Raw genomic sequence first — 56,511 nt, forward strand, 5'->3', positions numbered from 1 at the left:
GCTTCTTCCGCTTCTTCCGCTTCTTCCGCTTCTTCCGCTTCTTCCGCTTCTTCCGCTTCTTCCGCTTCTTCCGCTTCCTCCGCTTCCTCCGCTTCCTCCGCCTCCGTCGCTCCAACAGATTCGCGCCGACCCGCTTCGATTCGCGGCCTCCCCACAACAGTCTCGCCCGCCCGCCGTTCGCCGCCGCACCTGCCCCGCCTCCCCCGCCGCTGCGCCGCCTCAACACGCATTCCGTCGCCAACGCAGCCGTTTTTCGCTCAACTCACCGCGTTCCGGCGCCTTTTTTCACGCGCGGCACGCTTTGACGGTATGCTATCGGCCAGCCGCGCCCGCCCTGCCCGCTTCCGGGCCGCGCCCGCATTCCGACACCCGGCAAAAAATCACAAGTCACGTGGGAGATCCTATGCAGGTCAAGCTGTTCGCCGCGGCCACGCTCGCCGCCGCCCTCGCCGCCCCCGGCCTCGCCGCCGCCAAGCCGCTCACCGTCTGCACGGAGTCGAGCCCGGACGGCTTCGACGTCGTGCAGTACAACTCGCTCGTCACGACCAACGCATCGGCCGACGTGATCTTCAACACGCTCGTGTCGTACGACGAAGCCGCGAAGAAGGTCGTACCCGCGCTCGCCGACAAATGGGAAGCGAGCGCCGACGGCCTGACGTACACGTTCCACCTGCGCCCCAACGTCGCGTTCCAGACCACCGACTACTTCAAGCCGGGCCGCACGCTCAATGCGGACGACGTCGTGTTCACGTTCTCGCGGATGCTCGACGATACGAATCCGTGGCACAAGGTGGCCGGCGCGAGCGGCTTCCCGCACGCGCAGTCGATGGGCCTCGTGAAACTCGTGAAGTCGGTCACGAAGGTCGACGACAGCACGGTGAAGTTCGTGCTGAACGAGCCGAATGCGACGTTCGTGCCGATCCTGACGATGGGCTTCGCGTCGATCTACTCGGCCGAATACGCGGACCAGCTGCTGAAGGCCGGCAAGCAGGCCGACCTGAATGCGAAGCCGGTCGGCACCGGCCCGTTCGTGCTCAAGAGCTACACGAAGGATGCGCTGATCCGCTACGACGTGAACCCGGCCTACTGGGGCACGAAGCCGAAGGTCGACCGGCTGATCTACGCGATCACGCCCGACGCGTCGGTGCGCATGCAGAAGGTGAAGGCCGGCGAATGCCAGATCGCGCTGTCGCCGAAGCCGCAGGACGTGCTCGCGGCGAAGGGCGAAAGCGCGCTGAAGGTCGTGCAGACGCCCGCGTTCATGACCGCGTTCGTCGCGCTGAACACGCAGAAGAAGCCGCTCGACAACGACAAGGTGCGCGAGGCCCTGAACCTCGCGTTCGATCGCGCGACCTATCTGAAGGTGGTGTTCGACAACACCGCGACGGCCGCGAACAACCCGTATCCGCCGAACACGTGGAGCTACGCGAAGGACATCGCGCCGTATGCGTACGATCCCGCGAAGGCGAAGCAGCTGCTCGCGCAGGCCGGCTTCCCGAACGGCTTTTCGACGACGATCTGGACGCGCCCGACGGGCAGCGTGCTGAACCCGAACCCGAAGGCCGGCGCGGAACTGCTGCAGGCCGACCTCGCGAAGATCGGTGTGAAGGCCGAAGTCAAGGTGATCGAATGGGGCGAGCTCATCAAGCAGGCGAAGCTCGGCCAGCATGACATGCTGTTCATGGGCTGGGCCGGCGACAACGGCGATCCGGACAACTACCTGTCGCCGCTGTTCAGTTGCAACGCGGTGAAGTCGGGCATCAACTTCGCACGCTTTTGTGACGCGCAGCTCGACAAGCTGATCGCCGATGGCAAGTCGACCGCCGATCAGGCCAAGCGTGCGAAGCTGTACGAATCCGCGCAGAAGATCATCCACGACCAGGCGCTGTGGATTCCGCTCGGCTACCCGACCGCGGCCGCGCTCACGCGCGCGAACGTGAGCGGCTATCGCGTGAGCCCGTTCGGCCGCCAGAACTTCGCTGCGGTCACGGTGCAGTAACCGCGCGTGGCGCGCAAGCGACGGCATGCTCGCCGGTCGCTTGCGGCGCGCGCGCCGCGCTTGCTACACTGCGCGCTCATTCCTCATACCGGACGCCAGCCGAAGTGAACAACTAAGCCTTCCCAAAAATGTTTTCGCCGCCGTGCCACGCACGCCGCGCGAAGGGTTTCACGCATTTTCGGAGGTGCTTATGGCTGCTGCCACGCCGACCGGCGCGCTCGTCGCGCTTCATCACGTTTCCATCCGCTTCGACGACGGCGTCACGCTGTTCGACTCGCTCGACCTGTCCATCGATCGCACGCCGACGGGTATCGTCGGCCGCAACGGCGCAGGCAAGAGCCTGCTCGCGCAACTGATCGCGGGCCGGCGCGCGCCGAGCGCGGGCACGATCGACCGGCAGACGCCGGTCGTCTACGTCGCGCAGCAGCACGATGACGCGCCGGCCGGCACGCGGACCGTCGCCGAGATCGCCGCGCTGGATGCGCCGCTCGCAGCCCTGGCGCGCCTTGCCGACGGCCGCGCGCACGCGCACGACTTCGACCTGATCGGCGATCGCTGGGACCTCGCCGAGCGGCTGCGCGCGGCGCTCGACGAGCCGACCAATCACCTCGATCTGGAATCGGTGCGCGCGATCGAAGCCGCGCTGGCCGGCTTCCCCGGCGCGATCGTGGTCGCGTCGCACGACGCCGCGTTTCTCGCGGCGCTCGCACCGACGCACACGATGCAATGGCAGCGCGACGGGTGGCGTTACGAACCCGTCGCGTGACGGTGACGATGCGCGCTCAGCGCGCGGTACGGAAACGCAGCACGCCGTCGTCACCCTGTTCGCGCACGAGTTCGCCCGCGAGCCACAGCAGGTTCAGGTGGGCGAGCGCCTCGCCGAGCGCGAACGTCATCTGGTGGATGTCGAGCTCGCGGCGGCGGAACATGATCGGCACGATGTCGGCCGCGCTCGCCGGCTTCTCCGCGCAGGCGACGCGCACTTCGTCGAGCCGCGCGTCGTGGTGCGCGCGCAGTTGCGCGATGCGCGTGCGCACGCCGCGGAACGGCTTGCCGTGCGACGGCAGCACGAGCGTGTCGGGCGCCATCGTCTCGTAGCGGCCGAGCGATTCCAGGTACAGCGCGAGCGGGTTGGCTTCCGGTTCGAGATCGAACACGGACACGTTGGTCGAGATGCGCGGCAGCACCATGTCGCCGGAAATCAGCACGCCGTCCGCTTCACTGTGGAGCGCGCAATGTTCAGGCGAATGACCGTAGCCGGTGACGACCCGCCACGTGCGCGCGCCGATCTTCACCGCGTCGCCTTCGCGCAGGCGCCGGTAGCGCGGCGGCACGGCCGGCACGAGGTCCGAGTAGTAGCTGCGGCGGCTGCGCAGCTTCTCGAGCGCGACCGGGTCGGTCAGGCCGTGGCGCGCGAAATGATCAGCCGCGGCCGCGCCGCCGGCGTTCGAACCGTTGCCGGCCGCCATCAGGCAGCCGAACATGTATTCGCCGAGCGTCATCCACAGCCGCACGTTCCAGCGGCCCTTGTCGCCGCCTTCGCAAAGCCAGTTCGCGAGGCCGAAGTGATCGGGATGGCAATGCGTGACGAGCACGCGCAGCACCGGCAGCCCGTCGAGATGCGTGTCGAAAATCTGTTCCCAGTGCGTACGGATCGCGTCCGACGAGATCCCGCAGTCGACGATCGTCCAGCCGGCCTGTCCGTCGATCTCGTCGCGCAGCAGCCAGAGGTTGATGTGATCCAGCGAGAACGGCAGCGGCATGCGCAGCCAGCGCACGCCGGGCGCGACCTCGAACGTGTCGCCCGCGGCGGGCAGCGTGTCGGCGAAGGGATAGTCGAGTTGGTGTTCCAGTGCGTTCATCGGTGGGGCGTCTCGTCGTTATCAGGGCAGGCAAGTGCGAATGCGGGGCAGGCGCGCGCGGGCTGCAGGCCGCGCGGGGATCGCGTCGATTCTATCGCCGTCGCGCGAAACGCGCGCCCGCGCTGGCGCCGGACGGGCAAAAAAAGTTCGTGCCAGAATCAATTCCGTACCCGTATCTTTACGCGAAGATGCACCGAACGGCATGTAACGGCGCACAACCCGCGCATTGACGGCGCTTGGGCGCCGGCCCTGAAAGTCATTGAAACGCCGACTTGGGCGCTAAAATGGCGAGTGCTTACAGCCCCTCTCGAACGAGCCTGCACGCGATGAATCACTTCCCCAAACTGCTGTCGTCGCAGATCGGTTTCGACGTCGCACAGACGATGCTCGAATACTTCGACCGCCACTACCGGATCTTCCGGGAAGCCGCCGTCGAGGCGAAGACGCTATACGAGCGCACCGACTGGCACGGCCTGCAGCGGCTGGCGCGCGAGCGGATCACGTCGTACGACGATCGCGTGCAGGAATGCGTCGAGGTGCTGGAGGACGAATACGACGCGGAGAACATCGACGACGAGGTGTGGCAGCAGATCAAGCTGCACTACATCGGCCTGCTCACGTCGCACCGCCAGCCCGAGTGCGCGGAGACGTTCTTCAATTCGGTGTGCTGCAAGATCCTGCACCGCTCGTATTTCAGCAACGATTTCATCTTCGTGCGGCCCGCGATCTCGACCGAATACCTCGAGAACGACGAGCCGGCCGCGAAGCCGACCTATCGCGCGTACTACCCGGGCACCGACGGGCTCGCGGCCACGCTCGAGCGCATCGTCACGAACTTCCAGCTCGAGCCGCCGTTCGAGGATCTCACGCGCGACATCGGCTGCGTGATGCAGTCGATCACCGACGAATTCGGCGAGTTCGACGCCGCGCCGAATTTCCAGATCCACGTGCTGTCGTCGCTCTTCTTCCGCAACAAGAGCGCGTACATCGTCGGCCGCATCATCAACGCCGATCGCGTGCTGCCGTTCGCGGTGCCGATCCGCCACGTGCGCCCGGGCCTGCTCGCGCTCGACACCGTGCTGCTGCGCCGCGAGCAGCTGCAGATCATCTTCAGCTTCTCGCATTCGTATTTCCTCGTCGACATGGGCGTGCCGTCCGCGTACGTGGACTTCCTCTGCACGATCATGCCGGGCAAGCCGAAGGCCGAGATCTACACGTCGGTCGGCTTGCAGAAGCAGGGCAAGAACCTGTTCTACCGCGACCTGCTGCACCATCTGTCGCATTCGAGCGACCGCTTCATCATCGCGCCCGGCATCAAGGGCCTCGTGATGCTCGTGTTCACGCTGCCGTCGTTCCCGTACGTGTTCAAGATCATCAAGGATCACTTCCCGCCGCCGAAGGAAACGACGCGCGCGCAGATCATGGAGAAGTACCAGCTCGTGAAGCGCCACGACCGTCTCGGGCGGATGGCCGACACGCTCGAGTATTCGAGCGTCGCGCTGCCGCTGTCGCGGCTCGACCATGCGCTCGTGCGCGAGCTGGAGAAGGAAGTGCCGTCGCTGCTCGAATACGAGGACGACAATCTCGTGATCAAGCACCTGTACATCGAGCGCCGGATGACGCCGCTCAACCTGTACCTGCAGAACGGCACCGACGCGGACATCGAACACGGCGTGAAGGAATACGGCAACGCGGTGAAAGAGCTGATGAAGGCCAACATCTTCCCGGGCGACATGCTGTACAAGAACTTCGGCGTCACGCGCCACGGCCGCGTCGTGTTCTACGACTACGACGAGATCGAGTACCTGACCGACTGCAACGTGCGGCGCGTGCCGCCGCCGCGCAACGAGGAAGACGAACTGTCCGGCGAGCCGTGGTATACCGTCGGCCCGCACGACATCTTTCCGGAAACCTACGGACCGTTCCTGCTCGGCGACCCGCGCGTGCGGACGGTCTTCATGAAGCATCACGCGGACTTTTTCGACCCTGCGCTGTGGCAGTCCAGCAAGGACAAGCTGCTGCAGGGCGAGTTGCCCGATTTTTTCCCGTACGACGCGTCGCTGCGCTTCAGCGTGCGCTACCCCGCGCGCTTCGACGCGACGCCGGGCGCCGATGACGCCGGTGACGATGCAGGCGACGCGCAGCGCGCCGCCTGACGCGCGACCGGATCCGATCGAATCGAACCCGTTATCGACCCGCTTTCCGCCAACGGAATCCACACCGATGAATACCCAAGACAATCCGCTTTCACATCTGTTCGACAACAACGACGCCTGGGTCAAGCGCCAGCTCGCCGAAGATCCCGACTTCTTCGCGCGTCTCGCCGATCAGCAGGCGCCGGAATATCTGTGGATCGGCTGCTCGGATTCGCGCGTGCCCGCGAACCAGATCATCGGCCTGCCGCCGGGCGAAGTGTTCGTGCACCGCAACATCGCGAACGTCGTCGTCCATAGCGACCTGAACTGCCTGTCGGTCATCCAGTTCGCGGTCGACATCCTGCGCGTGAAGCACATCATGGTCGTCGGCCACTACGGCTGCTCGGGCGTGAACGCGGCGCTCCACAACCGCCGCGTCGGCCTCGCCGACAACTGGCTGCATCACGTGCAGGACGTGCGCGAGCGCCACGCGGCGCTGCTCGACGAATGGCCGGTCGGGGAGGCGCGCTATCGCCGCCTGATCGAGCTGAACTCGATCGAGCAGGTCGTCAACGTGTGCCGCACGACGATCGTCAACGACGCCTGGGCGCGCGGCCAGTCGCTCACCGTGCACGGGCTCGTGTATGGCGTGCACGACGGGCGGATGCGCAACCTCGGGATGTCCGTGTCGAACTTCGACGCGCTCGATGCGACCTACAAGCGCTGCGTCGCGGCGCTGACCGCGCGTGGCCAGCACGCGCCCGACAACGACATGGTCGCGGCGGATGCCGCGCGGCTCGACGACGTCGCGCAGGCGGTCGCCGCCACGCTGAAACCGTGCGGCGACGCGAAGTAACGTCCGCCGGCGCGGCGCGCACGCGCCGCGCGGCACCCGGCCGAAGACGCATCACGCGCCTGGCCGCGACGGGCATCGCATTGATCTGACACCGACACTGCCGCGACGGCGGTGCACTGAGAAGGAGCGGCGAACATGAAAACCGTATTGATCGTCGGCGCATCGCGCGGCCTCGGACGCGAATTCGTCCGGCAATACCGGCGTGACGGCTGGAACGTGATTGCGACCGCGCGCGACGACGCGTCGCTCGCCGCGCTGCGCGAACTCGGCGCGCACGCGCACGCGCTCGACATCGCGCGGCCCGAACAGATCGCGGCGCTCGGCTGGAAGCTCGACGGCGAACGGCTCGACGCCGCGGTGCTCGTGTCGGGCGTGTACGGGCCGCGCACCGAAGGCGTCGAAACGATCGGCGCCGAGGATTTCGACGCGGTGATGCATACGAACGTGCGCGGGCCGATGCAGTTGCTGCCGATCCTGCTGCCGCTCGTCGAGGACGCGCGCGGCGTGCTCGCCGTCGTCTCGAGCCGGATGGGCAGCATCGCCGAGGCGACCGGCACGACCGGCTGGCTGTACCGCGCGAGCAAGGCCGCGCTGAACGACGTGCTGCGCATCGCGTCGCTGCAGACGCGCCACGCCGCATGCATCTCGCTTCATCCCGGCTGGGTGCGCACCGACATGGGCGGCGCGCAGGCCGCGATCGATCCGGAAACCAGCGTGACCGGCATGCGCCGCGTGATCGCGGAAGCCGGCGCGGACGTGTCGCGGTCCAACGGCCGTTTCTTCCAGTACGACGGCGTCGAGCTCAGCTGGTGAGCCGACATCACAACCCGGCGTCGTTAATTCACGATTCGCATGATTTTGAACCGACCTGACGCGTGCCCATGCGGCGGCGCGTCCCCCGCGCCTGCCGGCAAAGCCCCGGCACCGCGCTATGCGGCCTGCTGCGGCCGCTTCATCGACGGCGGCGAAGCCGCGCCGACCGCGCTCGAGTTGATGCGCTCGCGGTACAGCGCGTACGTGCTCGGCGCGACCGACTACCTGCGCGCGACCTGGGACGCGCGCACCTGCCCGGCCGATCTCGATGCGGACCCGGATGCGCCGGACGCGCCGCGCTGGCTCGGCCTCGCGATCAAGCGCCATGCGCCGCTCGACGAACGGCACGCGGAGGTCGAATTCGTGGCCCGCTACAAGGTCGGCGGGCGCGCTTACCGGCTCCACGAGACGAGCCGGTTCACCCGCGACGAGCACGGGTTCTGGCGCTATGTCGACGGTGAAGTAAGTGAACGCTGACAAATAGTTGCTGTGTCAGACGCCGGGTAATTCCCGCATTGCACAACCTGAATTTGTCGGGCTAGGATGGCCCTCAGATTGGTCATGTTGCATGGCAGGGCTTACGAATGGCGTTCAGCAAGGTATTGGTGGGATGGATGGCGGCCTGTGCGCTGTCGGCCGCTCAGGCCGGTGCGCTGCCGAACGTCGGCGCGGCCACGGCAAGCGGCTCGCTCGCTCACGCCGAGCGCTTCGATTACGGCGATTCGGGCCTTCCGCAAGTCGCCGCGAACCTCAACGAACAAATCATCAGCATTCCGGCCGATGCCTCGGGTTCCGTGATGCTCGAGGCCACGCTGTTCAAGCCGAACGGCCCCGGCCCCTTCCCGCTCGTCGTCTTCAACCACGGCAAGAACACCGGTGACCTCCATCAGCAGCCGCGCAGCCGGCCGCTCGCGTTCGCGCGCGAATTCGTGCGCCGCGGCTATGCGGTGATCGCACCGAACCGCCAGGGCTTCGCCGGGTCGGGCGGCTCGTACCAGCAGGAAGGCTGCAACGTCGGCAAGAACGGGCTCACGCAGGCCGCCGACGTCGACGCGACGGTCCGCTACATGTCGCGTCAGTCGTACATCGATGCGTCGCGCATCGTCGTCGCGGGCACGTCGCACGGCGGCCTCGTGTCGGTCGCGTACGGCACCGAAGCGGCGCCCGGCGTGCGCGGCATCATCAACTTCTCCGGCGGGCTGCGCCAGGATCTTTGCGACGGCTGGCAGCGCAATCTCGTCGATGCGTTCGACCAGTACGGCGCGCATACGGCCGTACGTTCGCTGTGGCTGTACGGCGACAACGATTCGGTGTGGACCCCCGCGCTCGTCGCTCAGATGCACGACGCGTACGTGTCGCACGGCACGCAGGCGCAGTTCATCGATTTCGGCCGCTACAAGGACGACGCGCACCGGCTGATCGTCGATCGCGACGGCGTGCCCGTGTGGTGGCCGGCCGTCAATGCGTTCCTCGCGGAACTGAACCTGCCGACCTCGGTGCGCTACGCGGTCGCCAACCCGCACGAACCGAAGGCGACCGGCTATGCGTCGATCGATGCGATCGACGCGGTGCCGTTCCTCGACGAGGCCGGCCGCGAAGGCTATCGCCGCTTCCTGAGCCAGCATCCGAGCCGTGCCTTCGCGGTGTCCGCCGAAGGCGCGTGGTCGTGGGCCGAAGGCGGCGACGATCCGATGGCGCTCGCGCTCGACAACTGCTCGAAGCAGGGTGCGGGCGCATGCCGGCTGTATGCGGTCAACGACCGCGTCGTGTGGAACGCGAACGCGACGCAGACGGCCGACGACGGCAACGCCAACTCGCGCGCACTCGCTTCGCGCTGACGCGCGAGCCGCGGCGCTCCGGGGCGGGCGCGGCCTGCGTCTGCCCTTCTCCCTTCTCCGTTTCGTGAACGCTCGCGCGGCCCGTGGCGGCGTTCGCACGCCCGTTCCCACGCCCGTTCACGCGGCCGCATGAGCCGCCGAAGAGCGCCCCGCCCGCCAAGCCCTCCGGGGTCGCTTTCCGGTCTTTCCTGAACCGCGGCCGCGCCTGAGTCCGCACGCCATTCGCCTACGACCGCGCACATCGCATCGCGCTTCCGCCCCTTTTTATTCGTGCCCCGATTTTTCGCCCATCGGCAACCGCCTGCGCCGCGATTTTTTTCTGTCGGGGGGTGTCACTCGAACGTCGTCATCTGCGGTCATTTCTGGGCATCTGGCGCGTACCGTCCCGAGCACCCCGTATCTGCGCCGAACTCCCGTCCAGCAAGGCTTTGCGGTGTTTGTAACCGGTAGTGCAACGTGCGGCGGAACACGCTAATCTCACCGCGTTTTCCGTCTGTCGCCGCGCGGCATCCCGTTCGATGCCCGCCGCCGTTTTACCCCCGGAGTTGCCTTGAGTACGCCAGCCACCGACGACTGGGTCGCGCGCAGCCTGCGCGCGGTCTGGCATCCCTGCACCCAGATGAAGCACCACGAGCGCATGCCGCTCATTCCCGTCGCGCGCGGCGCGGGCCTGTGGCTGTACGATCGCGACGGGCGCCGCTACTTCGACGCGATCAGCTCGTGGTGGGTGAACCTGTTCGGCCATGCGAACCCGGACATCAACGCGGCGCTGAAGGACCAGCTCGACACGCTCGAGCACGCGATGCTCGCCGGCTGCACGCACGAGCCGGCGATCGAGCTCGCCGAGCGGCTGCATGCGCTCACCGCGCGCACGCTCGGCCATGCGTTCTTCGCGTCGGACGGCGCGTCGGCGGTCGAGATCGCGCTGAAGATGAGCTTCCATGCGTGGCGCAACCGCGGCCGCGCGGACAAGCGCGAATTCGTGTGCGTTGCAAACAGCTATCACGGCGAGACCATCGGCGCGCTCGGCGTGACCGACGTCGCGCTGTTCAAGGATGCGTACGACCCGTTGATCCGCCACGCGCACGTGGTCGCGTCGCCCGACGCACGCGGCGCGCTGCCGGGCGAGACGGCCGCCGACGTCGCGGGGCGCGCGCTCGACGACGTGCGGCGCCTGTTCACCGAACGCGCCGACCGGATCGCCGCGTTGATCGTCGAGCCGCTCGTGCAATGCGCGGCCGGCATGGCGATGCACGATCCGTCGTACGTGCGCGGGCTGCGCGCGCTGTGCGACGAATTCGGCGTGCACCTGATCGCCGACGAGATCGCGGTCGGCTGCGGCCGCACCGGCACCTTCTTCGCATGCGAGCAGGCAGGCGTGTGGCCCGATTTCCTGTGCCTGTCGAAGGGCATCAGCGGCGGGTACCTGCCGCTGTCGCTCGTGCTGACGCGCGACGACGTGTTCGCGGCCTTCTACGACGACGACACGACGCGCGGCTTCCTGCATTCGCATTCGTACACCGGCAACCCGCTCGCGTGCCGCGCGGCGGTCGCGACGCTCGACCTGTTCGCGCGCGACGACGTGCTCGCGAGCAACGCACGCAAGTCGGCCGCGATGCGCGCGGCGCTCGCTCCGCTCGACGCGCACCCGCAGGTGCGTCACCTGCGCGAGCGCGGCACGCTGTTCGCCTTCGACGTCGCGCTCGACGGCGACGCGGCACGCGGCTTCTCGCGGCGCTTCTTCGAACGCGCGCTGGAACGCGAGCTGCTGCTGCGCCCGATCGGCACGACCGTGTACCTGATGCCGCCGTACGTGATGAGCGACGACGACATCGCGTGGCTCGCGCAACGCACGCGCGACACGCTCGACGTGACGCTCGCGGAGGTGGCGCGATGAAGCAATCCTCACGGGAAACGACCATGCCCCTGCTCGACACGCTGCAGCGCGGCCTCGCCGAACTCGATGCGCAGGGCCTGCGACGCGTGCGCCGCACCGCCGACACCGCGTGCGACGCGCACATGCGCGTCGACGGCCGCGACATCGTCGGCTTCGCGAGCAACGATTACCTCGGCCTCGCCGCGCATCCCGCGCTCGTCGCCGCGTTCGCCGAAGGCGCGCAGCGCTACGGCTCCGGCAGCGGCGGCTCGCATCTGCTCGGCGGCCATTCGCGCGCGCACGCGACGCTCGAGGACGAACTCGCCGGCTTCGCGGGCGGCTTCTCCGATGCACCGCGCGCGCTGTACTTCAGCACCGGCTACATGGCGAACCTCGCCGCGATGACGGCGCTTGCGGGCAAGCACGCGACGATCTTCTCGGACGCGCTGAATCACGCATCGCTGATCGACGGGATCCGGCTGTCGCGCGCGACCGTGCAGGTCTACCCGCATGCGGACATGGCCGCGCTCGCCGCGCTGCTCGATGCGTCGGAGGCCGAAACGAAACTGATCGTCAGCGACACCGTGTTCAGCATGGACGGCGACATCGCGCCGCTCGCCGAACTCGTCGCGCTGGCCGAACGCCACGGCGCGTGGCTCGTCGTCGACGACGCGCATGGCTTCGGCGTGCTCGGCCCGCAAGGCCGCGGCGCGCTCGCGGCCGCCGCGCTACGCTCGCCGAACCTTGTGTACGTCGGCACGCTGGGCAAGGCCGCCGGCGTCGCGGGTGCATTCGTCATCGCGCACGAGACCGTGATCGAATGGATGATCCAGCGCGCGCGCAGCTACATCTTCACGACGGCCGCGCCGCCGGCCGTCGCGCATGCCGTCTCGGCGAGCCTGAAGGTCATCGCCGGCGACGAAGGCGACGCGCGACGCGCGCACCTCGCAGCGCTGATCGAGCGCACGCGCGCGCTGCTGCGCATGACGCGCTGGCAGCCGGTCGACTCGCACACGGCCGTGCAGCCGCTCGTGATCGGCAGCAACGACGCGACGCTCGCGGCGATGCGCTCGCTCGACGCGCACGGCCTGTGGGTGCCCGCGATCCGGCCGCCGACGGTGCCCGCCGGCACGTCGCGGCTGCGCATCTCGCTGTCGGCCGCGCATTCGTTCGACGATCTCGCGCGGCTCGAAGCCGCGCTGATCGAAGCCAGCGAAGGAGCGGACCACCCCGACGCTCACGCGCGTTCGCTGCCCCCCGAGGAGGCTGCAGCATGACGGCCCCGCTTTCCCTCTTCGTCACCGGCACCGACACCGAGATCGGCAAGACCTTCGTGTCGGCCGCGATGCTGCACGGCTTCGCGCGGCACGGGCTGCGCGCGGCCGCGCTGAAGCCCGTCGCCGCCGGCGCGTACGAACGCGACGGCGTCTGGCGCAACGAGGACGCCGACCAGCTCGACGCGGCCGCGAACGTCGTGCTGCCGCCCGAGCTGCGCACGCCGTTCCTGCTGAAGGCGCCGGCCGCACCGCACATCGTCGCCGCGCAGGAAGGCGTGACGCTCGACATCGACACGATCGTCGCGAGCCACCGCGAAGCGCTGACGCGCGCGGACGTCGTCGTCGTCGAAGGCGTCGGCGGCTTCCGCGTGCCGCTGAACGACACGCAGGACACGGCCGATCTCGCGGTTGCGCTCGCCCTGCCCGTCGTGCTGGTCGTCGGCGTGCGGCTCGGCTGCATCAGCCACGCGCTGCTGACGGCCGACGCGATTCGCCAGCGCGGTCTCACGCTCGCCGGCTGGGTGGCGAACCACGTCGACCCGGCCATGTCGTACGCCGACGAGAACGTCGCGACGATCCGCGACTGGCTCGCGCGCGAGCATCGCGCGCCGCTCCTCGGCCGCATCGCGCACCTGCGCCCGGCCGCCCCCGAATCCGCGGCGGCGATGCTCGACATCGCCACGCTCATCGACACGCTGCGCCACGCGCGGCACTGATCTCCCGATCCCCGCATCCACGACAGGAAAACCACCATGACCCAAGCCCAGACCGCCGCCGTGCAACCCGACGCGATCCCCGTGGCCGCCCCGGCATCGCAGCGCTGGCGCGTCGCCGACGTCGTCGCGCTGTTCGAGCTTCCGTTCAACGACCTGATGTTCCGCGCGCAGCAGGTGCATCGCGAGCACTTCGACGCGAACGCGGTGCAACTGTCGACGCTGCTGTCGATCAAGACGGGCGGCTGCGAGGAGGATTGCGGCTATTGCTCGCAGTCGTCGCATCACGAAACGGGCCTGAAGGCCGAGAAGCTGATGGACGTCGACACGGTGCTCGAGGCCGCGCGCGCGGCGAAGGCGAACGGCGCGAGCCGCTTCTGCATGGGCGCCGCATGGCGCAACCCCAAGGAGCGCCACATGCCGGCGCTGACCGAGATGGTGCGCGGCGTGAAGGAGCTGGGCCTCGAGACCTGCATGACGCTCGGCATGCTCGAGGACGAGCAGGCGCAGCAACTCGCCGACGCGGGCCTCGACTACTACAACCACAACCTCGACACGTCGCCGGAGTTCTACGGCCAGGTGATCTCGACGCGCACGTACCAGGACCGTCTCGACACGCTCGACCGCGTGCGCGATGCGGGCATCAACGTGTGCTGCGGCGGCATCATCGGGATGGGCGAATCGCGCCGCGAACGCGCGGGTCTGATTTCGCAGCTCGCGAACCTGAACCCGTATCCGGAGTCGGTGCCGATCAACAACCTCGTCGCGATCGAGGGCACGCCGCTTGAAGGCACCGCGCCGCTCGACCCGTTCGAATTCGTGCGCACGATCGCGGTTGCGCGCATCACGATGCCCAAGGCCGTCGTGCGCCTGTCGGCCGGCCGCGAGCAGCTCGACGACGCGATGCAGGCGATGTGCTTCCTCGCGGGCGCGAACTCGATGTTCTACGGCGACCAGCTGCTGACCACGAGCAATCCGCAGACGCAGCGCGACCGCGCGCTGTTCGAGCGCCTCGGCATCCGCGCAAGCCAGGCCGACGCGCTGGCGGAGAACGCGTAAGCGACTGCGGCGCGTCTGGCTTGCAGACGAAAAAGCCGGGGCATGCCCCGGCTTTTTTTCACCCGATCGTCAGCGCACGGCTTTCAGCACCGCCCGTCACACATGCGCCGCCGCGCCGTCGAGCGCCGCGCGCACGCGCTCGACGCGCTGTTCGTCGACGGGCGCCAGCACCTCGCCGCGCGGCCGCACGCCCGAGCCGAAATGCACCGCGCGCACGCCGGTGGCGCGAATGAAATCACCGACCGCGTCGATCGTGAGCCCCGAGCCGGCCAGCACCGTGCAGGTCGAACCCGCCGCCTGCCGCACCAGCCGCGTGATCGTCGCGACCGCATCCAGCACCGACGGATGGCCGCCCGAGGTCAACACCGACGTGACGGCCGGCACGCGCAGCAGCGCGTCGAACGCGGCGTTGAGGTCGCGCGACACGTCGAATGCACGATGAAACGTCAGGTCGCGTCCGTCCACGGCTGCCGCGACGCGCTCGAGCGCATCGAGATCGACGTCGCCGCGCGCATCGAGCGCGCCGAACACGACACCGTTCGCACCGGCCGCGACAGCCGCGCGCACATCGCGCTCGATCACGTGCAGGTCGTCGGTGTCGTAGACGAACGATCGGCTGTGCGGCCGCACGATCACGTTCACCGGAATCGCCACGGCAGCCACGACGGCCTCGATCAGGCCGATGCTCGGCGTCAGCCCGCCTTCGCTGATGGCGGTCACGAGTTCGAGGCGGTCGGCGCCCGCGCGGGCGGCGGCCTTCGCGTCGCCGACGGTGGTGGCGATCACTTCGAGGAGGACGGAGGAAGCGGCGGTTCGGCTCATCGGCGGCTCGCGAATCGTCAGGACAATTCGCGCATCCTAGCCGAGCGGCGCGAACCGCGCCAGCGCGACGCCGTGGCTATGCGCCGTCCGCTTCCTCGTCGATCCAGTCGATATCGCCGCACAGCACGTGCTGCGCATCGCCGATGCGCACGGCCACCGACAGCGTCACGCATGGCTGCGCCTCGTTGATCGACAGGTACGGGCGCGTGACCTGCACGCGCCCGGGCTCGGCGATCGCCGTGCGGAAATACGGCCTGCGCAGCCAGTTCGCACCCTGCGCGTCGGACAACGGCGAGAAACGCGCCTCGGCGAGCGCGCGGTCCGCGCGCAGCACGACGTTGCGGCCCGCCTGGCGGCCCCGCGCGTCGAGCAGGAAGCAGCGCGCGGCGGCGTCGAGGGCGAGGAAGTTCCAGCACACCTCGTCGAGCGGCTCGCCGGCCGCCACCCGCTCGGCCGCACGCTCGAACGCGCGCAGGTACGGCGCGAGCCGCTGCGTATCGCGCCGCTCGCGCGCTTCGGTTTGTTGCCGAAAGCGCTCGGTCAGCTCGCCGATGCAGCCGGTCGCCGTCGCGCTGTCGGGCAGCCCGGGCGCCGGGCGGCCGAAGTAATAGCCCTGCACGAAATCCGCCTCGCACGACAGCGCGATCTGCGCGTCGTGCTCGGTCTCGATCCCCTCGACGAGCACGAGCTTGCCGGCCTCGTGCAGCAGCGTGACGAGCCCGTGCAGGATCGCGGTGAGCCCCGTGCGGTGCGCCGCGTGCGACAGCATGATCCGGTCGAGTTTCACGATGTCGGGGTTCAACTGCCAGATCCGCTCGAGGTTCGAGTGGCCGGCGCCGAAATCGTCGAGCGCGATCAGGAAGCCCTGCGCGCGGAATTCGCGCACGGCTTCGGCGAGCCGCTCGATGTCCTCCGCGCGCTGTTCGAGCACTTCGAGCACGACGCGGCGCGGCGGCATGCCGACCCGCTTCAGGTTCGCGAGCAGCGCGGCCGCCTGGAACGGGTCGGTGAGCACGCCGGGATGCACGTTGAGGAACAGCCATTCGCGCTCGGCGCCGAGCAGCGCGAAGTTCTCGAGATGCAGCGCCTGCGCGAGCCGGTCGAGCTGCAGCAGTTCGCCCTGGCGCGCGGCCTCGCCGAACACGTCGAGCGGCGACACCGCCCGGTCGAGCGCGTCATGGGCGCGCAATAGCGCCTCGTAGCCCACCGCACGCTGGTGCGACAGGCTGAAGATCGGCTGGAACACGGTGGTGAGCGTCAGGTCGCGATGCTGCGTCGCGAGGCGTTCGAGGCCGGAGCTCATCTCCCGCTCGAAACGATACGGCGAAGCGGTGGCCGGACGCTCCTGTTGCACGATCGTCATGGCGCCCTCCTGGTGTTGCAGCCGAACGCGGCGAGTGCTTGAAACGGCGCGCGCAATGTCATGGTGGAATCCTCGGTTGTCCGGCCAGTGCCGGACGGTACGCAAGCATCAAGCAAGCTCCGTGCAAGGCCTTGAACCACGCGCCACGCCTACGTGCGGCGCCGCCGCACCAGCGTGGCGCAGGCCGGATGCACCGTTTGCGTGCACCCGCACCGGCGCGCTCGAACGCACCCGTCATGCCGTCACGCTAAACTCCGTACGGTCGTTTCATTCTCCACACTTGCCGTATCGATGGAAATCGTCTTCACAGTCCTGATCCTGCTGCTGACCGTCGCGCTGTCCGGCGCGGTCACGCGCATCCTGCCGCTGCAATTGCCGCTACCGCTGATGCAGATCGCGTTCGGCGCGATGCTCGCGTGGCCGAAGCTGAACCTGCACGTCACGTTCGATCCCGAAATCTTCATGCTGCTGTTCATTCCGCCGCTGCTGTTCGCGGACGGCTGGCGGATTCCGAAACGCGAGCTGTACCTGCAGCGCCGCGCGATCCTGATGCTCGCGTTCGGGCTCGTGTTCATGACGGTACTCGCAGTCGGGTACTTCACGCACTGGCTGATACCCGAGTTGCCGCTGCCGATCGCGTTCGCGCTCGCGGCCGTGCTGTCGCCCACCGACGCGGTCGCGCTGTCAGGCATCGCCGGCAAGGGGCGGATTCCGCCGCAGCTGATGCACATCCTCGAAGGCGAGGCGCTGATGAACGACGCGTCGGGCCTGGTCGCGCTGAAGTTCGCGGTCGCGGCTGCGCTCACCGGCGTGTTCTCGCTGCGCGATGCGTCGATCTCGTTCGTGATCGTCGCCGCCGGCGGGCTCGCGACGGGCGCGGTCGTGTCGTGGGTGTTCAGCGCGCTGTCGACGCGCTTCCTGAACGCCGAGCAGGAAGGCGACCCGGCCCCCGGCATCGTGATGACGCTGCTCGTGCCGTTCGCCGCCTATCTGTTCGCCGAGCACCTCGAGCTGTCGGGCGTGCTCGCGGCCGTGTCGGCCGGGATGATGATGAACTACACGAGCTTCTCCCGCAAAAGCACGGTCGCGTCGCGCGTGCGGGCCGAAAGCACGTGGGCGATGATCGAGTTCGTGTTCAACGGCATGGTGTTCATCATGCTCGGGCTGCAGCTGCCGCACATCATCGGCCGCGCGCTCGTCGACGCGCATCACACGAGCGACGCGCTCGTCGGCCGGATGATCTTCAACGTATGCGCGATGATGCTCGCGCTGTACGCGATCCGCTTCCTGTGGGTCTGGCTGCTGCGCTGGATCGCGAGCCGCCGCGCCGCGCGCCACGGCCTCGCGGGCACGATGGCCGGCGTGCGCACGATCGCGGTGATGACGGTCGGTGGCGTGCGCGGCGCGGTCACGCTCGCGGGCGTGCTGTCGATCCCCGTCGCGCTCGCCGACGGCGCGCCGCTGCCCGGGCGCGACACTGCGATCTTCGTCGCGTCGGCCGTGATCCTCGGTTCGCTGGTCGTGGCGGTGATCGGCCTGCCGTTGCTGCTGCGCGGCGTGCGCTCGACGCGCAACCCGCTCGCCGACGAGGAGCGCACCGCGCGCGCGGCCGCCGCGCAGGCCGCGATTCGCGCGATCGACTCGTCGCACGACGCAATCTCGGCCGATCTCGACGAATCGGGCGCCGCGCGCTGCGCGGACATCTCCGCGCGCGTGATGGACCAGTATCGCCGCCGCCTCGCCGCGCTCGCGGAGGACGGCCCGACGCCGCGCGCGGAAGCCAAGCAGACCGAAACGATGGAACTGCAGATGCGGATCGCGGCGGTGCGCGCGGAACGTTCGGTGTTGTACCGGCTGCGCAGCGAAAGCAAGATTTCCGACGAGACGCTGACGAAGCTCATCCGCGAGATCGATCTGTCGGAAACGGCGCTGTCGACGCGCAAGAAAGGCATTCTCTGACGGGCTGGTCGATGCGCGTAAGCAATCGCCCATAAAAAACGGCGACGCCGAAGCGTCGCCGTTTTCCCATCCGCCCGTGTTCGCGTTACTTCGCGACGACGACCGGAATTCCCTTCAACATGCCGGCGCCCTTCATCTCGTCGAGCGCGTGCTGCACGGCCGCGCTCGTCGCCGCGTCGATGCCGAGCTGCAGCGCGAGCTCGCGCTCCGCGCGCTTCACGCCGGCCAGGTTGCGCACCTTCACGTGACCGAAGCCGCGCACGCGGGCGTGCAGGTCGGCCAGTTGCGTGACCTGCGCCGCATTGCCGGTGGTCGTCGCAGCGAGCGCGCGCGTGAGCGTCGTCTCGTAGTCGTCCGCGAGCGCGCGCTCCATCCTGCGCTCGACGGTGCGGCCGAACGGATCGAGCCACGTGCCGCGCAGGCTGCGCACACGCGCCAGCATGCCGAACACCGGCCACATCCACTGGCCGAACACGCGCTTCTTCGGCACGCTGCCGTCGCGGCCGGCCTTCGCGACCGTCGGCGGCGCCAGGTTGAACTTCACGCGATACGCCTGCCCCGGCACGCCTTCGAACTGCGCCTCGAGCGCCGTGCGGAACGCGTCGTCCGTGAAAAGCCGCGCGACCTCGTATTCGTCCTTCACCGCGAGCAGCCGGTAGAACGTCGTGGCGACCGCGCGTGTCAGCGCGTCGTCGCCCTTCGCGGCGGCCGCGTTCACGAGCGCACGGTACCGCTCGACGTAACGCGCGCCGCCATATGCCTCGAGACGCGCTTCGCGATCGGCGATCAGTTCGGCAAGCGTTTCCGCCGCGGCGTGCGCGGCCACCGCGTGACGCGCGTTCCACAACGCATCGAGGCCCGCCGCATCGCCGGCCGCCATTCGGCCGATCGCGAACGCGAGCTTGTTCATCGGCACCGCGACGTTGTTCAGCTCGATCGCGCGCATCATCGCGGCGAGCGACACCGGCACGAGGCCGAGCTGCCATGCGTAGCCGAGCATCAGGATGTTCGCGCCGATCGAATCGCCGAGGAATTTCGCGGCGAGCGCCTGAGCGTCGCAGCTCGACAGGTAGCCTTCACCGGCCGCATGGTGCATTTTTTCGAGCAGCGCATCCGCGTGCAGGTTCGCGTCGGGGTTCTGCACGAACGACGCGTTCGGAATCCTGTGCGTGTTGACGACGATCCGCGTGCGCTCATGACGCACCGTCTGCAGCGCCTCGGCGCTCGCGCCGACGACCATGTCGCACGCGAGCAGCACGTCGGCCTGCTGCGTGTCGATGCGCACCTGGTTGAGCCACCGGTCGCTCGACGCGATCCGCACGAACGACAGCACCGAACCGCCCTTCTGCGCGAAGCCCATGAAGTCGAGCACCGACGCGCTCTTGCCTTCGAGGTGCGCGGCCATGCTGATCAGCGCGCCGACCGTCACGACGCCGGTGCCGCCCACGCCCGTGACGAGCATGTCGTACGGCGCCGCGTCGAGATGCGTCGCGGGCACCGGCAGCGCGTCGACGCGCACGGCGAGCGCCGCCTCGTCGAACGCCGCGCCCGCGGCCTTCTTCAACGCCGCGCCTTCGACCGTCACGAAGCTCGGGCAGAAACCGTTCACGCATGAGTAATCCTTGTTGCACGACGACTGATCGATGCGGCGCTTGCGGCCGAGCGGCGTCTCGAGCGGCTCGACCGACAGGCAGTTCGACTGCACGCCGCAGTCGCCGCAGCCTTCGCATACCGCGTCGTTGATGAACAGGCGCTTGTCCGGGTCGGGGAACTCGCCCTTCTTGCGGCGGCGGCGCTTCTCGGCCGCGCAGGTCTGGTCGTAGATCAGCACGGTGACGCCCGGCGTCTCGCGCAGCTCGCGCTGCACCGCGTCGAGTTCGCTGCGGTGATGGAACGTCGTGCCCTTCGGGAACAGGCCGTGATGGCCGTCGTACTTCTCCGGTTCGTCGGACACCACGACGAAGCGCGACACGCCTTCCGCCTCGACCTGCCGTGCGATCTGCGGCACCGAGATGCTGCCGTCGACCGGCTGGCCGCCCGTCATCGCGACCGCGTCGTTGTAGAGGATCTTGTACGTGATGTTCGCTTTCGCGGCGACGGCCTGGCGAATCGCGAGGATGCCCGAGTGGAAGTAGGTGCCGTCGCCGAGGTTCTGGAACACGTGCTTCGTGTTGGTGAACATCGCGTGCGCGGCCCAGTCGACGCCCTCGCCGCCCATCTGGATCAGGCCCGTCGTGTCGCGCTCCATCCACGACGCCATGAAGTGGCAGCCGATGCCGGCCTGCGCGATCGATCCTTCGGGCACCTTCGTCGACGTGTTGTGCGGGCAGCCGGAGCAGAAGTACGGCGTGCGCTTCACCGCGTCCGCCTCGTTCGACAGGATCTGCGGCGCGACGAGATCGACGACGCGCTCGCGGCGATCGAGCGCCGGCTTGTGGCGCGCGAGCCAGGTGGCGAACACCGGCAGAATGCGCGACGGGCGCAGCTCGCCGAGCTCGGACAGCAGGCACACGCCTTCGGCATCGTGCTTGCCGAGCACGCGCGGGCGCGCACCGTCCGCGCGGTTGTACAGGTAGTCCTTGATCTGCTGCTCGATCACCGGGCCCTTCTCTTCGATGACGAGCACTTCCGACAGGCCGTCGACGAAGGTTTCGATCCGCGTCATCTCGAGCGGATACGACAGGCCGACCTTGTAGATCCGCACGCCGGCCGCTTCCAGGTCGGCGACGGTGAGGTCGAGCCGGCGCAGCGCTTCCATCAGGTCGAGGTGCGCCTTGCCGCACGTGACGATGCCGACGTTCGCGTGCGTGCTCGGCGCGATCCACTTGTCGATGCTGTTGGTGCGCGCGAAATGGCGCACCGCGTCGAGCTTCGCCGCGAGGCGCGCCTCGATCGTGAGGCTCGGCAGGTCGGGCCAGCGGTTGTGCAGACCGCCCGACGGCGGCGTAAAGCCCGCTGGCGCCGGCCATTGCGTCTGCAGCGCGTCGAGATCGACGGTCGAGCCCGACTCGACGGTCTCCGAGATCGCCTTGAAGCCGACCCACGCGCCCGAGAAGCGCGACAGCGCCCAGCCGTACAGCCCGAACTCGAGCATGTCCGCGATGTTCGACGGGTTCACGACCGGCATGTGCCACGCGATCATCGCGAAGTCGCTCTGGTGCGGCATCGACGACGACACGCAGCCATGGTCATCGCCCGCCACCACCAGCACGCCGCCGTGGGGCGACGAGCCATATGCGTTGCCGTGCTTCAGCGCGTCGCCGGCGCGGTCGACGCCGGGGCCCTTGCCGTACCACATCGCATACACGCCATCGACGGTGCGCTCCGGGTCGGCCTCGACGCGCTGCGTGCCGAGCACCGCGGTGCCGCCGAGTTCCTCGTTGATCGCGGGCAGGAAGCGCACGCCGCTGCCGTCGAGCAGCTTCTTCGCCTTCCATAGCTGCTGGTCGACCATCCCGAGCGGCGAGCCGCGGTAGCCGCTGACGAAGCCGGCCGTGTTCAGGCCCTGCGCGGTATCGGACGCGCGCTGCATCAGCAGCAGGCGTACCAGCGCCTGCGTGCCGGTCAGGAAGATCCGGCCGCGCGTGGCGGTCAGGTTGTCGGTCAGGCGGTAGTCGGATAGCGCGGGCGTGCCGTCAACGGGCAGTCGGGCGGTCATGGGGGATGTCTCCTGATTGTGTGTTCTGGGCTGCGCATCGGGGGCGTCGGGCGACGCCGGCCGGGCCAACTGGATGCCTCTATTTTTTCGCGGGAGGACGAGAAAGTTTTTTCTCATCTTGCTCGAACGGCGCCGGAGCGAGAAAAACTGCGCAGGATTTGGCCGGGAATTGAGAGAGTTTTCGCGCGGAGCGGCGGACGGCTTCTGGAGGCATCTCGGCGTGGGCGATGCGGTTGCCTCGAAAACGCGGGGATAGGCGGGAGGCCGCCCGCGGGCGCGGCGGTGTGCGCTCGCGGGCCGTGCGGCAAGGGTTCGCGCGGCGGAACAGGCGCGTCCTCACCCATCGGATGCACAGCGTTCCGATTGGTCGCAGATGCGGGATGTCCACAATGCCGGGGACTGCGAGCGAAACGGGCGGGCGCGCTCACCGGTCGATTGCACAGGGTTTCGAGTCGCGTCGGCGGCCGGATGTCCACACCTCGATCGGCCCGCGGTTCGAGCGGATGCCGGCGCTCACCGTTGAAATCCACAGCAAGGCGAGTCGATGTCGGCGGGAGATATCCACACCGCCCGATGCCTGTCCGGCCGCGGCGACGCTCGCTCTCACCTGTCGGATGCACAGATTTGCGACTCGGTTCGGCGGTGCGATATCCACACCGCTGTCCGCCCGTGCGTTGCTCCGGAGCGCGGTCCGCTCGTCGCGGCAATGCAAGCGCGGGTCCTGCGAGCGCGTGTCGGGTGCCGCGGCCGGCTTCGGCGCGGATGGGGGCGTCCGTGCGCGAGCCCTGACGAGGCTTTGGGGTTCATCGATACATGCCGTCGCGCGGCCGAACGAGGCGCAGGTCCGCGTGTGGACATCACCACCACCAGACACTAAAAACCCTGTGAATTTCGATGGTGAGCACCGGCACGCGATCGAACGAGGATGTCGATTCAGGTGTGGACAACCCAACCCGCGACGACTCGAAACGCTGTGAAATTCGACGGTGAGCGGCAATCGTCGACCAAACGAGAGCGCCGATTCCTGTGTGAACAGCGCGATCCACGACGACTCGAAACGCTGTGAATTCCGACGGTGAGCGGTGGCACGGCGATCGAACGAGGACGCCGCCCCGGGTGCGGACAGCCCGACCCACGACCACTCCAAACGCTGTGAAATTCGACGGTGAGCGTCGGCACGCTATCGCACGCAGTCGCCGCACGCAGTCGCCGATTCAGGCGTGAACAGCAGCGCCCGCAGCCCCGCCGAGGCCGCGAGATCCGGCCTCACACCGACGCGGCCGAACAGCACGCGCCCGCCCTCACCGCTGAAATACACAGCACGTCGACTGGTTCCGGCGACCGGATATCCACATCGCGGCACACACTCGAATGAAACGCGCGATCGCGAGTGCGGTTAGAATGCGCGACCCTCGAAGCCGCAGTCGACGATCAGAAACCGGCGCACGAGCCGACGCCCGGTCCGACCGGTCGCCGACGCTCACCATTGAAATACACAGCGATTCGAGTGAAGCCTGCGGCAGGATATCCACACCATGATGCGGGTGCGGACCTGTCGACGATCCGCGCACGCCGTTAGAATGCGCGGCGTTCCGGATTGTGCGCGACGCCCTGAAAGTCCGCACCAGGCAAGTCTCACGTGCAATCGGGCGACGGCGCTCACCGTTCCAGCGCACAGCTTTTTTCGTCGTCGGGAACCCGGTTGTCCACACCCCGCCTCGCGCATCGGGCCGCACGAGGTCGCACTCACCGGTGAAATGCACAGCGTGCCGAGTGGTTCCGGGGCCCGGATATCCACAACCGCCCCGGCGCGAAGATTTGCCGTCGGCGCATCGGCAACGTCGGTTCACGGCCCTGCCGGCGATCGGCGTCAAATGCCGGAAAACCCCGCAAATTCGGCCTCCGGCGGCACGCTCACCGTTCGAATCCACAGCATTTCGAGTGAACCGCGCGGCCGGTTGTCCACATTCGCTCCGCAGCCGGCGGCGCCCGCAAGCGCCCTCACTCGGCAATCGAACGGATGATCCGCGCCGGGTTTCCGCCGACCAGCGTATTCGGTGGAACGTCGCGCGTCACGACGGAACCCGCGCCGACAACCGAGTTCTCGCCAACCGACACGCCGCCGATGATCGTCGCGCCCGCGCCGATCCACACATTGCGCCCGATCGCGATCGGCCGGGCGACGACTGCGTCGCGTCGGCGGGATGGCTCGAGCGGATGGCCCGACGTGATGAGGCTGACGTTCGGGCCGATCATCACGTCGTCGCCAATATCGAGGCCGCCGAGGTCGTAGAATGTGCAGTTCTGGTTGACGAATACATTGCGGCCGATCCGCGTATCGGCGCCGCCCGTTGCGTAGAACGGCGGGATCAGCAGGAAGCCGTCGTCCATCGGCTTGCCGATCAGTTCCCCGAACAATGCCCGGACTTCGTCCGCATCGTCGAACGTCAGACGGTTGAGCCGCGTCGTGATCGCCATCGTCCGCTGGAGCTCCGTGCGCATCGCAGCCGATTGCGGCGTGCGCCGGGGAATGATCGTGGTGCGATCGTCGTTCGCCATTCGTTGATGTGCTCCGTATGCGATCGAACCGGCACGCTGCGCATCACGCAGCGCCTGACTCGCCGAATGCGATCGCCTGGCCTTGAATTCAATCTACTCGTTCGACCCGCTGGGTGGCCGACTTTCGTGTTTCGCGTCCCGTCGACGACCATCGTCCGGGCTCGCGCGACCAGCCGCCGACTCTGCCGTCGGACCCGCGTGGTCGCGGCCGCGTCGGTCGGGCATTCATCCGTCAATTCACGACTAGTTCATTAATAACTAGTTATTTCATGAACTTCGGCAGCACCTGGCTTTGCGCGGAACTCGCTACCAGATTCCAGCTTCCACCTTCCGCCCCTGTCCGAACCTCTCCCGCTCGGGTACGCTTGAGCATCCACCGAACGACACGCACACCGATACGCGGAGGCGCGATGAAGCTCTACTACTGGCCGAAGACCCGGGCATTCCGGGCGCTGTGGATGCTGGAGGAAATCGGCGCCGTCTACGAGCTCGTGCCGATCGACCTGCGTTCGCACGAACAGGGCAGCGACGCGTTCGTCCAGGTCAATCCGATGGCCAAGCTGCCCGCGCTCGACGACGGCAGCGAACCGTTCGCCGAATCCGGTGCCGTGCTGCTCTATCTCGCCGATCGCTGCCCGGGCGCCGGGCTCGGCATCGCGCCGGACGATCCGCTGCGTGGCCGCTTCCTGCAGTGGATGTTCTTCACGTCCACCTGCCTCGAACCCGCGATGGCCGAGAAATTCACCGGCGCGTCGGGCAATCCGGTCGCCTTCGGCTGGGGCAACATCACGCGCGTGCAGCGTGCACTCGCGCAAACGCTCGCTCACAATCGCTGGCTCGTCGGCGATCATTTCACTGCGGCCGACCTGTTGCTCGCCAGCACGCTGAAGACCGCGTTCGACGCGCACCTGCTGCCGCACGAAGGCGTGCTCGGCGACTATGTCGCGCGCGCCGAGGATCGCGACGGCCATCGCCGCGCGGTCGTGGTCGAACAGCGGGAAGCGGCGCGTCTGCTGCATGCGTGACGCATGAACGGCACGGCATTCGGTCGCGACAGCCGCGACCGAATGCCGGCGACCGTTAGCGCCGGTCGCCGACGTCATGCAGCCGACCCGGGCGCCTGCGTCGCCGCGTCGGCCCCGACCACCACGCCCGGCGAGCCACGCTCGTCGGTATCGGCATCGACCGGCACGACTTCGTGAAAATGCGTGTAATCGATGTGCGTGATGCCGCCTTCGTCGTGCATCAGGTCGACATAGCGATGACGCCAGCGGATCTCCGCATGCGCCCATGAGTAGCGCGCCTGCATGACTTGCGCGGTCGTCTCGTCGGAACCTTCGATCGTGATCAACAGCGACGCGTCGCGCGCGGCGAGCGACTCGGCGGTCTCGCCGAACAGCGGGCTCGTTTCGTCGATCACGTGCATCAGGTTCCAGCCGAGCAGGAAGATCGGATGCTCGCTGCGCACGAGCGGCAGGTCGTGGATCTTGCGCAGCGTATAACCCTCGTGCGTGCCTTCGACGCGCATCAGCCGCAGTTTCGCCTGCGCTTCGGCGATCACGTTCTGGCGCGCATTCGCGGCACGCACCATCAGCGTCATCTTGCCGTTCAGCGGGCGCACGATCGCGTAACGCGCGAACAGGATCTTCGCCTGCGGCCGCGAGAACCGCGCGAACACGAGGCCGGTCGCCAGCGCGATGCCCGACATCCCGATGAAGATTTCGAAGGTTGAGACAAGATGCGCATAGACGGTCTGCGGATGCATGTCGCCGTAGCCGACCGTGGCGAGCGTCTCGACGCTGAAGAAGAATGCGCCGACGAACCCGGCCGGCGACTGGTTCGCGATCGGCGCGTCGCCGAGCAGGTAAAGCGTCGCGAAGCCGCCGTTGAGCAGCAGGAACAGCACCGCGAGCGACAGGAAGAATACGGGCCAGCTCACCGTCAGCGCACGGTGATAGAGGTCGCGCCAGCCGAGCGGCGGCATCCCGTAAGCAATCACGGGGCGAGTGCCCGACCAGAGCTTGCGGCCACGGCCGCGGGAAGCTGGAGAGGACGGATCGACGTTCATCGCGCGAGGCCTGAAGCAGGGAGGCGATGAGCGTAGCACGCGAAGGCGGTGGCCGGGAATGCGGAGCGGGCGTGACGCGTGACGCGCAAAAAAAACGGCCGCATGAGCGGCCGGTTTCGCGGTCAGCTTGACCGCACGCGCGCGGCGTGCGGCGTGCTTACTTGCGGTCGACGATCACGCGGTCGAACGTGCCGCCGTCGGCGAAGTGGGTCTTCTGCGCGTTCGCCCAGCTGCCGAAAACCTGCTCGACGCTGAACGTCTTCAGCGGCTTGAACTCGGCCGCATGCTTCTTCAGCACGGCCGCGTCGCGCGGGCGCAGATGGTGCCGCGCGATGATCTCCTGCGCCTGCGGCGTGTACAGGTAGTCGAGATACGCCTGCGCGACCTTGCGCGTGCCCTTCTTGTCGACGACCTTGTCGACGACGGCGACGGGCGGCTCCGCGAGGATGCTCGCCGACGGGTACACGGCGTCGAATTCCGCCCCCGACGCGCCCGTGTCCATCAGCGCGACCTCGTTCTCGAACGTGACGAGCACGTCGCCGATGCCGCGCTGCGTGAAGGTCGTCGTCGCGCCGCGGCCGCCCGAGTCCAGCACCGGCACGTTGCGGAACACCGCCTTCTCGAAGTCGAGCGCCTGCTGATCGGTCGCGCCCTTCTGCTTCTGATAGCCCCACGCGGCGAGGTACGCGTAGCGGCCGTTGCCCGACGTCTTCGGGTTCGCGATGATCACCTGCACGCCCGGCTTCGCGAGATCGCTCCAGTCCTTGATCGCCTTCGGATTGCCCTTGCGCACGAGGAACACCATCGTCGTCGAGTACGGCGAGCTGTTGTCCGGGAAGCGCGCGCGCCAGTCCTTCGGCAGCAGCTGGCCGCGCTCGGCGAGCAGGTCGATGTCGTTCGGCTGGTTCATCGTCACGACGTCGGCCTGCAGCCCCTGCAGCACCGACAGCGCCTGCGCGCTCGACGCGCCGTGCGACTGCTTGATCGTCACGGTTTCGCCTGTCTGCTGCTTGTACGCGGCCGCGAAGCTCGTGTTGATGTCCTTGTACAGCTCGCGCGTCACGTCGTACGACACGTTCAGGATCGACGTGTCCGCGTGCGCGGCCGTTGCCGCCACGACCAGCGCCGCCGCGGCGCCCGTGTGCAGCCAGCGGCCGATCCCGTTGATGCTTGTCATCGTGATATGCCCCGTTTCCAGTGGTGGTGAATGTGCGTGACGGCACGCGTACGCGCTGTCATCCAAACGTAAGCGGGCATTCTAGCGGCCGGACGCCGCGCGCTTTCCAATCTGTCGTGCAAAGCAAATCTCGAATCCTGCTAAACGGGGCGCGCATCGCTCGCGTACGCGCCGGATCCGATGTTAAGATCGCCGCTCAGCCCTTTTCACGGTTCATCCATGTCCGCTGCCCTGCGCTCGCCCTCGATCCTTGCCGCCATCGCGGCAGGTGCGCGCGCGGCCGGGCTGAAACTGAAAAAACGACTCCTCGACTGACGGGGACGTCGCGTCCCGTCAGGCGAATGCCGGACGGGATGCGCGCAGGTCGTTTTCATCTTCTTGCTTGCACGCCTCGCTCCGGCGCACCGCCGGCGGAACGGTTCCTTTCCACTCCGTTTCCACCATGAGGTTTTTCATGCAAGCACGTTTCGAAGGTATCTGGCTGCCGCTCATCACGCCGTTCCACGACGGCGAGGTCGACCACGGCGCGCTCGCGCGGCTCGCGCGTCACTATGCGAAGGCGGGCATCGCGGGTTTCGTCGCGGGCGCGACGACCGGTGAAGGCGTGCTGCTCGACGCGCGCGAACAGGACGCCGTGTTCGCGACGCTGCGCGATGCCGTACCCGGCCTGCCGATTGTCGTCGGGCTCACCGCGAGCGCGACGCTCTTCGCGGCCGCCCGTGCACGCGAACTCGCCGCGCTGCGCCCCGACGGGCTACTCGTCACGCCGCCCGTCTACGTTCGGCCGACGCAGGACGGAATCCGCCGCCACGTCGAAGCGATCGTCGATGCGGCCGACCTGCCGGTGCTCGTCTACAACATCCCGTACCGCACCGGCGTGAACGTCGAACTGGAAACGCTGCAGGCGCTCGCGCGCGATCCGCGCGTCGCGGGCATCAAGGAGTGCGGCGGGACGCTCGACCGGATGAGCCGGCTCGTGCACGACACGCCGCTCGCGATCCTCTCCGGCGACGACAACCAGAACTTCGCCGCGCTGTGTGCCGGTGCGCACGGCGCGATCGCCAGCAGCGCGCATGTGCTGCCCGAATGGCACGTGCGCATTCATGCGCTGCTGCGCGACGGCCGGCTCGCCGACGCGCGGCGGCTGTCGGTCGCGCTGCAGCCGCTCGTCGCGGCACTGTTCGCGGAGCCGAATCCGGCACCGGTGAAGGCGGTGCTGGCCGCGCAAGGGTGGTGCGAAGACGGGTTGAGGTTGCCGTTCGTGCCGGCGAGCGAGGGGTTGCGGGAGCGGCTGGCAGCGACGCTTGCGGCACTCGACGAGATCGAGCCGGACATTGCCGTTGCATAGGCAGCGGCTCGCTGCTCGATTCGGCTCGGCTCGGCAACCAGCGCGTTCTGCACCCGGAGTGTTTCAAGCAGTCGGAACCTGAGACAGGCCGTAGCGTGCAAGCCGGGCGTCGGCCGTCACGCGTTTCTGCGGTTCATGCCGAGCTTGCGCGACGAGCAAGCGATCGAACGGGTCGCGACGATGGTGCGGCAGATCATGCACTGCGGCCCCGTGCACGGCGCGAACCGGCAGTTCGCCTTGCGGGACGCCGAGTCACGCCGCGAGCGCCGCCCCCTCCCCCGCCGTCGCGTCCCGCACCGCCTGCGTGACGATCCGCGCGAGCCGCTCGACGGTCGGCGTCGCCGACGACGTTCGCCGCAGCAGCATCAGCGGCAGGCTCGGCAGCGCCGGCAGCCCGGACGACGCCGCGTCGAGCACGCGCACCGACGCGGGCAGCCCGTAGTGCGAGCGCACCGTCAGCCCGAGGCCGGCCGCCGCCGCGGCCCACAGCCCGGCCAGGCTCGGCGTCGTGAACGCGACGCGCCACGGCACGTCCGCGCGATCGAGCGCATCGGTCGCCGCGCCGAAGAAGCGGCACGGCCGGTCGAACACGACGAGCGGCAGCGGCTCGCCCGACGCGCGCATCGCACGAAGACGCGCGCCGCCGTCGTCATCGGCCTCCGCCGGCCCGTCGCCGTCCGGCATCCCGAAGCCGCTCGCGCCGACCGCCGCGATCCACTGCATCGGCACCTGCGCGATCGCGTCGCTGTCGATGCCCGCGCGCGACACCAGCGTCGCCGACGCCGGGTCGCCCCACACGAGCGCGAGATCGAGCTGGTTGGCGTCCAGCCGCTCGAGTAACTCGGCATTGCGTGCGACGCGCGCCTCGATCCTCACCTTCGGATGTGCCCGCGCGAAACGCCCGAGCACGTCGGGCAGGATCGCTTCGCCGAAGTCCTCCTGCAGGCCGACACGCACCCAGCCGTCGAGATTCACGCCGCGCACCGCCGCGGCCGCTTCATCGTTCAACTCGATCATCCGCCGCGCATAGCGCAGCATCGCGTCGCCGGCGTCGGTCAGCGCGAGCCCGCGCCCGGCCTTCACGAACAACGGCGTGCCGGCCTGTTCCTCGAGCTTGCGGATCTGCGCGCTCACCGCCGACGACGAACGCGCGACGCGATCGGCGGCCTTCGCGAAGCTGCCGAGATCCACGCCCGCCACCAGGCTGCGCAACGCCGCGACGTCGAAGTTCGGCCGGGCCAGCGCGGCGTCGGGTGCGAGCGCCACCGCGCCGTGGGCATTGTCTTGTCCGGACATCTCAATCATCCCGTTTTATCGAACGATTCATCAAAAACTTTCCGATTTTCGGGATGAATGTAGATCGCCACACTGACGATGTCAATTTCCAGAACGGGCCCTGTCGCCATGGATACCTCCTGCCTTGCTTCCCAGCCCTCGCCCGCGCACGCCGCGCGCGGCCCGGCCCACCGCTGGCGCGTGCTCGCGGCCGGCGTCGCCGCGAACATGAGCTTTTCCGCGGCCGCGGCCGGCATTCCGACCACCGCCGTGTGGATGCGCTCGGCCTATCACCTCGACAACGGCGCGCTCGGCCTCGTGCTCGGCGCGCTCGGCTTCGGCGTCGCGCTCTCGGAGTTGCCGTGGGGAATCGCCGCCGACCGTTTCGGCGATCGCCACGTGCTGCTCACCGGCCTCGTCGCGACGGCCGCGATGCTCGCGCTCATGGTGGCCACGATCGTCCCGACCACCCACGCGGTGCCGCCGCTCATGCGCGTCGTCGCGGCGATGTGCTGCGTCGGCCTGCTCGGCGGCAGCGTGAACGGATCGAGCGGACGCGCGGTGATGCGCTGGTTCGGCGAACGCGAACGCGGGCTCGCGATGAGCATCCGCCAGACGGCCGTGCCGCTCGGCGGCGGCGTCGGCGCGGCGCTGCTGCCGTCGCTCGCGTCGCATGCGGGCTTCGCCGCGGTGTACGGCGCGTTGATGCTGCTGTGCGCCGGATCGGCCGCGCTGACGTGGCGCTGGCTGCACGAACCGCCCGACGCGCCGGCCGGCACGCACCGCCCTGTCGCGCAGCAGCAGCCGGCCGCGCCCGTGCGCAGTCCGCTTGCGAGCGGCCGCGTGTGGCGCATCGTGCTCGGCATCGGCGCGCTGTGTGCGCCGCAGTTCGCGGTGCTCACGTTCGCGACCGTGTTCTTGCACGATTTCGGCCGGCTCGGCCTCGCCGGCATCAGCGCGGCGATGGTGGCGTTGCAGCTCGGCGCAATGGTGATGCGCGTGTGGAGCGGCCGCCATACCGACCGGCACGGCAACCGGCGCGCGTACCTGCGCGGGTCGGTCTGCGTCGCGGCCGGATCGTTCGCGCTGCTCGCGGCCGCGACCGCCGGCAGCCCACACGTACCGCTCGCCGCGATCGTCGCGATCCTCGTGTTCGCCGGCATCTGCGTGTCGGCCTGGCACGGCGTCGCGTATACCGAACTCGCGACGCTCGCGGGCGCGAACCACGCAGGCACCGCGCTCGGGATGGCGAACACGATCGTCTATCTCGGGCTGTTCGCGACGCCGCTCGCGATTCCGCCGCTGCTCGCCGTCAGTTCGTGGAGCGTGGTCTGGCTCGCGGCCGCGCTGATCGCGGGCGCGACCTGGCCGCTGTTTGCCCGATAGCGAGCCGTCGCGCGGAACACGCGGACGCCGCGCGGTCCATACCGCGACGCAAGCACGCCGTCGTCCCACCTCGCGGGCCAGCGCGCGCCGAGCGGCGGCTGCGTCGCCCGCACGGCCACCGTGCGACATCCGTTGCGCGTTCGCACGTGATCGCTTCCACTGCGTTGCCCTCCCGTGCAAACGTGGTGGTTGCGTGCGCGGCGCGCACGGCGGCGGCGATGTTCGGGGACGCGCCGCAGCGACACAGGTTGCCGCTCATGCGCTCGCGAATCTTGTCGTCCGACAGTTGCACGGGACGATGCCGCACGTCGCCGGTGGCAGCGCTCGCGGCACCCGCCGCGAACGCGTCGAACAGCGCGGCCGCGCAGCAGGGCTGGCCGGACGTGGAATAGCCGCCCTGAAATGCATCGTGTTCGATGAATGATGCTGCACCGGGCTCGACACGCCGCCGCGTGCGGGCCCTTCGACGGTCGTGATCCGCGCACCTTCGTGCATCACCGCGAGCCCCCGGTCGTCGCGCCGCACGCGCATGCTAATGCGTGCAGCATCTGCATCCGCCGGAAAATTCCGCCATCCGTGGATGCGACTTTCCGCGAAAGCGTTCGGTCAGGTTTGCGAAAGCATTTCGCGATCATGCTCCGGTCGCAAACGATTCACCGAATCGTCGCATCCTCCCGGCATACTCGAAAACGTTTCCCGATCCGCCTGCCAGGAGAGAAGTCATGCGTCGCGCTGCCCTCGTCGTCGTTCTATGTGCCGCCACCCTCGCCGCCGCCTGCAGCGACGACGCGCCGCACGACGCGCACGCGGCCGACGCCTCCCAACAGGCCGGCGCATCGTCCGGCTCCGCGAGCGCGTTCAACAGCGCCGCGGGCGCGAGCGCCGCCGCGTCCGATGCCGCACCGCTCGCGCCGCCCGTCGTCCACTACCCGCCCGACGATGACGACGACACGAAGCCCGCGATGAACCCGGGCGCGTCCGGCGTCGCCGCATCGTCGGCGCATTGATTCCGCCGTTCCTGTCCCTGCCCCCCGATCGCAGAACCGAGGTGAAATAACATGACGTCATCGAGCCGCCGCCGTTTCCTGCATACCGTCGCACAATCCGCGGGCGCCGCCGTCGCGCTCAACGCGTTCCCCGAATCGATCCGCCGCGCGCTCGCGATTCCTGCCGCGCGCGGCACCGGCACGATCCGCGATGTCGAGCACATCGTCGTGTTCATGCAGGAGAACCGTTCGTTCGATCATTACTTCGGACACCTGCGCGGTGTGCGCGGCTACAACGACCGCTTCCCGATTCCGCTGCCGAACGGCAAGCCGGTGTGGTATCAGCCGTCCAAGGAAGACCCGGCGAAGCCCGTGCTGCCGTTCCGGCTCGACACGAAGACGACCAGCGCGCAGTGCCTCGGCGCGCTCGACCACTCGTGGGCGAAGACCCACGCGGCGATCGACGGCGGCCGCTACGACCAGTGGCCCGCGAACAAGACCGACATGACGATGGGCTATCACGTGCGCGAGGACATCCCGTTCCACTACGCGCTCGCCGATGCGTTCACCGTCTGCGACAACTACTTCTGCTCGCTGCCGGGGCCGACGCACCCGAACCGCTCGTACCTGATGACGGGCACGGTCGACCCGACCGGCAAGTTCGGCGGCCCGCTGCTCGACAACGCCGACTACGTCGACGGCGACCTGCCGCCCGCGTACCAGCTGCTGTCGTGGACGACCTTCCCCGAACGGCTCGAGGCGCGCGGCGTGTCGTGGCAGATCTACCAGCAGGGGCTCACGTGGGCCGATCCGTACAACGGCAACTACGGCACGAACATCCTGCAGAACTTCACGAACTTCATCAACGCGAAGCCGGGCTCGTCGCTGTACCAGCGCGCGCAGACGGTACGCACGCTCGACAACCTGAAGGACGACGTGATCAACGACCGGCTGCCGCAGGTGTCGTGGCTGCTGCCGCCCGCCGTGTTCTCCGAACATCCGAAATACACGCCGGCATACGGCGCGAACTACACGTCGCAGATCCTCGACGCGCTCACGGCGAATCCGGACGTGTGGGCGAAGACCGTGCTGTTCATCATGTACGACGAGAACGACGGCTTCTTCGATCACGTCGTGCCGCCGCAGCCGCCGACGTCGGCCGCGCAGGGCGCATCGACCGTGACCACCGACGGCGAACTGCACACGGTCGTGAATCCCGGCCGCGGTGGCAGCTACACGGCCGACGGCCTGCCATACGGCCTCGGGCCGCGCGTGCCGATGACGGTCGTGTCGCCGTGGTCGAAAGGCGGCTTCGTGTGCTCGCAGGTGTTCGACCATACCTCGGTGATCCGCTTCATCGGCGAACGCTTCGGTGTCGACGAGCCGAACATCACGCCGTGGCGCCGGACCGTCTGTGGCGACCTCACCGCCGCGTTCGACTTCCGCTCGTCCGACGCGTCGTTTCCGACGCTGCCCGACACGAGCCAGTACCGCTCGATCGCCGACCAGCAATGCACGTCGCAACCCGCTCCGACCGTACCCGCGATGCCGTCGCCGATCGATCCGCAGGAGCCCGGCGTGCGGCCGGCCCGCGCGCTGCCGTACGAACTGCACGTGAACGCGAGCATCTACGGCGGCAACACGCTGCGCATCGAGTTCGCGAACCGCGGCAACCAGGGCGCGCACTTCCAGGTGTACGCGACGAACCGCACCGACGGCCCGTGGCGCTACACGGTCGGCGCGCGCCGCGTGCTGCACGCGGACTTCGACCTGACGGAGACGAACGGCGCGTATGCGTTCTCGGTGTACGGCCCGAACGGCTTCGTGCGGGTGTTCGCGGGCAACGTGTCGGCCGCGACGGCGCGCCGCCGCAACCATGCGCAGCCGGAAGTGAAGGCCGGCTACGACATCGCGAACGGCAACCTGTACCTGAAGCTGCGCAACCATGGCGCGGGCCACGTGACGCTCACGCTGGCCGACAACGCATACGGCACGCCCGCGCGCCAGGTGACGCTGCACGGCGGCGACGAACACGTCGAGCAATGGGCGCTCGCGTCGAGCCATCACTGGTATGACGTGACGGTGAGCGACGGCGCGAACGGCACGTTCTCGCGCCGCTTCGCGGGCCACGTCGAAAACGGCCGGCCGAGCTACTCGGATCCGGCCGCGGTGCGGCCCGTTTCAGCGTCGTAAGTCCGGCGGCACGACGGTGCGCGGCCCGCGCCGCGCAGCGCGTGCGCGTGAGTGTCAGATCGCGTGCGCGAGCGCACGGTCGACGAGCGCGGCGTCGAAGCCGTCGTCCGCGTCGCGAAAGCGCAGCGGCGCCGCGCAGTGCACCAGCGTGTCGATGAAATGCTTCGCGCGCGGCCACGGCCCGAAGCCGGCCGCGGTGTTGATGTGCCCGGCGTCGCCGAGATTGACGAATGCGCTGCCGAGCCGCTGCGCGAGCGTGCGCGCATCGGCGAGCGGCATCCACGGATCGGTCTCGCTGCCGATCACGATCGACGGCACCGCGAGCCGGCGCGCGTCGAACGGCCCGGCGAACGTGAATTTCTTCGGACTGGCCGGTGCGACAAGCAGCACGCCCGCGACGTCGGCCGCCAGCGGCCATTGCGCGAGCGCATGCGCGGCCGCGAGGCAGCCGAAGCTGTGCGCGGCCAGCACGAACGGGCCGCGCTCGCGCTCGAGCAGCGCGCGCACGGACTGCGCCCAGCGCGCGAGATCGGGGGCATCCCAGTCGGCCTGTTCGACCCGCAGCGAACGCGAGAACTGCCGCTCCAGCCAGGTCTGCCAGTGGGCGCCTTCGCTGCCGTGCAGGCCCGGAACGGTCACGAGCCGCGGCGGCCACGCCGATTTGCTGCATGCGCGCATGATTGCCCTCGCTTGCTTTGCTTGGAGACGAGATTCAATTGTGGCGTGCCGCGCACGGCGGCCGAACCAATATTTTGTGCTTTGCTTTTGCGCGGGACGGCCGCCGGCTCGGGCCGCGCGGTATGGGCTGGCCGCCTCGCGGCGGCGCAACGCGCCGCGAAACCGTAGAATGTGGGCTTCCCGCTTGCCTTGCATCGGATCGAACCGGGCGCCGCCGCGCCGGTTCCGATCGACAGGAGACGCCCGATGTCCGCTACGCCCGCCGGCGCGCTGCGCCCGTTCCATCTCGCCTTTCCCGTGTCGAGCCTCGCCGGCGCGCGCGCGTTCTACGGCGGCCTGCTCGGCTGCCCCGAGGGCCGCAGCTCGGAACACTGGGTCGACTTCGATTTCTTCGGGCACCAGCTCGTCGCGCACCTCGCGCCGGACGAAACCGGCAAGAGCGCGGTGAACCCGGTCGACGGCGACGACGTGCCCGTCCGCCATTTCGGCGTCGTGCTGTCGATGGATGAATGGCATGCGCTCGCCGACAAGCTCAAGGCCGCGCATACGCGCTTCGTGATCGAGCCGCACATCCGCTTCAAGGGCGAGGTCGGCGAGCAGGCGACGATGTTCTTCCTCGATCCATGCGGCAACGCGCTGGAATTCAAGGCGTTCGCCGACATCGGCCAGCTGTTCGCGAAGTAGGCGCATGAAGATCCTGTTCTACTCGCCGCATCAGGAAGCCGACGCATGGCGCGGCGCGATCGCACGGGCGCTGCCCGAGGCCGAGCTGCGCGCCTGGCAGCCGGGCGACACGGGCGCGGCCGACTACGCGCTCGTATGGCGCGCGCCCCGCGAGCTGTTCGCGCCGCGCGACGGCCTGCGCGCGATCTTCAATCTGGGCGCGGGCGTCGACGCGCTGCTCGCGCTCGACCGCGCGCATCCCGGCACGCTGCCGCGCGACGTGCCGCTGGTGCGCCTCGAGGATTCGGGCATGGCGCGGCAGATGATCGAATACGTGACGCACGCGGTGCTGCGCTATCTGCGCCGCTTCGACGAATACGACGCGCTGCAGCGCGAGCGCCGCTGGCAGGCGCTCGAACCGCATCCGCGCGCGAGTTTCACCGTCGCGGTACTCGGTCTCGGCGTGCTCGGCGCGCAGGTCGCGCAGGCGCTCGCGGCGCTCGGCCTGCCGGTGCGCGGCTACAGCCGCAGCCCGAAACGGCTCGACGGTGTCGAGACCTTCGCGGGCGACGACGCGTTCGACGCGTGCATCGACGGCGCGAAGGTGCTCGTGAACCTGCTGCCGAGCACGCGCGATACCGACGGGATCCTGTCGGCACGGACCTTCGCCAGGCTGGCGCCGGGCGCATACCTGGTGAACGTCGCACGCGGCGCGCATCTCGTCGAGGCCGACCTGCTCGACGCGCTCGCGAGCGGCCGGATCGCCGCCGCCACGCTCGACGTGTTCCAGCATGAGCCGCTGCCCGTCGACCACCCGTTCTGGCACGCGCCGCGCATCACGATCACGCCGCACAGCTCGGCCGAGACGCTGCGCGACGAAGCCGTCGAGCAGATCGCCGGCAAGATCCGCGCGCTCGAGCGCGGCGAGCGCGTCGGCGGCATCGTCGACTACGCGCGCGGCTACTGAATTCCGCTTATACAAAACTGGAGACAACCATGACGTTCCCCACCGCCGTCAAGATCGTCGAAGTCGGCCCGCGCGACGGGCTGCAGAACGAAAAGACCTTCGTGCCGACCGACGTGAAGATCGCGCTCGTCGACCGGCTGTCGCGCGCCGGCTTCCGCAATATCGAGGCCGCGTCGTTCGTGTCGCCGAAATGGGTGCCCCAGATGGCCGACGGCGCCGACGTGATGGCCGGCATCGAGCGTCGCGCGGGCACCGTGTATTCGGTGCTCACGCCGAACCTGAAGGGCTTCGAGAACGCGCTCGCCGCGCGCGCCGACGAAGTGGTGATCTTCGGCGCGGCGAGCGAGGCGTTCTCGCAGCGGAACATCAACTGCAGCATCGCCGAGAGCATCGCGCGCTTCGAGCCGGTCGCGAAGGCCGCGAAGGATGCCGGCCTGCGGCTGCGCGGCAGCGTGTCGTGCACGCTCGGCTGCCCGTACCAGGGCGAGGTGCCGGTCGCCTCGGTCGTCGACGTCGTCGAGCGCTTCGCCGCGCTCGGCTGCGACGAGATCGACATCGCCGACACGATCGGCGTCGGCACGCCGAAGCGCACGCGTGAAGTGCTCGAAGCGGTCACCCGCGTGTTTCCGCGCGAGCGGCTGTCGGGCCACTTCCACGACACCTACGGCCAGGCGCTCGCGAACATCTACGCGGCGCTGTTCGAAGGGATCGAGATCTTTCACGCGTCGGTCGCCGGCCTCGGCGGCTGCCCGTATGCGAAGGGCGCGACCGGCAACGTCGCGACCGAGGATGTGCTGTACCTGATGCAGGGCCTCGGCATCGACACCGGCATCGACCTCGCGCAGGTGGTCGCCGCCGGCGACTTCATCTCGAACGCGATCGGCCGCGCGAACGTGTCGCGCGCCGGTCGCGCGCTGCTCGCCAAGGCGCAAAGCGCGGCCGACACGCCGAGTTGCGTCTGACCCCAACACTGACGGATTCTCCATGACGACACCCGCTTCATTCGACTCTCTCCCCGACTCCGCGCGACGCGTCGCGCTGCTGCTGCGCGAACGCGGGCACGCGAAAGGGATCGTGATGCTCGCCGAAACCGGCAAGACCTCCGCCGAGGCCGCGGCCGGGCTCGGCTGCGAGGTCGCGCAGATCGCGAAGTCGATCCTGTTTCGCCGCGAATCGGACGGCCTGCCGGTGCTCGTCGTCGCGAGCGGCGTGAACCGCGTCGACGAGAAGAAGGTCGCCGCGCAAGTTGGCGCGGTCGGCCGCGCCGATGCGAAATTCGTGCGCGACAACACCGGCTACGCGATCGGCGGCGTCTGCCCGATCGGCCATCTCGTCGAACCGGTCACGCTGATCGACGCCGACCTGCTCGAACTGGACAGCCTGTGGGCGGCCGCCGGCCATCCGCACGCGGTGTTCAACCTGTCGCCGCAGGAACTCGTGTCGCTGACGGGTGCGCCGGTCGCCGACGTCGCGCTGCGCAACGACGCATGAGCGAGATGCCGGTATCGGTCGGCACGGTCGCGTCGCCGTGCACCGACGTATGCAGGATCGATCCGCGCACCGACTGGTGCGCGGGCTGCCTGCGCACGCGCGACGAGATCAAGGGATGGCGCGCGTCCGACGACGACGCGAGGCGCGTGTTGCTCGCGCGGCTCGACGCACGGCGGCGCCTGCTCGCGCGGAGCGGCGCATAAAAAAATGCCGTTCGGCCTGCTTGGCGAACGGCATGAGATCGGAATCCTGTGAACGTGATCAACGTCACAGCCCGCATCATACGAGCGACGCTGCGGCGTCGCATCGGGTGTTTCCCTACAACTTCTTACAGCGTTTTTCACGCGCAACCTTCGTTCCCGGGCGCGGCGCCAGCGGGTGTCGGCAACCTGCCGTAGCGGCAAGCCGAATCGCACGACCGTTTCAGTTGCCGGCCGCCGCGCGACGCGCGGGCACGATGCGCCAGCCGAGATTCACGCCGGCCGCCGCGAGCAGGATCAGCAGTGCGCCGAGCACCTGCGTCCACGCGAGCGTCTGCCCGAACGCGATGCGATCGACGATGATCGCGACGACCGGATAGACGAACGACAGCGCGCCCGTCATCGCGACCGGCAGCTTCTGGATTGCACCGTACAGCAGCACATACATCACGCCGGTGTTCACGACGCCGAGCACGACGAGATCGAGCCACTGCGCGGCCGTCGCGGGCAACGTGCCGAAGTGCGCGAACGGCGCGAGCAGCACGATGCCGAGGCCGGCCTGCAGCAGCGCGAGCAGGTGCGGCGGCGTGCCCTTCAGGTGCTTCGTGATGATCGACGACACCGCGTACAGAAACGCCGCGCCAAGCGACAGCGCGACGCCTTCGAGATATTCGCCGGGCACCGCGAGCACGGCCGGCTCGACGCGCACCACGCACACGAGCCCGATGAAGGCGAGCGCGAGCCACGCGATCGTCGACGCGCTGATCCGTTCGCGGAACACGATCGCGCCGAGCGCGACGAGCATGAACGGCTGCGTGTTGTAGACGGCGGTCGCCATCGAGATCGACGCACGCGAATACGCGGCGAACAGCAGCAGCCAGTTTGCGACGATCGCGATGCTGCCGAGCGCCGCGAGCGCGAGCATGCGCGGCGAGAACAGCGCGCGACGCAGGAAGCCGAGCGCCGCGCAGACGATCGCGAGCGTCGCGGCGCCGAACAGGCAGCGGAAGAACACGACGTTGGTAAGCGGCTGCTGCGACGACATCACGAGCCAGCCGATCGTGCCGGACATCATCATCGCGACGACCATCTCGGCGGCACCGCGGCGGGTTTCGTTCGAGGCCATCATGGACTCCGTTTGACGAGAGAAGATGACTTCGATTCTAGGAACTTGCTTTCCGCGCATCCACGACTAAACTGAAGCGAAACCACCGATTCACCTTCGAAAGCAAAGCGATCATGGCGAAACGCCTTTCCCCTCCCGCCGTCGCGTCGCTGGACGCAACCGACCGCGCGATCCTCGCGGCGCTCGCCGAGGATGCGCGCATTGCCACCAGCGAACTGGCGCGACAGATCGGGCTGTCGGCGCCCGCGACCGCCGACCGCGTGCGACGGCTCGAAGCGCAGGGCGTGATCGCGGGTTTCACCGTCGAGCTCGACCCGCGCGCGCTCGGCTACACGCTGCAGGCGATCGTGCGCGTGAAGCCGCTGCCGGGGCAGCTGCATCTCGTCGAGGAAGTGTTGCGGCGGATTCCGGAATTCGTCGAATGCGACAAGGTGACCGGCGAGGACTGCTTCATCTGCCGGCTCTATCTGCGCACGATCGAGCACCTCGACGACATCCTGTCGAAGGTGACGGAGCGCGCGGAAACGAGCACGGCGATCGTGAAATCGACGCCGGTGCCGCGCCGCCTGCCGCCGCTCGTCGACGACGACGACGCCACGCGCCGCTGATCGCCGACGCGCGGCAAGCACCGCGCTGCCCGCGGCGGCCGGCGCCGCTCACGCGGCCGCGTCGCGTGCCTCGAAGAACGCGAGCAGCTCGTCGATCAGCGCGACGGGTGCCTCCTCCGGAATGTAGTGCCCGCAATCGAGCGCGCGGCCGCCGACGTCGCGCGCGACGCGCCGCCACTCGCCGAGCGGATCGAAGCAGCGCCCGACGATCCCGTGCTCGCCCCACAGCACGCGCAGCGGGCACGCGACCTTGTTGCCGCGCTCGAGATCCGCGCGGTCGTGCTCGAGATCGATCGTCGCCGACGCGCGGTAGTCCTCGCACATCGCATGCACGGCGCCCGGCTGCGCGAGCGCGGCGCGATACGCGGCGAGCGCCTCCGGCGCGAACGGCGCGAGCCCGGCGGACCGGTTGCCCATCACGCGCTCGATGTACGCATCGGTGCGGCCTTCGATCAGCGTTTCGGGGAGCGGCGCCGGCTGGATCAGGAAGAACCAGTGAAAATACGCGGTCGCGAACGCGCGGTCCGTCTGCTCGTACATCGCGAGCGTCGGCGCGATGTCGAGCAGCATCATCCGCTCGACGGCCGCCGGATGATCGAGCGCGAGCCGGTGCGCGACGCGCGCGCCGCGATCGTGTGCGCAGACGTGGAATTGCTCGAAGCCGAAATGCCGCATCACGGCAACCTGGTCGGCCGCCATCGCGCGTTTCGAATACGGCGCATGCCGCGCGTCGCTCGGCGGCTTGCCCGACGCGCCGTAGCCGCGCAGGTCGGTCGCGATCACCGTGAAGTGATCCGCCAGCGTCGCGGCGACGCGATGCCAGATCATGTGGGTCTGCGGATGGCCGTGCAGCAACAGAAGCGGTGGCCCCGCGCCTCCTTTGACACCGAAGATGTCGGTGTCCTGCACCGTCACGCGAAACGGTGCAAACGCCTCAAACGACATGGTTTGTTTCTCGTTGGTTTGTTATGGCGGCTATTGTAGGAGCGCGCGGCCGACCGCTGCGCGCGGCAGATGCCCGAATGCGTAGAAAGAGAACACTCACTCGATTGCCGCCATGCCGCGCCGTTTGCTAAGCTCGCGTAGAATCGCACGACCGTTCGTATTAATATGGGCGAATCGCTGCACCGCTACACTCGAAGCACCGTTGGACCGCCAAGCATGGATGCCGGCGTCGGCGCGACCGCGCCGCATCCGGCCGCCCCTCGAGACTGGAGACATCACATGGCATTGCCCGCCGTCCTGCAGAACCTGACGCTGCCCGTCATCGCGTCGCCGATGTTCATCGTCAGCTACCCCGAACTCGTGCTCGCGCAGTGCAAGGCGGGTATCGTCGGATCATTTCCCGCGCTCAACGCCCGTCCGGCCGAACTGCTGGACGAGTGGCTCACGCAGATCCAGTCGGAGCTTGCCGACCACAAGGCGAAGCACCCGGATGCGGTGATCGGCCCGATCGCGGTCAACCAGATCGTCCATCAGTCGAACGTACGGCTCGAGCATGACGTGCGCGTGTGCGTCGAGCACAAGGTGCCGATCTTCATCACGAGCCTGCGCGCACCGGCGCGCGAGATCGTCGACGCCGTGCACAGCTACGGCGGCATCGTGCTGCACGACGTGATCAACCTGCGCCACGCGCAGAAGGCGCTCGAAGCCGGCGTCGACGGGCTGATCCTCGTCGCGGCCGGCGCCGGCGGCCACGCGGGCACGACGTCGCCGTTCGCGCTCGTCGGCGAAGTGCGCAAGATCTTCGACGGTCCGATCGTGCTGTCCGGCTCGATCGCGAACGGCGGCTCGATCCTCGCCGCGCAGGCGATGGGCGCCGACTTCGCGTACATGGGCACGCGCTTCATCGCGACGCAGGAAGCGCACGCGGTCGACGACTACAAGCACGCGATCCTCAACGCGAAATCGTCCGACATCATCTACACGAACCTCTTCACCGGCGTGCACGGCAACTACATCCGCGAGAGCATCGAGAAGGCCGGGCTCGATCCGGACGCGCTGCCGGAATCCGACAAGACGAAGATGAATTTCGGCGGCGACAAGACGAAGGCGTGGAAGGACATCTGGGGTGCCGGCCAGGGCGTCGGCCTGATGGACGACCTGCCGAGCGTCGGCGCGCTCGTCGAGCGGCTGAAGCGCGAGTACGACGACGCGAAGGCACGGCTCGGCATCGCACGCTGACGCAGGCGGCGGGTTGCGCCACCGCCGCGCATGACGTCGGACAAAAACAAAAAGCGCGAACCGCAACGGCTCGCGCTTTTTTCACGTCCGCCCGCGGGCGGCCGACGCCGCTCAGCTCGCGCGCTTGATCCGCGTGATCGGCAGCACGCGCAGGCGCGACTCGATCGACGGGCACAGCGACTGCCCTTCGAAGCGTGCGGCAAGGAAGTCGACGAACGAGCGCACCTTCGCGGACACGTGGCGGCGGCTCGCATACACCGCATAGATCGGCGCCTCGTGCGGCGGCACCGCGTCGAGCAGCACCGGCACGAGGCGGCCGGATTCGATGTCGTCGCCGATCACCTCGGTGCCGAGCAGCGCGATGCCCGCGCCCGCGAGCACCGCCGCGCGCAGCCCCTCGAGGTGGTTCACGATCAGGTTGCCGTTCAGGTTCACGCGCGACGCGGCGGCCGCGTCGATCATCAGCGAATCGAGCATCGTCGAATTCGAATCGCGGCGCAGGTAATTGTGATGCGCGAGATCGGCGATCGTCTGCGGCGTGCCGTGCTTCTCGAGATACTCGGGCGACGCGACCAGCAGGATGTGCGCGGTCGCGATCTGGCGCGCGACCAACGACGACGATTTCAGCCCGTTCGGCGCCGCGCGCACCGCGACGTCGTAGCCTTCCTCGATCAGGTCGACCACGCGATCGGACAGCGTCATGTCGACGGTCACGTCCGGGAACCGGCCCGCATAATCGGTGACGGCCTGCATCACGTGCCGCAAGCCGAACGCGGACAGCGACGTCACGCGCAGGCGGCCCTGCGGCACGACGCTCGCGGCGCCGACCGCCTGTCCGGCTTCGTCGAGTTCCGACAGCGCCTGCACGAGGCGCTCATAGTATTCGCGTCCCGCCTCGGTCGGCGCGACACGTCGTGTCGTGCGATGCAGCAGCCGCGCGCCGAGCTGCTGCTCGAGATGCATCACGTGCTTGCTCGCCATCGCGGCCGACATCTGCATGCGCTCGGCCGCGCCGACGAAGCTGCCCACTTCGACGACGTAGCGAAACACATTCATGCTGACGAGGGTATCCATCGAACTAGCCCGTAATGACGGGGGAATGGTGCAATTACGAGATAGGGTAACAAAGGCGAGGAAACAGAAAGGTCAACAAAAGCAAAACGGCGCCGCGAGTGGCGGCGCCGTTCCGTTCCGTTCCGTTTCGAGAGGGAAAACATGCGGCCGGCACGCGCGATTTTCGCGCGCGGCCGGCGCACCGATCGCACGTGCGCGTCAGAACTTCGCGCGGATACCCGCGCCGAACGTGTTGCCGGTCGACAGGCTGCTGATGTGGTCGTTCATGTACGCGGCGTAGATGTCCGTGCGCTTGGACAGCGGATAGTCGTAGCCGACGGCCCAGGTCTGGCGCGTCTGGTCGAGGCCGCCGGCATCGCGCGAATACGCGTACGACGCCATCGCGTTGCCCACGCCGAGCGGCACCGACACGCCGCCCTGCGCGGTGTTCACGTGCCAGCTGCCCGCGACCTGGTCATTCTTCGTATACATGTACTGGCCGAACAGCTTCACGTACTTCAGGTCGTAGGTCGCGCCGACCAGCGCGATGCCCTGGCTCTTCATGCCCGTCACGAGCGCGCTCAGGTCCTGCGGGCCGTTGTTGAAGTTCACGTACTGATAGACGGCGGTCGCCGCGAACGGGCCGTTCGCGTAATTGAACTGCGCGCTCCATTTCTTCGAGCGGTTGTCGCCGGCCGTGTTGCCGAGCGCGTACATCGCCGCGAAATTCAGGCCGCCGAACGAAGGCGACGTGTACGACAGCGCGTTGTTCCAGCCCGAATCGCCGACCGCGCCCTGGTCGCTCGGATAGGTCGGGAACGTGCCGAGGCCGAGGAACACGTGGTACACCATCGGCGAGAAGGTGTACGAATCGTAGAACGGGTTGAACAGGATCGTCGACAGGAACAGGTGGGTCGTCAGGCGGCCGGCCGTCACCGTGCCGTACGGCGAGCTGACGCCGACGTATGCGTTGCGCGCGAAGAACGTGTCGCCCTGGAAGCGGCCGAACTGGCCGTTCTGCGCACGGAAGAAGCTCTCCAGCGTGAAGATTGCCTTGTAGCCGCTGCCCAGATCCTCTGCGCCGTGCAGGCCCCAGTACGACGTCGACATCCCGCCGCCCGATACGTTCCATGCGCGATCGCCGCCCGGGAACTTGGTTGCGCCGACCCATTCGTCGACCTGACCGTAGAGCGAGACGCTCGACTGCGCGTGGACGGGTACGGTTGCGGCCACGCAGGCGGCCGCGGCGATCAGCTTGACGGACGTGCGCGACGCACGGCGAGCGAATGCTTTCATGGGATCTCCAGGTGTTGTCGAATGTCGATAAGTGGCGCGAGCGTTGTTTTTTGGAGCCGACTGCTTGCGTCGTATGGGGCGCAGCCATCTTTACGGATCGTGCGTCCGGTCAAAATTGCGCACACTTATTGCGGGTATAGCGGCGGCATTAACTTCGCGGAATCGGCACATGGCCAGGCGCGCGGCAGCGGCTGCGCGCAGCGCGCGGCACGCGACGGGACGGCCGCGGGGCGCGCGCGCCGGGCGCGAAAGATAGCGCAATGCGGCGGGAAAATCAGCGGAAATATGCGCGCGACTGTGGCGAATTCGCATCACAGCCGGCGGGGGACGAACGCGCGGGCGCTCAGTTTCGGTAGAACGGGGAGAAAAACGGCGAGTGGGCAGGTTCTTCCTGCGCGCGGGGGGGCGGCATCGGACGGCCGCCGCGCTCCTCGTTGTAGCGCGCGACGTCGGCGCGGATCGAGCCGGCACGCAGCGGAACATTGCCGCCGCCCGGCGGACGCGGCATCTGGCGGGAGTCGGCGCTGATCGGACGATACGGGCTTTGCGCGGCGTAATGGCCGTAGGACGGCGTCGGCCGCAGCCCCCAGCGGGAACCGTAGCCGCTCACGCCGCCGGCACGCGCGCCGCCCGGCGGCAGCGCCCGGCGCCACGCCGGCGCGTTGCCGGCCGGCCGGCCGTACGCGCGCATGTCGCCGCCACCGAAACCATGACCGAAACCGTGGCCGCCGCCGAACGCCGGACCGCCGTGCGGCGGTTGCGCGAGCGCGAGCGGCATCAGCAGCGCGCCGAGCACGCCTGCCACCCATCGTCCGACCCTCAGTTTCACCCGTTCCGTCATCATTCAGTGCCTGTTGCAGCTCGCCGCCGGTTGTTTCCGGCCGACGCAAGCCTTTCAGCAGTAATTTATGAGCGGCCCGAAACTGTGTCGAGCCAAAAAGTGTTAGGTCGCGGGCATGGGTGTAACACCATGTTACTGCTAGGTTTTTTCACTTGAGGGCGTACTCGCGGCAGAACATTCTTCTGCCGTTTTGCGCATCGGTCGCTGCCGCTGACGCTTACCGTCACATGCAACCGATTCATCAATCGATTCACACAATGAATTTGTGTATTGAATGACCTACCGGGACAATATCGGTTTCGTGCGACCTGCGCGCCTGCCGTTTCCGAATCAATATCCCCGATGGTCCGTCCCCGTTTTCTTCCCGACAACTTCACGCTCGCGCTCGTCGGCACCGTCGTGCTCGCGAGCCTGCTGCCGTGCCGCGGCCCGGCCGCCCATGCGTTCAACTGGGCAACCAACATCGCGGTTGGCCTGCTGTTCTTCCTGCACGGCGCGAAGCTGTCGCGCGAGGCTGTCGTCGCGGGCGCGACCCACTGGCGGCTGCATGCGGTCGTGCTGCTCAGCACGTTCGCGCTGTTCCCGCTGCTCGGCCTCGCGCTGAAGCCCGTGCTGCAGCCGCTCGTCACGCCTGCGCTCTACGCCGGCGTGCTGTTTCTGTGCACGCTGCCGTCGACCGTCCAGTCGTCGATCGCGTTCACGTCGATCGCGAAGGGCAACGTGCCGGCCGCCGTGTGCGCGGCGTCCGCGTCGAGCCTGCTCGGAATCTTCGTGACGCCGGCGCTCGTCGGGCTGATGATCACGTCTCAGTCGGCCGCGGCCGCGTCGCCGTGGAGCACCGTCGGGAGCATCGTGATGCAGTTGCTCGTGCCGTTCGTCGCCGGCCAGCTGCTGCGGCCCGTGATCGGCGGCTGGATCGAACGCAATCGCGGCGTGCTGCGCTTCGTCGACCAGGGCTCGATCCTGCTCGTCGTCTACGTCGCGTTCAGCGAGGCCGTGAACCAGGGGCTGTGGCACCAGATGCCGGCGCGCGCGCTCGGCGGCCTGCTGGTCGTCAACGTCGTGCTGCTCGTGATCGCGCTGGTGCTGACCACGTTTGTCAGCAAGCGGCTCGGCTTCAACCGCGCCGACCAGATCACGATCATCTTCTGCGGCTCGAAGAAGAGCCTCGCGGCCGGCGTGCCGATGGCGAAGGTGATCTTCTCCGCGCAGGCGGTCGGCGCGATCGTGCTGCCGCTGATGCTGTTCCACCAGATCCAGTTGATGGCGTGCGCGGCGCTCGCGCAGCGCTGGGGCGCGCGCGACATGCGCGGCGAGCGTGACGGCGACGAGGGGGCGGCCGGTGCCGCACGCGGACGCGGTGCGCTGAGCGCGGGCAAGCGCTGACGCGGGAGGCCGCGCGGCCGGCACGGCTGGCCGCGCGGATGCATTCGCGTCTTTCTCGTTCCGCTTCTTCCGTTTCCTCCGCTTCCTCCGCTTCCTCCGCTTCCTCCGCTTCCTCCGCTTCCTCCGCTTCCTCCGTCGCACCGCCCCCGTCCACCCAACGCGATGCATGCACCATCAACGCGCATCGCGTCACGAAATCTTCATTCAATTCTTCGCACACGCTGCCGTTAAAGTCGGGCGTCCCGTCGCCTCGGCCGCCCTCACCCTCACCCTCGCCCATGCCCGCGCCCCATCCCGACTCGTCCACCGCCCACACCACGCGCCTGATCGTGGAGCGTGCGCTCGCGGCCGTGTTCCAGCCGATCGTCGACCTCGGGTCGGGGACGGTCGTCGGCTACGAAGGCCTGATCCGCGGCCCGCGCGGCACCGACCTCGAGGCGCCCGCCGCGCTGTTCGCGCAGGCCGCGCGCGAAGGCGCGACCATCGCGCTCGAACAGGCCGCCGCGCTCACCTGCCTCGACGCGTTCGCGGCGCTCGGCTGCGACGGCAAGCTGTTCCTCAATTTCAGCGCCGGCACGATCCTGCAGCTCGCCAGCGAACGCGAGCGCGCGCGCGCGCGCCAGTTTCTCGGCCGCGCGCGGATCGGCGCGGAGCGCATCGTGATCGAGCTGACCGAGCAGAACGCGATACTGGATGTCGCGCACATCGGGCCGGCGGTCGCGTCGCTGCGCGACGCCGGCATCCAGTTCGCGCTCGACGACTACGGCACCGCCAACGCGAGCATGAACCTGTGGCTGCGCCTGCAGCCGGACGTCGTGAAGGTTGACCGCTTCTTCATTCACGACATCTCGCGCGACCCGCTCAAGTTCGAGGCCGTGAAGGCCATGCAGCACTTCGCGCAGGCGAGCGGCGCGCGACTGATCGCGGAAGGCATCGAGAACGAATGCGACCTGATCGTCGTGCGCGACATGGGCATCTGCTGCGTGCAGGGCTTCCTGCTCGGCCGGCCGGACGCGCAGCCGTCGCGGGTCGTCGCGCCGGCCGCGCGCGATGCGATCCGCGCGCCGCACATCGCGGTGTTTCCCGGCGCGACGCGCACCGTGCGGCCGGCCGGCACGATCGCCGCGAAAATGCTCGTCGCCGCGCCGCCGCTGCCGCGCGACGCGACCAGCAACGACGTGCTCGACCTGTTCAACCGGATGCCCGACCTGCATGCGGTCGCGCTCGTCGAACACGGGCGGCCGGTCGCGCTCGTGAATCGCCGCGGCTTCATCGACCGCTTCGCGCTGCCGTATCACCGCGAGGTGTTCGGAAAGAAACCGTGCCTGCAGTTCGCGAACGATGCGCCGCTGATGATCGACAACGCGACGACGTTCGAGCAACTCGCGACGCTGCTCGCGAGCCACGACCAGCGCTATCTCGCGGACGGCTTCGTGATCACCGAACACGGCCGCTACGTCGGGCTCGGCACCGGCGAGAGCCTCGTGCGCGCGGTGACCGAGATGCGCATCGAAGCCGCGCGCTACGCGAACCCGCTGACCTTCCTGCCCGGCAACATTCCGATCAGCGCGCACATCGACCGCCTGCTCCAGCGCGACGCCGGCTTTCATGCGTGCTACGTCGACCTGAACCAGTTCAAGCCGTTCAACGACCAGTACGGCTACTGGCAGGGCGACGAGGTGCTGAAGTTTGCCGCGACGGTGCTGGCCGGCGTGTGCGACCCGCAGCGCGACTTTCTCGGGCACGTCGGCGGCGACGATTTCCTCGTGCTGTTCCAGCGCGACGACTGGCACGCGCGCGCGACCGACGCGATCGCGCGCTTCAACGAAGGCGCGCAGCGCTTCTACACGCAGGCCGACCGGCAGGCAGGCGGGCTGCGCGGCGAGGACCGCCACGGCAACCCGGCGTTCTTCGGCTTCGTGACGATGGCGATCGGCGCGGTCGGCGTGCCGGCGGGTGCGCACGGCGCGATGCGCTATGGCAGCGACGAGATCGCGTCGGTCGCGGCGCTCGCGAAGCGGCGCGCGAAACAGCAGCCGGGCGGGCTCGCGGTCGTCGATCTCGATTCAGGCCGCGCGGCGCTGCGCGATCGCGGCGGGCCGCCGCACGCGGCGGCGGGCTGAACGGCGGGCGGTTGCCGCAGGCAAGCGCGCTGCCGGCCGGTGCGGACGGCGGTGCCGGCGCCGCGCACCTGCGCCGGCCCCCAATCGACTCCGGGCAACGGCCTGCCGTTCGTCCGTCGCGGACCGGGCATCCGAACGCGTGCGCCTCGTCCGCCCCGCCGGCATCGCCCCTTTCCATGCGATCACCTTGCCTTTTCCGCGTTTTGTTTAGTATTTTTAGTAACGTCGTTTTCGCAGATTAGCGCGTAAAAACCCGTTATTTCCGGGTATTCCCCGGTTATCCGGCCCGAATTTGGCGCCGTGTTTTACTATACAATCGCCATCATCCTAAACAAACCGGACCCGAACGATGGGCACCACCATTCGCGACGTAGCGCGGGCGGCAGAGGTCTCGATCGGCACCGTCTCCCGTGCGCTGAAAAACCAGCCGGGCCTGTCGGAAGCCACGCGGGCGCGCGTCGTCGAGATCGCGCAGCACCTCGGCTACGACCCGGCCCAGTTGCGCCCGCGCATCCGCCGGCTCACCTTCCTGCTGCACCGCCAGCACAACCGCTTTCCCGCCAGCCCGTTCTTCTCGCACGTGCTGCACGGCGTCGAGGACGCGTGCCGCGAGCGCGGCATCGTGCCGACGCTGCTCACGGTCGGCCCGAACGACGACGTGTTGCGCCAGATGCGCCCGCACGCGCCCGACGCGATCGCGGTGGCCGGCTTCATCGAGCCCGAGACGATCGAAGCGCTCGCCGCGACCGGCCGACCGCTCGTGCTGATCGACCTGTGGGCGCCCGGCCTGCGCTCGGTGAACATCGACAACGCGACGGGCGCGGCGCTCGCGATGCGCCACCTGCTCGCCATCGGCCGCTCGCGGATCGCGTTCATCGGCGGCTCGGCCGCGCACTTCAGCATCGCGCAGCGCGCGATCGGCTACCGCCGCGCGTTCTTCGAGGCCGGGAGGCTGTTCGATCCCGCGTACGAAGTGACGATCGACGCCGGGCTCGACCCCGACACCGGCGCCGCGCGCGCGATGCAGCAGCTGCTCGACGCGCCCGGCCCACGCCCGGACGCCGTGTTCGCGTACAACGACGCCGCCGCGCTGGCCGCGCAGCGCGTGTGCATCGCGCGCGGCGTGCGGATTCCGGAAGACATCGCGATCGTCGGCTTCGACGACATCCCGGCCGCCGCGCACGCGAACCCGCCGCTCACGACGCTCGCCGTCGACAAGGAAGCGCTCGGCCGCCGCGGCGTCGAACTGCTGCTCGCCGAATCGCCCGAGCGCACCGAGATCTCCCTGCCCGTCGAACTGATCGTACGGGCCAGCAGCCAGCCCGCCGGCTCACCGGCACTCGATACCGCCACGGTCACCGAATCATGAACATGCCCCCGGTCCAATCCCGCACGGCCGCGCCGGCCGCTCACGCGCAAGCGGCACCGTTCGTCGCGAGCTTCCGCGAGCCGTCGTTCCTGCTGTCGCACATCGAGGACACGCTGCGCTTCTACGCGCAGAACGCGTTCGACCCGACGGGCGGCTTCTACCATTACTTCCGCGACGACGGCAGCATCTACAACCGCACGTCGCGGCACCTGGTCAGCAGCTGCCGGTTCGTCTTCAACTACGCGATGGCGTACCGGCATTTCGGCGATCCGCGCCACCTCGACTACGCACGCCACGGGCTGCGCTTCCTGCGCGACGCGCACTGGGATGAAGCGCTGCAGGGCTACGACTGGGAACTCGACTGGCGCGACGGCGCGAAACGCGCGACGCTCGACGGCACGCGCCACTGCTACGGGCTCGCGTTCGTGCTGCTGGCGGCCGCGCACGCTGCGATGGCCGGCATCGATGAAGCGCGCGCGCTGATCGCGTCGACCTACGAGCTCGCCGAGCACCGCTTCTGGGACGCGGCCGCCGGCCTCTATGCGGACGACGCGACGCCGAACTGGAACGTGTCGTCGTACCGCGGCCAGAACGCGAACATGCACATGACGGAAGCGCTGCTCGCGGCGTACGAGGCGACCGGCCATCTCACCTATCTCGATCGCGCGGAAAAGCTCGCGACCCACATCACGCGGCGCCAGGCTTCGCTGTCGGGCGGCCTCGTGTGGGAGCACTACCATGCGGACTGGTCGGTCGACTGGGACTACAACAAGGAGGACAGCTCGAACATCTTCCGTCCGTGGGGCTTCCAGCCCGGGCACCAGACCGAATGGGCGAAGCTGCTGCTGATCCTGGAGCGGCACCGCCCGCTCGACTGGCTCGTGCCGCGCGCGGCCGAGCTGTTCGACGCGGCGCTCACGCATGCGTGGGACGCCGATCACGGCGGCCTCTGCTACGGCTTCGGCCCCGACTTCACGATCTGCGACCACAACAAGTATTTCTGGGTGCAGGCGGAAACCTTCGCGGCGGCCGCGATGCTCGGCGCGCGCACCGGCAGCGAGCGCTTCTGGGACTGGTACGACGAGATCTGGCGCTACAGCTGGACGCATTTCGTCGATCACCGCTACGGCGCGTGGTACCGGATCCTCACCTGCGACAACCGCAAGTACAGCGACGAGAAGAGCCCGGCCGGCAAGACCGACTATCACACGATGGGCGCATGCTACGACGTGCTCGCGACCCTCGCGCGCGCGGCGCGCAGCGAGCCGACGCAATGAGCGGCGGCACCTTTCCGGCCTTCGTGTCGGCGGGCGACATCCTGACCGACATGGTGCGCGCGGGCGACGCGCAGTGGACCTCGGTGCCGGGCGGCGCCGGCTGGAACGTCGCGCGCGCGGTCGCGCGGCTCGGCGTGCCGAGCGCGCTCGCGGGCGCGATCGGCGAAGACTGCTTCTCCGACGTGCTGTGGCGTACCAGCGAGGCGGCCGGGCTCGACCTGCGCTTCCTGCAGCGGGTGCCGCGTGCGCCGCTGCTCGCGATCGTCCACGAGACGCGGCCGCCTGCGTACTTCTTCATCGGCGAAGCGAGCGCGGATCTCGCGTTCGACCCGGCGCGGCTGCCGGCCGGCTGGGCCGGACACGTGAAGTGGGCGCACTTCGGCTGCATCAGCCTCGTGCGCGAACCGCTCGCGAGCACGCTCGTCGCGCTCGCGGCCGACCTGCACGCGCGTGGCGTGAAGATCAGCTTCGATCCGAACTACCGGAACCTGATGACGGCCGCGTACCGGCCGACGCTCGAGAAGATGGCCGCGCTCGCCGACCTGATCAAGGTGTCCGACGAGGACCTGCGCCACCTGTTCGGCGGCGACGGCCCCGATGCGGTCGCGGCGGTGCGCGCGCTGAATCCGCGCGCGGCCGTGCTCGTCACGCGCGGCGCGCAGGCGGCCACGCTTTACGCGGACGGCGACGTGCTCGAGGCCAGCCCGCCGCGCGTCGAGGTGGTCGACACCGTCGGCGCGGGCGACGCGTCGATCGGCGGCATGCTGTTCAGCCTGATGGCCGCGCCGCAGCGGTCGTGGCGCGAGCATCTCGCGTTCGCGCTCGCGGCGGGCGCCGCCGCGTGCCGGCATACGGGCGCGCATGCGCCGACGCTCGACGAGGTCGTCGCGCTGCTCGAACGGTGACGGGACGATGACGGCGCGCTGATCGGTCGCCGATTAGCGGCGCTGTACATGCTGCGCCGCAGTGCTACGATGAAGTGTCCTATTGCGGGAGAGGCACGATGGACACGAACACGTTCACGAAAGGCATCTACACGGCCAAGGCGCATACGCAGCACGCCGCCAACGGACAGTTCCAGGGTTACGTGATCCTCGCCCGGGACGACGGCGACGAGACGGAGAACATGCGCTACGACGTCCACACGACGAGTCCGAGCGAGGAAGAGGCGTTCGACGAAGCGAAGGCGCTCGCGCACCGGATCCTCGGCGAAATCGAACTGTAACGCGCCGAACCATCCCACGCGCGCCGCGGCCCGGTCGCGGCGCGCCGCCGCATTCGGCGCGGCTCAGAGCAGCCGCGCCACCATCGACACCAGCATCGTCAGCACCAGCGTCGACATGAACGGGAACGGGTAGCGCCGCCCGCCGAGCGTCAGCGTGACGTCGCCCGGCATCCGCCCGATGCCGAACTTGCCGAGCCACGGCCAGCAGCGCGTCAGGATCATCACCGCGACGAACGACGCCATCAGCCAGCGCAGCATCCCGGGCTCCCCGTCAGAGCGCGTGCGAGCGGTCGCCGCGCGCGAAGGCGTCGAGCGTGCCGTCGATCCCGCGCGAGAACGCGATCACCTTGAACAACTCGCCCATCTCCGCTTCCGAGATCAGCTTCTGCACCGCGTTCGCGGCCGGCAGGAACTGGTGGATGTCGGAAGGATCGATCGCGGCCAGCGCGTCGGTGATGCCTGCGTTCAACAGGAAGCGCGCCTGCGACGTGTAGCCGAGCAGGTCGGCGCCGGTCGCGACGCCCGCGTCGTAGATGCCCGTGAATTCGACGTGTGCGGTGATGTCCTGCAGCCCCGGGTACAGGAATGCGTCGTCATGCGCGTGATGGCGGTAGTGGCACATCAGCGTGCCGCGGTCGCGCTGCGGATGGTAGTACTCGTGCGCGGGGAACCCGTAGTCGACCAGCAGCACCGCGCCACGCCCGAGCATCGTGCACACGGTACGCGTGAACGCCAGCGCGGCTTCGTGCGTCTCGGTCACGTAGCCGTCGTCGACGTCGAGCGTCGCGAGCACCGGCGGCAGGCCGGCCGCGCCGGCGGGCCGGTCGTCGAACACGAACGCGTGCCGCGCGTCGAGCGCGACGCCGCGCTCGAGCCACACGCCGCCCGCCTTCGCGAAGAGGCGCACCGGCATCGCGTCGAGCACCTCGTTGCCGACCACGACGCCGTCGAAGCGCTCGGGCAGCGCGTCGAGCCAGCGCACCTTCGCGGCGAGCGCCGGCGCGGCCGCCGCAATCGTGTCGCGCTGCCGTTCGCGCAGTTCGCCGGACAGGTCGACGATCAGGTATTCGTCGAGCTCGACGCCGAGCGCATCGAGCGCCGCGAGCAGCCCGGCCGCGAGCTTGCCCGTGCCCGCGCCGAACTCCATCACGCGGCGCGTGCCGCTTGCCGCCAGCGCTTGCGCGACGGGATTCGCGAGCGTCTGCGCGAACAGCGGCGACAGCTCGGGGGCCGTCACGAAGTCGCTGCCGTCGTCGGCGCGGCGGCCGAACTTGCGCGCGCCGCCGCTGTAATAGCCGAGGCCGGGCGCATACAGCGCGCGCTCCATGAAGCGGTCGAACGGCAGCCAGCCGCCGGCCGCCGCGATCTCGTCGCGCAGTTGCGCGGCAAGGGTTTCGGACTGCGCGAGCGCGTCAGGGCCGGGAGCAGGTAAACTAGCGGGTTCGTGAGCTTTCGGGTTCATCCCGGCATTGTAAATGACCGTTTCAGCCGATACGTCGCCCCCGCGCATCGCGCTCGTCGCCGGCGCGCTGGGCAGCGCGGCCGACGCCGCGTCGCTCGGTCGCGCGCTCGCGACCGGATTCGCGCAACACGGCTGGGACGTCGCGCTGCAGCGCAGCCCCGGCACGCCGCGCGCGGCCGCCGACGCGCTCGTCGCCGAAGTCGCCGCCCGCGGGCGCCGTGCAGCCGTGCTCGACGCCGATCTGGCCCTGGAAACCGACGCGGCCGCGCTCGTCGCCGCGTGTGCTGCGGCGCTCGGCCGGCCCGCCTGTGCGGTGTTCGTGAGTGCATGCGCCGCCACCGACGACGCGCACACCGTGGACGGCGCATCGCTCGCCGCCGCGCTCGCGCGCAACGTGACGGCGCCGCTCGCGCTGGCCCGGGCGCTTGCCGACGCGACGCCCGACGCCGCGCGTGACGACGAATCGCTGCGCGCCTGCGTGATCCACGTGCTGGATCAGGCCCTGTTTCACCCGGCGCCGGCGCAGTTGTCGCACGCGCTGATGCAGGCCGCGCTGAACCGCGCGACCTCCGCGCTGGCGCTGGCCCTCGCGCCGAAGGTGCGCGTCGCGGCGCTCGTGCGCGGCCATGCGCCGCACGCGAACGACATCGCGGCGGCGGCCTGCTATCTCGCGAGCGCGCCCGGCGTCACGGGCGCGACGCTGACCGTCGACGGCGGCGAGCACCTGGTGCCGCCCGCCGCCGGCCCGAATGAATGAACCGCGCGGATCGCGCGGCGTGATCGCCGCCGCCCGCGCCGCTTTGCGTGCGCGCACGCCAATTTGACTGGGACGACCATGTTTTCCGCTCTCCTGCACCCCCGCCTCGCGGACTGCCGCAGGCTCTACCTGCGCGACTACGAGGTGCACATCAACATCGGGGCCTTCGAACACGAGAAGCGCGGCGAGCAGCGCGTCGTCATCAACGTCGACCTGTTCGTGCCGCTCGCGCTGTCCACCCCCGTCGACGACCGGCTGCATGAAGTCGTCGACTACGACCTGATGAAGCAGAGCGTCGCGCAGTGCGTGGCGCGCGGCCACATCCACCTGCAGGAAACGCTGTGCGACGCGATCGCCGCGAACCTGCTGGCGCACGACGCCGTGCGCGCGGTACGCGTCTGTACCGAGAAACCGGACGCCTATCCGGACTGCGACGCCGTCGGCGTCGAAGTCTTTCGCATCAAGGACGAGGAGCGCGCATGAACGCCCCCCACATGAACGACACGGCGGCCGATGGCGCCGCCATCGAAGCCACCGCCGCCGACACCGGCCGCCGCGTGCTGACGCGCCGCGAGCAGAAGGA

General features: G+C 68.8%; 50 protein-coding genes and 3 pseudogenes (1 of these 53 only partly in view). 34 read left to right on the forward strand and 19 right to left on the reverse strand.

The window, feature by feature from the left end; all coding sequences use genetic code 11:
- From BTE28158_RS26380 to BTE28158_RS26390, 3 genes and pseudogenes are all read left to right on the forward strand, one after another.
- Positions 1-305 (forward strand): hypothetical protein (locus BTE28158_RS26380; protein ID WP_174920166.1); only part of this gene is annotated, 305 nt, incomplete at its 5' end.
- A 98-nt stretch (positions 306-403) separates the two neighbouring features.
- Positions 404-1,999, forward strand: a complete 1,596-nt coding sequence (locus BTE28158_RS26385; protein ID WP_151048821.1) for an ABC transporter substrate-binding protein — start codon at positions 404-406, stop codon at positions 1,997-1,999.
- Positions 2,000-2,189: 190 nt separating this feature from the next.
- Positions 2,190-2,699 (forward strand): annotated as a pseudogene (locus tag BTE28158_RS26390) (ATP-binding cassette domain-containing protein); the annotation flags it as partial.
- A gap of 82 nt (positions 2,700-2,781) precedes the next feature.
- On the opposite strand, the gene BTE28158_RS26395 reads toward BTE28158_RS26390, so the two are convergent.
- Positions 2,782-3,861, reverse strand: a complete 1,080-nt coding sequence (locus tag BTE28158_RS26395; protein WP_059600012.1) for an MBL fold metallo-hydrolase — start codon at positions 3,859-3,861, stop codon at positions 2,782-2,784.
- Between the two features lie 326 nt (positions 3,862-4,187).
- Here BTE28158_RS26395 and aceK point away from each other — a divergent pair, with 326 nt between their 5' ends.
- From aceK to bioB, 9 genes are all read left to right on the forward strand, one after another.
- Entirely contained in the window at positions 4,188-6,017 is a 1,830-nt protein-coding gene (gene aceK / locus BTE28158_RS26400; protein WP_059600011.1) for a bifunctional isocitrate dehydrogenase kinase/phosphatase, read from the forward strand.
- 67 nt (positions 6,018-6,084) lie between these two features.
- A complete protein-coding gene (can, locus tag BTE28158_RS26405) occupies positions 6,085-6,852 on the forward strand; it encodes a carbonate dehydratase (RefSeq protein ID WP_151048822.1) in 768 nt (255 codons plus the stop codon).
- A gap of 135 nt (positions 6,853-6,987) precedes the next feature.
- Positions 6,988-7,665: an SDR family oxidoreductase gene (locus BTE28158_RS26410; protein ID WP_059600010.1), complete on the forward strand. Its 678-nt coding sequence runs from the start codon at positions 6,988-6,990 to the stop codon at positions 7,663-7,665.
- Between the two features lie 39 nt (positions 7,666-7,704).
- Entirely contained in the window at positions 7,705-8,142 is a 438-nt protein-coding gene (locus BTE28158_RS26415) for a YchJ family protein (protein ID WP_059691402.1), read from the forward strand.
- 107 nt (positions 8,143-8,249) lie between these two features.
- Positions 8,250-9,503 (forward strand): dienelactone hydrolase family protein, encoded by a 1,254-nt coding sequence (locus BTE28158_RS26420; protein WP_151048823.1) that lies wholly within the window; start codon positions 8,250-8,252, stop codon positions 9,501-9,503.
- Between the two features lie 550 nt (positions 9,504-10,053).
- The gene (gene bioA / locus BTE28158_RS26425) at positions 10,054-11,400 is read left to right on the forward strand and encodes an adenosylmethionine--8-amino-7-oxononanoate transaminase (protein ID WP_151048824.1); all 1,347 of its coding nucleotides are present in this window, start codon (positions 10,054-10,056) and stop codon (positions 11,398-11,400) included.
- 23 nt (positions 11,401-11,423) lie between these two features.
- The gene (gene bioF / locus BTE28158_RS26430) at positions 11,424-12,656 is read left to right on the forward strand and encodes an 8-amino-7-oxononanoate synthase (protein WP_151048825.1); all 1,233 of its coding nucleotides are present in this window, start codon (positions 11,424-11,426) and stop codon (positions 12,654-12,656) included.
- Positions 12,653-13,372, forward strand: a complete 720-nt coding sequence (gene bioD, locus BTE28158_RS26435; protein ID WP_059600005.1) for a dethiobiotin synthase — start codon at positions 12,653-12,655, stop codon at positions 13,370-13,372. The genes bioF and bioD overlap by 4 nt, the downstream gene beginning before the upstream one ends.
- Positions 13,373-13,408: 36 nt before the next feature.
- On the forward strand, positions 13,409-14,428 hold the full coding sequence (gene bioB / locus BTE28158_RS26440; protein ID WP_059600004.1) for a biotin synthase BioB: 1,020 nt from the start codon (positions 13,409-13,411) through the stop codon (positions 14,426-14,428).
- Positions 14,429-14,524: 96 nt separating this feature from the next.
- On the opposite strand, the gene BTE28158_RS26445 is transcribed toward bioB, so the two are convergent.
- The gene (locus tag BTE28158_RS26445; protein ID WP_151048826.1) at positions 14,525-15,250 is read right to left on the reverse strand and encodes a copper homeostasis protein CutC; all 726 of its coding nucleotides are present in this window, start codon (positions 15,248-15,250) and stop codon (positions 14,525-14,527) included.
- Between the two features lie 76 nt (positions 15,251-15,326).
- Positions 15,327-16,613 carry a sensor domain-containing phosphodiesterase gene (locus BTE28158_RS26450; protein ID WP_059600002.1) on the reverse strand — a complete coding sequence of 429 codons (1,287 nt, stop codon included), beginning with the start codon at positions 16,611-16,613 and terminating at the stop codon, positions 15,327-15,329.
- A 291-nt stretch (positions 16,614-16,904) separates the two neighbouring features.
- On the opposite strand from BTE28158_RS26450, the gene BTE28158_RS26455 reads away from it, so the two are divergent.
- On the forward strand, positions 16,905-18,572 hold the full coding sequence (locus tag BTE28158_RS26455) for a Na+/H+ antiporter (RefSeq protein ID WP_151048827.1): 1,668 nt from the start codon (positions 16,905-16,907) through the stop codon (positions 18,570-18,572).
- A gap of 85 nt (positions 18,573-18,657) precedes the next feature.
- Here BTE28158_RS26455 and BTE28158_RS26460 read toward each other — a convergent pair whose 3' ends face one another.
- A complete protein-coding gene (locus BTE28158_RS26460; RefSeq protein ID WP_151048828.1) occupies positions 18,658-22,230 on the reverse strand; it encodes an indolepyruvate ferredoxin oxidoreductase family protein in 3,573 nt (1,190 codons plus the stop codon).
- A gap of 2,001 nt (positions 22,231-24,231) precedes the next feature.
- Entirely contained in the window at positions 24,232-24,789 is a 558-nt protein-coding gene (locus BTE28158_RS26465) for a sugar O-acetyltransferase (protein WP_151048829.1), read from the reverse strand.
- A 410-nt stretch (positions 24,790-25,199) separates the two neighbouring features.
- Here BTE28158_RS26465 and BTE28158_RS26470 point away from each other — a divergent pair, with 410 nt between their 5' ends.
- On the forward strand, positions 25,200-25,814 hold the full coding sequence (locus BTE28158_RS26470; protein WP_059599998.1) for a glutathione S-transferase family protein: 615 nt from the start codon (positions 25,200-25,202) through the stop codon (positions 25,812-25,814).
- 74 nt (positions 25,815-25,888) lie between these two features.
- Here the strand turns inward: BTE28158_RS26470 and BTE28158_RS26475 are convergent, their stop codons facing one another.
- From BTE28158_RS26475 to BTE28158_RS32855, 3 genes are all read right to left on the reverse strand, one after another.
- On the reverse strand, positions 25,889-26,857 hold the full coding sequence (locus BTE28158_RS26475) for an ion channel (RefSeq protein WP_151048830.1): 969 nt from the start codon (positions 26,855-26,857) through the stop codon (positions 25,889-25,891).
- A 157-nt stretch (positions 26,858-27,014) separates the two neighbouring features.
- Positions 27,015-28,034: a sulfate ABC transporter substrate-binding protein gene (locus BTE28158_RS26480; RefSeq protein ID WP_151048831.1), complete on the reverse strand. Its 1,020-nt coding sequence runs from the start codon at positions 28,032-28,034 to the stop codon at positions 27,015-27,017.
- Positions 28,035-28,367: 333 nt separating this feature from the next.
- Positions 28,368-28,490: a hypothetical protein gene (locus BTE28158_RS32855; RefSeq protein WP_260436514.1), complete on the reverse strand. Its 123-nt coding sequence runs from the start codon at positions 28,488-28,490 to the stop codon at positions 28,368-28,370.
- On the opposite strand from BTE28158_RS32855, the gene dapA reads away from it, so the two are divergent.
- Entirely contained in the window at positions 28,489-29,382 is an 894-nt protein-coding gene (dapA, locus tag BTE28158_RS26485) for a 4-hydroxy-tetrahydrodipicolinate synthase (protein ID WP_151048832.1), read from the forward strand. The genes BTE28158_RS32855 and dapA overlap by 2 nt on opposite strands.
- A 63-nt stretch (positions 29,383-29,445) precedes the next feature.
- On the opposite strand, the pseudogene BTE28158_RS33005 reads toward dapA, so the two are convergent.
- Both BTE28158_RS33005 and BTE28158_RS26490 read right to left on the reverse strand, forming a co-directional pair.
- Positions 29,446-29,616, reverse strand: a pseudogene (locus BTE28158_RS33005) (PIN domain-containing protein); the annotation flags it as partial.
- Positions 29,617-29,634: 18 nt separating this feature from the next.
- Positions 29,635-30,678 carry a LysR substrate-binding domain-containing protein gene (locus BTE28158_RS26490; protein WP_124901977.1) on the reverse strand — a complete coding sequence of 348 codons (1,044 nt, stop codon included), beginning with the start codon at positions 30,676-30,678 and terminating at the stop codon, positions 29,635-29,637.
- Positions 30,679-30,786: 108 nt separating this feature from the next.
- Between BTE28158_RS26490 and BTE28158_RS26495 the strand changes: the two genes are divergently transcribed.
- Positions 30,787-32,043: an MFS transporter gene (locus BTE28158_RS26495; RefSeq protein ID WP_174920169.1), complete on the forward strand. Its 1,257-nt coding sequence runs from the start codon at positions 30,787-30,789 to the stop codon at positions 32,041-32,043.
- Between the two features lie 190 nt (positions 32,044-32,233).
- On the opposite strand, the pseudogene BTE28158_RS32615 reads toward BTE28158_RS26495, so the two are convergent.
- Positions 32,234-32,547, reverse strand: a pseudogene (locus BTE28158_RS32615) (2Fe-2S iron-sulfur cluster-binding protein); the annotation flags it as partial.
- A gap of 218 nt (positions 32,548-32,765) precedes the next feature.
- On the opposite strand from BTE28158_RS32615, the gene BTE28158_RS26505 reads away from it, so the two are divergent.
- Together BTE28158_RS26505 and BTE28158_RS26510 are read left to right on the forward strand one after the other, a co-directional pair.
- Positions 32,766-33,050, forward strand: coding sequence for a hypothetical protein (locus BTE28158_RS26505; protein WP_151052324.1), 285 nt, complete (start codon positions 32,766-32,768; stop codon positions 33,048-33,050).
- Positions 33,051-33,101: 51 nt separating this feature from the next.
- Complete coding sequence (locus BTE28158_RS26510) at positions 33,102-35,222, forward strand: phosphocholine-specific phospholipase C (RefSeq protein ID WP_151052322.1); 2,121 nt, start codon at positions 33,102-33,104, stop codon at positions 35,220-35,222.
- A 54-nt stretch (positions 35,223-35,276) separates the two neighbouring features.
- On the opposite strand, the gene BTE28158_RS26515 is transcribed toward BTE28158_RS26510, so the two are convergent.
- Positions 35,277-35,900, reverse strand: a complete 624-nt coding sequence (locus BTE28158_RS26515; protein ID WP_059599990.1) for an RBBP9/YdeN family alpha/beta hydrolase — start codon at positions 35,898-35,900, stop codon at positions 35,277-35,279.
- 246 nt (positions 35,901-36,146) lie between these two features.
- On the opposite strand from BTE28158_RS26515, the gene BTE28158_RS26520 reads away from it, so the two are divergent.
- The 5 genes from BTE28158_RS26520 to BTE28158_RS26540 are packed head-to-tail and all read left to right on the forward strand — an operon-like array spanning position 36,147 to position 39,224.
- Positions 36,147-36,584 (forward strand): VOC family protein, encoded by a 438-nt coding sequence (locus tag BTE28158_RS26520; RefSeq protein ID WP_044846155.1) that lies wholly within the window; start codon positions 36,147-36,149, stop codon positions 36,582-36,584.
- Between the two features lie 4 nt (positions 36,585-36,588).
- Positions 36,589-37,530 carry a 2-hydroxyacid dehydrogenase gene (locus BTE28158_RS26525; protein WP_174920171.1) on the forward strand — a complete coding sequence of 314 codons (942 nt, stop codon included), beginning with the start codon at positions 36,589-36,591 and terminating at the stop codon, positions 37,528-37,530.
- Between the two features lie 29 nt (positions 37,531-37,559).
- Complete coding sequence (locus BTE28158_RS26530) at positions 37,560-38,492, forward strand: hydroxymethylglutaryl-CoA lyase (RefSeq protein ID WP_059599987.1); 933 nt, start codon at positions 37,560-37,562, stop codon at positions 38,490-38,492.
- 22 nt (positions 38,493-38,514) lie between these two features.
- Positions 38,515-39,021, forward strand: coding sequence for a YbaK/EbsC family protein (locus tag BTE28158_RS26535; protein ID WP_124626458.1), 507 nt, complete (start codon positions 38,515-38,517; stop codon positions 39,019-39,021).
- Positions 39,018-39,224 carry a DUF1289 domain-containing protein gene (locus BTE28158_RS26540; protein WP_059599985.1) on the forward strand — a complete coding sequence of 69 codons (207 nt, stop codon included), beginning with the start codon at positions 39,018-39,020 and terminating at the stop codon, positions 39,222-39,224. The genes BTE28158_RS26535 and BTE28158_RS26540 overlap by 4 nt, the downstream gene beginning before the upstream one ends.
- 220 nt (positions 39,225-39,444) lie before the next feature.
- On the opposite strand, the gene BTE28158_RS26545 is transcribed toward BTE28158_RS26540, so the two are convergent.
- Positions 39,445-40,347 (reverse strand): DMT family transporter, encoded by a 903-nt coding sequence (locus BTE28158_RS26545; RefSeq protein WP_151052448.1) that lies wholly within the window; start codon positions 40,345-40,347, stop codon positions 39,445-39,447.
- 113 nt (positions 40,348-40,460) lie between these two features.
- Between BTE28158_RS26545 and BTE28158_RS26550 the strand changes: the two genes are divergently transcribed.
- Entirely contained in the window at positions 40,461-40,955 is a 495-nt protein-coding gene (locus BTE28158_RS26550) for an Lrp/AsnC family transcriptional regulator (protein WP_059599983.1), read from the forward strand.
- Positions 40,956-41,003: 48 nt separating this feature from the next.
- Here BTE28158_RS26550 and BTE28158_RS26555 read toward each other — a convergent pair whose 3' ends face one another.
- Entirely contained in the window at positions 41,004-41,900 is an 897-nt protein-coding gene (locus BTE28158_RS26555; RefSeq protein ID WP_059599982.1) for an alpha/beta fold hydrolase, read from the reverse strand.
- A 279-nt stretch (positions 41,901-42,179) separates the two neighbouring features.
- Between BTE28158_RS26555 and BTE28158_RS26560 the strand changes: the two genes are divergently transcribed.
- Positions 42,180-43,139 carry an NAD(P)H-dependent flavin oxidoreductase gene (locus BTE28158_RS26560; protein ID WP_124901970.1) on the forward strand — a complete coding sequence of 320 codons (960 nt, stop codon included), beginning with the start codon at positions 42,180-42,182 and terminating at the stop codon, positions 43,137-43,139.
- A gap of 111 nt (positions 43,140-43,250) precedes the next feature.
- Here BTE28158_RS26560 and BTE28158_RS26565 read toward each other — a convergent pair whose 3' ends face one another.
- From BTE28158_RS26565 to BTE28158_RS26575, 3 genes are all read right to left on the reverse strand, one after another.
- On the reverse strand, positions 43,251-44,213 hold the full coding sequence (locus BTE28158_RS26565) for a LysR family transcriptional regulator (RefSeq protein ID WP_059685303.1): 963 nt from the start codon (positions 44,211-44,213) through the stop codon (positions 43,251-43,253).
- A 198-nt stretch (positions 44,214-44,411) separates the two neighbouring features.
- Complete coding sequence (locus BTE28158_RS26570) at positions 44,412-45,488, reverse strand: porin (RefSeq protein ID WP_059599979.1); 1,077 nt, start codon at positions 45,486-45,488, stop codon at positions 44,412-44,414.
- Positions 45,489-45,831: 343 nt separating this feature from the next.
- The gene (locus tag BTE28158_RS26575; RefSeq protein WP_174920179.1) at positions 45,832-46,329 is read right to left on the reverse strand and encodes a peptide-binding protein; all 498 of its coding nucleotides are present in this window, start codon (positions 46,327-46,329) and stop codon (positions 45,832-45,834) included.
- Positions 46,330-46,671: 342 nt separating this feature from the next.
- Here BTE28158_RS26575 and BTE28158_RS26580 point away from each other — a divergent pair, with 342 nt between their 5' ends.
- The 6 genes from BTE28158_RS26580 to BTE28158_RS26605 all read left to right on the forward strand — a co-directional run bounded on the left by BTE28158_RS26580 (position 46,672) and on the right by BTE28158_RS26605 (position 53,709).
- Positions 46,672-47,715, forward strand: coding sequence for a bile acid:sodium symporter family protein (locus BTE28158_RS26580; protein ID WP_151052709.1), 1,044 nt, complete (start codon positions 46,672-46,674; stop codon positions 47,713-47,715).
- Between the two features lie 278 nt (positions 47,716-47,993).
- Positions 47,994-49,838, forward strand: coding sequence for an EAL domain-containing protein (locus BTE28158_RS26585; RefSeq protein ID WP_174920173.1), 1,845 nt, complete (start codon positions 47,994-47,996; stop codon positions 49,836-49,838).
- A gap of 349 nt (positions 49,839-50,187) precedes the next feature.
- Positions 50,188-51,207, forward strand: a complete 1,020-nt coding sequence (locus BTE28158_RS26590; protein ID WP_059605698.1) for a LacI family DNA-binding transcriptional regulator — start codon at positions 50,188-50,190, stop codon at positions 51,205-51,207.
- Complete coding sequence (locus BTE28158_RS26595) at positions 51,204-52,484, forward strand: AGE family epimerase/isomerase (RefSeq protein ID WP_151052304.1); 1,281 nt, start codon at positions 51,204-51,206, stop codon at positions 52,482-52,484. The genes BTE28158_RS26590 and BTE28158_RS26595 overlap by 4 nt, the downstream gene beginning before the upstream one ends.
- Positions 52,481-53,389, forward strand: a complete 909-nt coding sequence (locus BTE28158_RS26600) for a carbohydrate kinase family protein (protein WP_059685317.1) — start codon at positions 52,481-52,483, stop codon at positions 53,387-53,389. The genes BTE28158_RS26595 and BTE28158_RS26600 overlap by 4 nt, the downstream gene beginning before the upstream one ends.
- A gap of 98 nt (positions 53,390-53,487) precedes the next feature.
- A complete protein-coding gene (locus tag BTE28158_RS26605) occupies positions 53,488-53,709 on the forward strand; it encodes a hypothetical protein (protein WP_059450680.1) in 222 nt (73 codons plus the stop codon).
- Positions 53,710-53,772: 63 nt separating this feature from the next.
- Here BTE28158_RS26605 and BTE28158_RS26610 read toward each other — a convergent pair whose 3' ends face one another.
- On the reverse strand, positions 53,773-53,967 hold the full coding sequence (locus BTE28158_RS26610; protein ID WP_057928625.1) for a DUF2905 domain-containing protein: 195 nt from the start codon (positions 53,965-53,967) through the stop codon (positions 53,773-53,775).
- A gap of 13 nt (positions 53,968-53,980) precedes the next feature.
- A complete protein-coding gene (locus BTE28158_RS26615) occupies positions 53,981-55,171 on the reverse strand; it encodes a class I SAM-dependent methyltransferase (protein ID WP_059605708.1) in 1,191 nt (396 codons plus the stop codon).
- A 13-nt stretch (positions 55,172-55,184) separates the two neighbouring features.
- Here BTE28158_RS26615 and BTE28158_RS26620 point away from each other — a divergent pair, with 13 nt between their 5' ends.
- The 3 genes from BTE28158_RS26620 to ttcA form a co-directional block, all read left to right on the forward strand.
- On the forward strand, positions 55,185-55,928 hold the full coding sequence (locus BTE28158_RS26620; protein ID WP_124901963.1) for an SDR family oxidoreductase: 744 nt from the start codon (positions 55,185-55,187) through the stop codon (positions 55,926-55,928).
- Positions 55,929-56,006: 78 nt separating this feature from the next.
- The gene (locus BTE28158_RS26625) at positions 56,007-56,411 is read left to right on the forward strand and encodes a dihydroneopterin aldolase (RefSeq protein WP_059450683.1); all 405 of its coding nucleotides are present in this window, start codon (positions 56,007-56,009) and stop codon (positions 56,409-56,411) included.
- Positions 56,408-56,511: the start of a tRNA 2-thiocytidine(32) synthetase TtcA gene (ttcA, locus tag BTE28158_RS26630; RefSeq protein WP_059605714.1), read on the forward strand. The gene runs 892 nt beyond the window's last position; the window shows 104 of its 996 coding nt (coding positions 1-104); the start codon lies at positions 56,408-56,410; the stop codon falls past the right edge of the window. Before BTE28158_RS26625 ends, ttcA begins: the two co-directional genes overlap by 4 nt.

The sequence above is a fragment of the Burkholderia diffusa genome (genome assembly GCF_902499115.1).
GTDB classification, from domain to species: domain Bacteria; phylum Pseudomonadota; class Gammaproteobacteria; order Burkholderiales; family Burkholderiaceae; genus Burkholderia; species Burkholderia diffusa.

Bases quoted from the DNA above. Each gene is read 5' to 3' on its own strand.
- BTE28158_RS26385 (WP_151048821.1), top strand. From the start codon at position 404: ATGCAGGTCAAGCTGTTCGCCGCGGCCACGCTCGCCGCCGCCCTCGCC.
- BTE28158_RS26395 (WP_059600012.1), bottom strand. From the start codon at position 3,861: ATGAACGCACTGGAACACCAACTCGACTATCCCTTCGCCGACACGCTG.
- aceK (WP_059600011.1), top strand. From the start codon at position 4,188: ATGAATCACTTCCCCAAACTGCTGTCGTCGCAGATCGGTTTCGACGTC.
- can (WP_151048822.1), top strand. From the start codon at position 6,085: ATGAATACCCAAGACAATCCGCTTTCACATCTGTTCGACAACAACGAC.
- BTE28158_RS26410 (WP_059600010.1), top strand. From the start codon at position 6,988: ATGAAAACCGTATTGATCGTCGGCGCATCGCGCGGCCTCGGACGCGAA.
- BTE28158_RS26415 (WP_059691402.1), top strand. From the start codon at position 7,705: ATGATTTTGAACCGACCTGACGCGTGCCCATGCGGCGGCGCGTCCCCC.
- BTE28158_RS26420 (WP_151048823.1), top strand. From the start codon at position 8,250: ATGGCGTTCAGCAAGGTATTGGTGGGATGGATGGCGGCCTGTGCGCTG.
- bioF (WP_151048825.1), top strand. From the start codon at position 11,424: ATGCCCCTGCTCGACACGCTGCAGCGCGGCCTCGCCGAACTCGATGCG.
- bioD (WP_059600005.1), top strand. From the start codon at position 12,653: ATGACGGCCCCGCTTTCCCTCTTCGTCACCGGCACCGACACCGAGATC.
- bioB (WP_059600004.1), top strand. From the start codon at position 13,409: ATGACCCAAGCCCAGACCGCCGCCGTGCAACCCGACGCGATCCCCGTG.
- BTE28158_RS26445 (WP_151048826.1), bottom strand. From the start codon at position 15,250: ATGAGCCGAACCGCCGCTTCCTCCGTCCTCCTCGAAGTGATCGCCACC.
- BTE28158_RS26450 (WP_059600002.1), bottom strand. From the start codon at position 16,613: ATGACGATCGTGCAACAGGAGCGTCCGGCCACCGCTTCGCCGTATCGT.
- BTE28158_RS26455 (WP_151048827.1), top strand. From the start codon at position 16,905: ATGGAAATCGTCTTCACAGTCCTGATCCTGCTGCTGACCGTCGCGCTG.
- BTE28158_RS26460 (WP_151048828.1), bottom strand. From the start codon at position 22,230: ATGACCGCCCGACTGCCCGTTGACGGCACGCCCGCGCTATCCGACTAC.
- BTE28158_RS26465 (WP_151048829.1), bottom strand. From the start codon at position 24,789: ATGGCGAACGACGATCGCACCACGATCATTCCCCGGCGCACGCCGCAA.
- BTE28158_RS26470 (WP_059599998.1), top strand. From the start codon at position 25,200: ATGAAGCTCTACTACTGGCCGAAGACCCGGGCATTCCGGGCGCTGTGG.
- BTE28158_RS26475 (WP_151048830.1), bottom strand. From the start codon at position 26,857: ATGAACGTCGATCCGTCCTCTCCAGCTTCCCGCGGCCGTGGCCGCAAG.
- BTE28158_RS26480 (WP_151048831.1), bottom strand. From the start codon at position 28,034: ATGACAAGCATCAACGGGATCGGCCGCTGGCTGCACACGGGCGCCGCG.
- dapA (WP_151048832.1), top strand. From the start codon at position 28,489: ATGCAAGCACGTTTCGAAGGTATCTGGCTGCCGCTCATCACGCCGTTC.
- BTE28158_RS32855 (WP_260436514.1), bottom strand. From the start codon at position 28,490: ATGAAAAACCTCATGGTGGAAACGGAGTGGAAAGGAACCGTTCCGCCG.
- BTE28158_RS26490 (WP_124901977.1), bottom strand. From the start codon at position 30,678: ATGTCCGGACAAGACAATGCCCACGGCGCGGTGGCGCTCGCACCCGAC.
- BTE28158_RS26495 (WP_174920169.1), top strand. From the start codon at position 30,787: ATGGATACCTCCTGCCTTGCTTCCCAGCCCTCGCCCGCGCACGCCGCG.
- BTE28158_RS26505 (WP_151052324.1), top strand. From the start codon at position 32,766: ATGCGTCGCGCTGCCCTCGTCGTCGTTCTATGTGCCGCCACCCTCGCC.
- BTE28158_RS26510 (WP_151052322.1), top strand. From the start codon at position 33,102: ATGACGTCATCGAGCCGCCGCCGTTTCCTGCATACCGTCGCACAATCC.
- BTE28158_RS26515 (WP_059599990.1), bottom strand. From the start codon at position 35,900: ATGCGCGCATGCAGCAAATCGGCGTGGCCGCCGCGGCTCGTGACCGTT.
- BTE28158_RS26520 (WP_044846155.1), top strand. From the start codon at position 36,147: ATGTCCGCTACGCCCGCCGGCGCGCTGCGCCCGTTCCATCTCGCCTTT.
- BTE28158_RS26525 (WP_174920171.1), top strand. From the start codon at position 36,589: ATGAAGATCCTGTTCTACTCGCCGCATCAGGAAGCCGACGCATGGCGC.
- BTE28158_RS26530 (WP_059599987.1), top strand. From the start codon at position 37,560: ATGACGTTCCCCACCGCCGTCAAGATCGTCGAAGTCGGCCCGCGCGAC.
- BTE28158_RS26535 (WP_124626458.1), top strand. From the start codon at position 38,515: ATGACGACACCCGCTTCATTCGACTCTCTCCCCGACTCCGCGCGACGC.
- BTE28158_RS26540 (WP_059599985.1), top strand. From the start codon at position 39,018: ATGAGCGAGATGCCGGTATCGGTCGGCACGGTCGCGTCGCCGTGCACC.
- BTE28158_RS26545 (WP_151052448.1), bottom strand. From the start codon at position 40,347: ATGGCCTCGAACGAAACCCGCCGCGGTGCCGCCGAGATGGTCGTCGCG.
- BTE28158_RS26550 (WP_059599983.1), top strand. From the start codon at position 40,461: ATGGCGAAACGCCTTTCCCCTCCCGCCGTCGCGTCGCTGGACGCAACC.
- BTE28158_RS26555 (WP_059599982.1), bottom strand. From the start codon at position 41,900: ATGTCGTTTGAGGCGTTTGCACCGTTTCGCGTGACGGTGCAGGACACC.
- BTE28158_RS26560 (WP_124901970.1), top strand. From the start codon at position 42,180: ATGGCATTGCCCGCCGTCCTGCAGAACCTGACGCTGCCCGTCATCGCG.
- BTE28158_RS26565 (WP_059685303.1), bottom strand. From the start codon at position 44,213: ATGGATACCCTCGTCAGCATGAATGTGTTTCGCTACGTCGTCGAAGTG.
- BTE28158_RS26570 (WP_059599979.1), bottom strand. From the start codon at position 45,488: ATGAAAGCATTCGCTCGCCGTGCGTCGCGCACGTCCGTCAAGCTGATC.
- BTE28158_RS26575 (WP_174920179.1), bottom strand. From the start codon at position 46,329: ATGACGGAACGGGTGAAACTGAGGGTCGGACGATGGGTGGCAGGCGTG.
- BTE28158_RS26580 (WP_151052709.1), top strand. From the start codon at position 46,672: ATGGTCCGTCCCCGTTTTCTTCCCGACAACTTCACGCTCGCGCTCGTC.
- BTE28158_RS26585 (WP_174920173.1), top strand. From the start codon at position 47,994: ATGCCCGCGCCCCATCCCGACTCGTCCACCGCCCACACCACGCGCCTG.
- BTE28158_RS26590 (WP_059605698.1), top strand. From the start codon at position 50,188: ATGGGCACCACCATTCGCGACGTAGCGCGGGCGGCAGAGGTCTCGATC.
- BTE28158_RS26595 (WP_151052304.1), top strand. From the start codon at position 51,204: ATGAACATGCCCCCGGTCCAATCCCGCACGGCCGCGCCGGCCGCTCAC.
- BTE28158_RS26600 (WP_059685317.1), top strand. From the start codon at position 52,481: ATGAGCGGCGGCACCTTTCCGGCCTTCGTGTCGGCGGGCGACATCCTG.
- BTE28158_RS26605 (WP_059450680.1), top strand. From the start codon at position 53,488: ATGGACACGAACACGTTCACGAAAGGCATCTACACGGCCAAGGCGCAT.
- BTE28158_RS26610 (WP_057928625.1), bottom strand. From the start codon at position 53,967: ATGCTGCGCTGGCTGATGGCGTCGTTCGTCGCGGTGATGATCCTGACG.
- BTE28158_RS26615 (WP_059605708.1), bottom strand. From the start codon at position 55,171: ATGAACCCGAAAGCTCACGAACCCGCTAGTTTACCTGCTCCCGGCCCT.
- BTE28158_RS26620 (WP_124901963.1), top strand. From the start codon at position 55,185: ATGACCGTTTCAGCCGATACGTCGCCCCCGCGCATCGCGCTCGTCGCC.
- BTE28158_RS26625 (WP_059450683.1), top strand. From the start codon at position 56,007: ATGTTTTCCGCTCTCCTGCACCCCCGCCTCGCGGACTGCCGCAGGCTC.